This is a genomic window from Mesorhizobium waitakense (assembly GCF_056431085.1).
In genome coordinates this window covers 168593-225080 of the sequence record NZ_JBWKME010000013.1, presented here as the reverse complement: position 1 = coordinate 225080, position 56488 = coordinate 168593, and the positions used below count along the sequence as shown (strand labels likewise).

Annotated in this window: 50 protein-coding genes (1 of these 50 only partly in view); 20 read left to right on the top strand and 30 right to left on the bottom strand. The window is 62.7% G+C overall.

What is annotated here, in order from left to right; genetic code table 11:
• Positions 1 to 84 precede the first annotated feature (84 nt).
• The 3 genes from AC07FD_RS02340 to AC07FD_RS02330 form a co-directional block, all read right to left on the bottom strand.
• On the bottom strand, positions 85 to 1656 hold the full coding sequence (locus tag AC07FD_RS02340; RefSeq protein ID WP_478348476.1) for a GMC family oxidoreductase: 1572 nt from the start codon (positions 1654 to 1656) through the stop codon (positions 85 to 87).
• A 47-nt stretch (positions 1657 to 1703) separates the two neighbouring features.
• Positions 1704 to 2234 carry a gluconate 2-dehydrogenase subunit 3 family protein gene (locus AC07FD_RS02335; RefSeq protein WP_478348475.1) on the bottom strand — a complete coding sequence of 177 codons (531 nt, stop codon included), beginning with the start codon at positions 2232 to 2234 and terminating at the stop codon, positions 1704 to 1706.
• Between the two features lie 169 nt (positions 2235 to 2403).
• Positions 2404 to 2799: a VOC family protein gene (locus tag AC07FD_RS02330; protein WP_478348474.1), complete on the bottom strand. Its 396-nt coding sequence runs from the start codon at positions 2797 to 2799 to the stop codon at positions 2404 to 2406.
• 230 nt (positions 2800 to 3029) lie between these two features.
• Between AC07FD_RS02330 and AC07FD_RS02325 the strand changes: the two genes are divergently transcribed.
• Positions 3030 to 3335, top strand: a complete 306-nt coding sequence (locus tag AC07FD_RS02325; RefSeq protein ID WP_095085078.1) for a ribbon-helix-helix domain-containing protein — start codon at positions 3030 to 3032, stop codon at positions 3333 to 3335.
• On the opposite strand, the gene AC07FD_RS02320 is transcribed toward AC07FD_RS02325, so the two are convergent.
• Positions 3332 to 4042: a purine-nucleoside phosphorylase gene (locus AC07FD_RS02320; protein WP_478348473.1), complete on the bottom strand. Its 711-nt coding sequence runs from the start codon at positions 4040 to 4042 to the stop codon at positions 3332 to 3334. The two genes, AC07FD_RS02325 and AC07FD_RS02320, sit on opposite strands and share 4 nt — an antisense overlap.
• Before the next feature lie 88 nt (positions 4043 to 4130).
• On the bottom strand, positions 4131 to 6704 hold the full coding sequence (gene cckA, locus AC07FD_RS02315) for a cell cycle histidine kinase CckA (protein WP_478348472.1): 2574 nt from the start codon (positions 6702 to 6704) through the stop codon (positions 4131 to 4133).
• A 223-nt stretch (positions 6705 to 6927) separates the two neighbouring features.
• Here cckA and AC07FD_RS02310 point away from each other — a divergent pair, with 223 nt between their 5' ends.
• Positions 6928 to 7674, top strand: a complete 747-nt coding sequence (locus tag AC07FD_RS02310; RefSeq protein WP_478348471.1) for a hypothetical protein — start codon at positions 6928 to 6930, stop codon at positions 7672 to 7674.
• Positions 7675 to 7805: 131 nt separating this feature from the next.
• Here AC07FD_RS02310 and dksA read toward each other — a convergent pair whose 3' ends face one another.
• Positions 7806 to 8222 (bottom strand): RNA polymerase-binding protein DksA, encoded by a 417-nt coding sequence (dksA, locus tag AC07FD_RS02305; RefSeq protein WP_478348470.1) that lies wholly within the window; start codon positions 8220 to 8222, stop codon positions 7806 to 7808.
• 341 nt (positions 8223 to 8563) lie between these two features.
• On the opposite strand from dksA, the gene AC07FD_RS02300 reads away from it, so the two are divergent.
• The 4 genes from AC07FD_RS02300 (at position 8564) to AC07FD_RS02285 (ending at position 12393) form a co-directional block, all read left to right on the top strand.
• Positions 8564 to 9067, top strand: a complete 504-nt coding sequence (locus AC07FD_RS02300; protein WP_478348469.1) for a SixA phosphatase family protein — start codon at positions 8564 to 8566, stop codon at positions 9065 to 9067.
• 63 nt (positions 9068 to 9130) lie between these two features.
• A complete protein-coding gene (locus AC07FD_RS02295) occupies positions 9131 to 10609 on the top strand; it encodes a YcjX family GTP-binding protein (protein WP_478348468.1) in 1479 nt (492 codons plus the stop codon).
• Positions 10606 to 11703: a YcjF family protein gene (locus AC07FD_RS02290; protein WP_477415805.1), complete on the top strand. Its 1098-nt coding sequence runs from the start codon at positions 10606 to 10608 to the stop codon at positions 11701 to 11703. Before AC07FD_RS02295 ends, AC07FD_RS02290 begins: the two co-directional genes overlap by 4 nt.
• Positions 11704 to 11838: 135 nt before the next feature.
• On the top strand, positions 11839 to 12393 hold the full coding sequence (locus AC07FD_RS02285; RefSeq protein ID WP_478348467.1) for a hypothetical protein: 555 nt from the start codon (positions 11839 to 11841) through the stop codon (positions 12391 to 12393).
• Between the two features lie 77 nt (positions 12394 to 12470).
• Here AC07FD_RS02285 and AC07FD_RS02280 read toward each other — a convergent pair whose 3' ends face one another.
• The gene (locus AC07FD_RS02280) at positions 12471 to 12737 is read right to left on the bottom strand and encodes a hypothetical protein (protein ID WP_095085087.1); all 267 of its coding nucleotides are present in this window, start codon (positions 12735 to 12737) and stop codon (positions 12471 to 12473) included.
• A gap of 247 nt (positions 12738 to 12984) precedes the next feature.
• Between AC07FD_RS02280 and AC07FD_RS02275 the strand changes: the two genes are divergently transcribed.
• On the top strand, positions 12985 to 14820 hold the full coding sequence (locus AC07FD_RS02275) for a monovalent cation:proton antiporter-2 (CPA2) family protein (protein ID WP_477415809.1): 1836 nt from the start codon (positions 12985 to 12987) through the stop codon (positions 14818 to 14820).
• 14 nt (positions 14821 to 14834) lie between these two features.
• A complete protein-coding gene (locus tag AC07FD_RS02270) occupies positions 14835 to 15380 on the top strand; it encodes a DUF924 family protein (RefSeq protein WP_478348466.1) in 546 nt (181 codons plus the stop codon).
• Between the two features lie 28 nt (positions 15381 to 15408).
• Here the strand turns inward: AC07FD_RS02270 and folK are convergent, their stop codons facing one another.
• From folK to folP, 3 genes are read right to left on the bottom strand one after another with little or no spacing between them, the layout of a single operon-like run.
• Complete coding sequence (gene folK / locus AC07FD_RS02265) at positions 15409 to 15921, bottom strand: 2-amino-4-hydroxy-6-hydroxymethyldihydropteridine diphosphokinase (protein WP_478348465.1); 513 nt, start codon at positions 15919 to 15921, stop codon at positions 15409 to 15411.
• Positions 15905 to 16264, bottom strand: a complete 360-nt coding sequence (folB, locus tag AC07FD_RS02260) for a dihydroneopterin aldolase (protein ID WP_095085091.1) — start codon at positions 16262 to 16264, stop codon at positions 15905 to 15907. Before folB ends, folK begins: the two co-directional genes overlap by 17 nt.
• 3 nt (positions 16265 to 16267) lie before the next feature.
• Positions 16268 to 17119 carry a dihydropteroate synthase gene (gene folP, locus AC07FD_RS02255; RefSeq protein WP_478348496.1) on the bottom strand — a complete coding sequence of 284 codons (852 nt, stop codon included), beginning with the start codon at positions 17117 to 17119 and terminating at the stop codon, positions 16268 to 16270.
• Between the two features lie 119 nt (positions 17120 to 17238).
• On the opposite strand from folP, the gene AC07FD_RS02250 reads away from it, so the two are divergent.
• Positions 17239 to 17877: a DUF922 domain-containing Zn-dependent protease gene (locus tag AC07FD_RS02250; RefSeq protein ID WP_478348464.1), complete on the top strand. Its 639-nt coding sequence runs from the start codon at positions 17239 to 17241 to the stop codon at positions 17875 to 17877.
• A gap of 217 nt (positions 17878 to 18094) precedes the next feature.
• On the top strand, positions 18095 to 19573 hold the full coding sequence (locus AC07FD_RS02245; protein ID WP_478348463.1) for an MDR family MFS transporter: 1479 nt from the start codon (positions 18095 to 18097) through the stop codon (positions 19571 to 19573).
• Positions 19574 to 19577: 4 nt separating this feature from the next.
• Here the strand turns inward: AC07FD_RS02245 and AC07FD_RS02240 are convergent, their stop codons facing one another.
• The 3 genes from AC07FD_RS02240 to AC07FD_RS02230 form a co-directional block, all read right to left on the bottom strand.
• Positions 19578 to 20606, bottom strand: a complete 1029-nt coding sequence (locus AC07FD_RS02240) for an NAD(P)/FAD-dependent oxidoreductase (protein WP_478348462.1) — start codon at positions 20604 to 20606, stop codon at positions 19578 to 19580.
• Positions 20607 to 20689: 83 nt separating this feature from the next.
• Complete coding sequence (locus AC07FD_RS02235) at positions 20690 to 21010, bottom strand: 2Fe-2S iron-sulfur cluster-binding protein (protein WP_095085095.1); 321 nt, start codon at positions 21008 to 21010, stop codon at positions 20690 to 20692.
• A 99-nt stretch (positions 21011 to 21109) separates the two neighbouring features.
• Complete coding sequence (locus AC07FD_RS02230; RefSeq protein WP_457150771.1) at positions 21110 to 21478, bottom strand: Hpt domain-containing protein; 369 nt, start codon at positions 21476 to 21478, stop codon at positions 21110 to 21112.
• A 271-nt stretch (positions 21479 to 21749) separates the two neighbouring features.
• On the opposite strand from AC07FD_RS02230, the gene AC07FD_RS02225 reads away from it, so the two are divergent.
• Positions 21750 to 28232: a kinesin gene (locus AC07FD_RS02225; RefSeq protein ID WP_478348461.1), complete on the top strand. Its 6483-nt coding sequence runs from the start codon at positions 21750 to 21752 to the stop codon at positions 28230 to 28232.
• 205 nt (positions 28233 to 28437) lie between these two features.
• Positions 28438 to 28824, top strand: coding sequence for a macro domain-containing protein (locus tag AC07FD_RS02220; RefSeq protein ID WP_478348460.1), 387 nt, complete (start codon positions 28438 to 28440; stop codon positions 28822 to 28824).
• Positions 28825 to 28863: 39 nt separating this feature from the next.
• Here AC07FD_RS02220 and AC07FD_RS02215 read toward each other — a convergent pair whose 3' ends face one another.
• The 4 genes from AC07FD_RS02215 to AC07FD_RS02200 form a co-directional block, all read right to left on the bottom strand.
• The gene (locus AC07FD_RS02215) at positions 28864 to 29442 is read right to left on the bottom strand and encodes an ABC-type transport auxiliary lipoprotein family protein (protein WP_478348459.1); all 579 of its coding nucleotides are present in this window, start codon (positions 29440 to 29442) and stop codon (positions 28864 to 28866) included.
• 109 nt (positions 29443 to 29551) lie between these two features.
• Complete coding sequence (locus AC07FD_RS02210) at positions 29552 to 30925, bottom strand: MlaD family protein (protein WP_478348458.1); 1374 nt, start codon at positions 30923 to 30925, stop codon at positions 29552 to 29554.
• 14 nt (positions 30926 to 30939) lie between these two features.
• The gene (locus AC07FD_RS02205; RefSeq protein WP_478348457.1) at positions 30940 to 31761 is read right to left on the bottom strand and encodes an ABC transporter ATP-binding protein; all 822 of its coding nucleotides are present in this window, start codon (positions 31759 to 31761) and stop codon (positions 30940 to 30942) included.
• 1 nt (position 31762) lies between these two features.
• Complete coding sequence (locus AC07FD_RS02200; protein ID WP_478348456.1) at positions 31763 to 32950, bottom strand: MlaE family ABC transporter permease; 1188 nt, start codon at positions 32948 to 32950, stop codon at positions 31763 to 31765.
• A 78-nt stretch (positions 32951 to 33028) separates the two neighbouring features.
• Between AC07FD_RS02200 and dgcA the strand changes: the two genes are divergently transcribed.
• Entirely contained in the window at positions 33029 to 34012 is a 984-nt protein-coding gene (gene dgcA / locus AC07FD_RS02195; protein ID WP_478348455.1) for an N-acetyl-D-Glu racemase DgcA, read from the top strand.
• On the opposite strand, the gene AC07FD_RS02190 is transcribed toward dgcA, so the two are convergent.
• Both AC07FD_RS02190 and AC07FD_RS02185 read right to left on the bottom strand, forming a co-directional pair.
• Positions 33983 to 35197: an MFS transporter gene (locus AC07FD_RS02190; protein ID WP_478348454.1), complete on the bottom strand. Its 1215-nt coding sequence runs from the start codon at positions 35195 to 35197 to the stop codon at positions 33983 to 33985. The two genes, dgcA and AC07FD_RS02190, sit on opposite strands and share 30 nt — an antisense overlap.
• A 52-nt stretch (positions 35198 to 35249) precedes the next feature.
• A complete protein-coding gene (locus AC07FD_RS02185; protein WP_478348495.1) occupies positions 35250 to 36086 on the bottom strand; it encodes a UDP-2,3-diacylglucosamine diphosphatase in 837 nt (278 codons plus the stop codon).
• 153 nt (positions 36087 to 36239) lie between these two features.
• Between AC07FD_RS02185 and AC07FD_RS02180 the strand changes: the two genes are divergently transcribed.
• Together AC07FD_RS02180 and AC07FD_RS02175 are read left to right on the top strand one after the other, a co-directional pair.
• On the top strand, positions 36240 to 37019 hold the full coding sequence (locus AC07FD_RS02180) for an SDR family oxidoreductase (protein ID WP_478348453.1): 780 nt from the start codon (positions 36240 to 36242) through the stop codon (positions 37017 to 37019).
• A gap of 176 nt (positions 37020 to 37195) precedes the next feature.
• Positions 37196 to 39520 carry an NADP-dependent malic enzyme gene (locus tag AC07FD_RS02175; RefSeq protein ID WP_095085105.1) on the top strand — a complete coding sequence of 775 codons (2325 nt, stop codon included), beginning with the start codon at positions 37196 to 37198 and terminating at the stop codon, positions 39518 to 39520.
• Here AC07FD_RS02175 and AC07FD_RS02170 read toward each other — a convergent pair whose 3' ends face one another.
• Complete coding sequence (locus AC07FD_RS02170) at positions 39521 to 40075, bottom strand: DUF1287 domain-containing protein (protein WP_478348452.1); 555 nt, start codon at positions 40073 to 40075, stop codon at positions 39521 to 39523.
• 276 nt (positions 40076 to 40351) lie between these two features.
• Between AC07FD_RS02170 and AC07FD_RS02165 the strand changes: the two genes are divergently transcribed.
• Positions 40352 to 41560: a DUF2865 domain-containing protein gene (locus AC07FD_RS02165; protein WP_478348451.1), complete on the top strand. Its 1209-nt coding sequence runs from the start codon at positions 40352 to 40354 to the stop codon at positions 41558 to 41560.
• Here AC07FD_RS02165 and gltX read toward each other — a convergent pair.
• The 3 genes from gltX to AC07FD_RS02150 form a co-directional block, all read right to left on the bottom strand.
• Positions 41478 to 42851, bottom strand: a complete 1374-nt coding sequence (gltX, locus tag AC07FD_RS02160; protein WP_478348450.1) for a glutamate--tRNA ligase — start codon at positions 42849 to 42851, stop codon at positions 41478 to 41480. The two genes, AC07FD_RS02165 and gltX, sit on opposite strands and share 83 nt — an antisense overlap.
• 251 nt (positions 42852 to 43102) lie before the next feature.
• Positions 43103 to 44284, bottom strand: coding sequence for a hypothetical protein (locus AC07FD_RS02155; RefSeq protein WP_478348449.1), 1182 nt, complete (start codon positions 44282 to 44284; stop codon positions 43103 to 43105).
• 263 nt (positions 44285 to 44547) lie between these two features.
• Entirely contained in the window at positions 44548 to 46353 is a 1806-nt protein-coding gene (locus AC07FD_RS02150) for an ABC transporter ATP-binding protein (RefSeq protein ID WP_478348448.1), read from the bottom strand.
• On the opposite strand from AC07FD_RS02150, the gene AC07FD_RS02145 reads away from it, so the two are divergent.
• Positions 46285 to 46878 carry a hypothetical protein gene (locus AC07FD_RS02145; RefSeq protein WP_478348499.1) on the top strand — a complete coding sequence of 198 codons (594 nt, stop codon included), beginning with the start codon at positions 46285 to 46287 and terminating at the stop codon, positions 46876 to 46878. The genes AC07FD_RS02150 and AC07FD_RS02145 overlap by 69 nt on opposite strands.
• Here the strand turns inward: AC07FD_RS02145 and AC07FD_RS02140 are convergent.
• Positions 46842 to 48518 (bottom strand): NAD+ synthase, encoded by a 1677-nt coding sequence (locus tag AC07FD_RS02140; protein WP_478348447.1) that lies wholly within the window; start codon positions 48516 to 48518, stop codon positions 46842 to 46844. The genes AC07FD_RS02145 and AC07FD_RS02140 overlap by 37 nt on opposite strands.
• 122 nt (positions 48519 to 48640) lie before the next feature.
• Positions 48641 to 49357: a DNA-3-methyladenine glycosylase I gene (locus AC07FD_RS02135; protein ID WP_478348446.1), complete on the bottom strand. Its 717-nt coding sequence runs from the start codon at positions 49355 to 49357 to the stop codon at positions 48641 to 48643.
• Between the two features lie 192 nt (positions 49358 to 49549).
• On the opposite strand from AC07FD_RS02135, the gene AC07FD_RS02130 reads away from it, so the two are divergent.
• Together AC07FD_RS02130 and AC07FD_RS02125 are read left to right on the top strand one after the other, a co-directional pair.
• Complete coding sequence (locus AC07FD_RS02130; protein WP_478348445.1) at positions 49550 to 50113, top strand: DUF1003 domain-containing protein; 564 nt, start codon at positions 49550 to 49552, stop codon at positions 50111 to 50113.
• A complete protein-coding gene (locus AC07FD_RS02125) occupies positions 50110 to 50697 on the top strand; it encodes a DedA family protein (RefSeq protein WP_478348444.1) in 588 nt (195 codons plus the stop codon). Before AC07FD_RS02130 ends, AC07FD_RS02125 begins: the two co-directional genes overlap by 4 nt.
• Positions 50698 to 50758: 61 nt before the next feature.
• Here the strand turns inward: AC07FD_RS02125 and AC07FD_RS02120 are convergent, their stop codons facing one another.
• From AC07FD_RS02120 to AC07FD_RS02110, 3 genes are all read right to left on the bottom strand, one after another.
• Entirely contained in the window at positions 50759 to 51346 is a 588-nt protein-coding gene (locus tag AC07FD_RS02120) for a hemerythrin domain-containing protein (RefSeq protein WP_478348443.1), read from the bottom strand.
• A 102-nt stretch (positions 51347 to 51448) separates the two neighbouring features.
• The gene (locus AC07FD_RS02115) at positions 51449 to 51808 is read right to left on the bottom strand and encodes a diacylglycerol kinase (protein WP_478348442.1); all 360 of its coding nucleotides are present in this window, start codon (positions 51806 to 51808) and stop codon (positions 51449 to 51451) included.
• Between the two features lie 81 nt (positions 51809 to 51889).
• The gene (locus AC07FD_RS02110) at positions 51890 to 52306 is read right to left on the bottom strand and encodes a GFA family protein (RefSeq protein ID WP_478348441.1); all 417 of its coding nucleotides are present in this window, start codon (positions 52304 to 52306) and stop codon (positions 51890 to 51892) included.
• A 410-nt stretch (positions 52307 to 52716) separates the two neighbouring features.
• Between AC07FD_RS02110 and AC07FD_RS02105 the strand changes: the two genes are divergently transcribed.
• A complete protein-coding gene (locus AC07FD_RS02105) occupies positions 52717 to 53787 on the top strand; it encodes a GGDEF domain-containing protein (protein ID WP_478348440.1) in 1071 nt (356 codons plus the stop codon).
• A 112-nt stretch (positions 53788 to 53899) separates the two neighbouring features.
• On the opposite strand, the gene AC07FD_RS02100 is transcribed toward AC07FD_RS02105, so the two are convergent.
• Both AC07FD_RS02100 and mfd read right to left on the bottom strand, forming a co-directional pair.
• Positions 53900 to 55273: a class II 3-deoxy-7-phosphoheptulonate synthase gene (locus tag AC07FD_RS02100; RefSeq protein ID WP_184873933.1), complete on the bottom strand. Its 1374-nt coding sequence runs from the start codon at positions 55271 to 55273 to the stop codon at positions 53900 to 53902.
• 215 nt (positions 55274 to 55488) lie between these two features.
• Positions 55489 to 56488, bottom strand: partial view of a transcription-repair coupling factor gene (mfd, locus tag AC07FD_RS02095; protein ID WP_478348439.1) — the 3' portion only. 2492 nt of this gene lie beyond the right edge of the window; only the last 1000 of its 3492 coding nucleotides appear in the window; its start codon lies beyond the right edge, outside the window; it ends in the stop codon at positions 55489 to 55491.

Sequence of the window (56488 nt, the reverse complement as noted above, 5' to 3'; positions counted from 1 at the left end):
AACGCGCGTTACGCGTTCCGCATTGCGGCCCGGGAGGACACTGAAATTGGCACCGCCCCGGTTACGGGGCGATGTCTTGCCGGCTCAGATCGTTTTGGCCGACATCTGCGCGGCGATGTAATCGGCCTGGCGGATCGCCAGCGACACGATCGTCAAGGTCGGGTTTTCGGCGGCACCCGTCGTGAACTGGCTGCCGTCCGACACGAACAGGTTCTTGATGTCGTGCGTCTGGCCATGCTTGTTGACGACGCCGTCGGCCGCCTTCTCGCTCATCCGGTTGGTGCCGAGATTGTGGGTCGACGGATAAGGCGGCGTCGGGAAGGTGCGCGTGGCGCCGACCGCAGCGTAAAGCGCGGCGGCCTGCTTGTAGGCATGGTTGCGCATCGCGGTGTCGTTCGGGTGATCGTCGAAATGCACGTCGGCGATCGGCATGCCGTGCTCGTCCTTCATGTCGGCATGCAGCGTGATGCGGTTCTCCGCGCGCGGCATGTCCTCGCCGACGATCCACAGCCCGGCCATGTGGTCGTAGTGGTCGAGCGCCGTGGTGAACGAGCGGCCCCAAGCCCCTGGATCGAGGAAGGCCGCCATGAACGGCAGGCCGAGCGACAGCGTCTCGAACTCGTAGCCGCCGACGAAGCCGCGTGACGGATCATGGCGCGCCTCGTCGCGGATGATGCCGGCCATGGTGGTGCCGCGATACATGTGCACCGGTTTGTCGAAGATGGCGTAGACCGAGCCCGTGGTGTGGCGCATGTAGTTCTTACCCACCTGCCCCGATGAGTTGGCGAGGCCGTCGGGGAATTTGCCCGATGACGAATTGAGCAGCAGCCGCGGGCTTTCGATCGAGTTGCCGGCGACTGCGACGATACGGGCTTTCTGCTCCTGCAGCTTGCCGTCCTTGTCGGCGTAGACCACGCCGGTCACTTTGCCCGAGGCGTCATGGTTGATCTTGATCGCCATGGCGTTCGGCCTGACCTCGAGATGGCCTGTTGCCTCGCCCTTGGGGATCTCGGTGTAGAGCGTCGACCATTTGGCGCCCCATTTGCAGCCCTGGAAGCAGAAGCCGGTTTGCTGGCAGGACAAGCGGTCGTCGCGCTCGACCGAGTTGATGGCCATGTTGCCGGTGTGGCATTCCTTATAGCCAAGCTTGTCGGCGCCAGCCTTCAACACCTTGAAATTGTTGTTGCCCGGCAATCTCGGCCAGTCATTGGTGCCGGTGACCCCCATCTTGGCTTCGGCCTTGGCATAGTAAGGCTCCATCTCTGCCAGCGTGATCGGCCAGTCGAGCAGATTGGCGCCCTCCAGTTTGCCGTAGGTCGACAGCGTCTTGAACTCGTGCTCCTGGAAACGCAGCGACGCTCCGGCCCAGTGGGTCGTCGAACCGCCGACCGACTTGACGATCCAGGCCGGCAGGTTCGGAAAATCCTTGGCCACACGCCAGTCGCCGGAGGTGGTGCGCTTGTCCTTCCAGGCGAGTTGGGTGAACGAATCCCACTCGTCGTTGACAAACTCCTCATATTCGTGGCGCGCGCCGGCCTCCAGGATGACGACGTCGACACCCTTCTGGGCAAGTTCGTTGCCGAGCGTACCGCCGCCGGCGCCCGAGCCGATGATGACGACCACGCCGTCGTTGTTCAGGTCAAATGCTGTTGCCATGGTTTCCTCCCATGATTTTCTGTTAGCGGGTTCAAGAACGAACGGGCTCAGAGCCACTCGATGTCGTTGAAACCGCGCGCGATGTAGCCGCCCTTGGAAAAGGACTCGCCCTCGTAGCCGAAGATCGGCCAGACCTCTTTCTGGTTGTAGAGGCTGACGACGAGGCCGCCACGGATGGCCTGGAAGAACGGCATCGCCTCGATCTGCTTCAGCACCGCGACGCGCTGCTCCTCCCAGCCAAGGCCCCGGTAGCCTCCGTCCCCAGACTTCTTGTCGAGGTCGGCGATACCGTCTTCGATCATCGTCTTGTAGGCGGCGTCCTTGCCGGCCTGCTCGTCATGGCCTTTCACAGCGATGGCGTAATATTTGTCGGGAACCTGATCATGCGGATAGATGTCGCGCGCCATCTGGATCAGCGTCGCCATGGTTTCGGGCTTGAGCGCCGATGTCTCGAGCCCCCAGGCATGTTCGGGGCTGATGACTGCGCTACCGGAAATGACGAGCAACGCACCGATGCCACCGCGTTTGAGAAGCTCACGACGTGAAAGTCCAGGCTTCCCGTCATAGATCGTGACCATAATATTCCTCCCTGCTTGCTATTTGCGCCCCTTGAAGCGCGTCACAATTGACGTGCTTCAAGACCTTGTTTGTGCATCTCGTTGTCCCAAAACCGCTGCGCACTTTTGGGTGAAATGCTTGAGAGCGCCGTTGCTGGCGCCGCACGCGCCGGTGCGGCCGCATTGTCTCCTATTTGAAGCGACCTCCGCGTTGCAGAACCTCGATCTTGTAGCCGTCCGGATCCTCGATGAAGAAGAAGCGGGCGATCGGTGAACCGTCATGGTTGAACTCGACGATCTTCTTCGGGTTGAGGCCGAGCGCGCCGAGGCGGTCATGTTCGCTGTCGAGGTCGGCGATCGAAACCGCGAGGTGGCCGTAACCATCGCCGAGCACGTAGGGCTCGACCCTGCCCTTGTTCACGGTCAGTTCGAGCTCGAACCCGATTTCGGCGTTGCTGAGGTAAATGAGTGTGAACGTCTCGAAGTCCAGCCTGTCGGCAACATCGAGCCCGAAGGCATTCCTGTAGAAATCGACGGATCGGGCCTCGTCGAGAACCCGGATCATGGAATGAATCGCTTTGGCCAAATCAGTCTCCGCCCTTGTGTGGAGGCAATTATGGGCAGAGCGGGGAAAAGGTGGTGGCAGCCGGTTACCACGCCCAAAACCGTGAACCGGCGACGCGCTTTAGGGGACAGGGACGAAAGTCCGATTGCCGTTCCGGCAATTTTGCCCGAGAATGCGCATGGGGACAGGTCGAGCAGTATCAGACCGTACGCCTGCCCGCCCAAGACCAACAAGCATGGGAGGTTTGTCGGATGTGCAGGGTATTTGCGGGCCAGGACCCCGAAGGCTATCGCCAGATCAATCGGTCGATTCGCATTGACGGCCACTCCACCAGCATCCAGCTTGAGGCGACCTTCTGGGCGTTGCTCGATGAAATCGCCGAAAACCAAGGCCTGACGACGCCGAAATTCATCTCCAAGCTTTACGACGAAGCCATCGAGATCAACGGCGCTATTCCAAACTTTGCCTCCATGCTGCGCACCACCTGCGCGCTGTATCTGCGCGGCCATCGGCCGGGCATGGATGAACAGGTGATGCCGAAGCGGCAAGCCGCCTAGCTGTCGACCGCGACAGCAAGCGCCAGCCGGCTCATATCGCTGAACAGGTCCTGGCGCTCGGAGTAGTCTGTCAGTTCATCGGTCTCGATGTTGTCAACCACCGTGCACATCGACAGTGCCCGAGCCCCGAAATGCGCCGCGATGCGGTAAAGCGCGCTGGTTTCCATATCCACGGCCAGAGCACCGGCTGCCTGCGCATCGGCAAAGCGGCCGCGTCCTTCAGGATGATAGAAGATGTCGCTGCAAACCGTCAGGCCGGCACAATGGTCGATGCCAAGTTCGGCTGCCTTGGTCAGCGCGCAGCTGAGAAGTGCTGGATCCGGACCGGCGACAGCCTTGTAGAGGCCGAAAACCTGACCGCTTTGAGCGCTTTCCGCCTGTGCCGATTGCGAGATGACCAGGCTGCGCAGCTTGGCCTTGGCCGTCAGGCTGCCGCAGGTGCCCGTGCGGATCAACGTCCGGGCGCCATAATAGTCAAGTAATTCATGCACATAGATCAGAAACGACGAGACGCCGATGCCGGTCGCTTGAATGCTGATGGGTCTGCCGCGAAACAGTCCGGTAAAGCCAAGGGCGCCGCGTCGGCGATTGATGCAGCGCGGCGCTTCCAGAAAGGTTTGCGCCATCCATTCGGCGCGCTGCGGGTCACCCGGCAACAACACCGTGTCGGCGTAGGCACCCTTGTCTGCTTCGTTGTGTGGCGTCAACCGCTGCTCCCCCAAGCCCGCCTGCCGTTTCAGCCCTCAATCATGGCGTTGTCACGGCGTCTTGCAAGGAAAAGAACATCAGGAGATTCTAATTCTCCAGCACATCCTTGACGATCGTCGCCAGTTGCTTGAGCGAAAACGGCTTTGGCAGGAAGCCGAAATGCGCATCTGCCGGCAGGTTTCTGGCGAATGCGTCCTCGGCATAGCCGGACACGAAGACGAATTTGATGTCCGGCTGGCGCTTGCGCAATTCACCAAGCAGCGTCGGCCCATCCATTTCAGGCATCACCACGTCCGAGACGACGATGTCGACCTTGCCGCCCAGCGCCTCGAACACTTCCAGCGCCTCGACGCCCGAGGAGGCCTCGTGCACCGTATAGCCTCGCGATACCAGCGCCCGCATGCCGCCCATGCGCACGGCGTCCTCGTCCTCGACGAGCAGCACCGTGGCCGAGCCCGACAGATCCTTGGCCGCATCGGCAACCTTCGCCGGTGCCGCCGGCAGATCGCCGAGGTCGCCTGCCTTTTTCGCTTCCGCGATATGACGCGGCAGGAAAATGCGGAAAGTCGAGCCCTTGCCCACCTCGGAATCGCAGAAGATGAAGCCGCCGGTCTGTTTGATGATGCCGTAGACCATCGACAGGCCGAGCCCGGTGCCCTTGCCGACCTCCTTGGTGGTGAAGAAGGGTTCGAAAATCTTCTTCAGCACGTCGGGCGCGATGCCGCTGCCGGTATCCTCGACCTCGACCACGACATAGTCGGCCGGGGTGAGCTCGCGGTAGGAAAAGGCCTTGCATTCCTCGGCGGTCACATTGCGCGTGCGCACGGTGAGATCGCCGCCTGCCGGCATGGCGTCGCGCGCGTTGACCGCAAGGTTGACCACCACCTGTTCGAACTGCCCGATATCGACCTTGACCGGCCACAGGTCGCGGCCATGATCGACCTTCAGCTTGATGTCGTTGCCGACTAGGCGGGCCAGCAGCATCCTGAGATCGGCCAGCACGTCGGTCAGGTTGAGCACTTCCGGCCGCAGCGTCTGCTTGCGCGAGAAGGCCAGCAATTGCCGCACCAGCGAGGCCGCCCGGTTGGCATTCTGCTTGATGTTCATGATGTCGGGGAAGGACGGGTCCGACGGCCGGTGGTTGGTCAACAAAAGGTCGGACGCCATAATGATGGCGGTCAGCACATTGTTGAAGTCGTGCGCGATGCCGCCGGCAAGCTGGCCGACCGCCTGCATCTTCTGGCTTTGCGCCATCTGCCCTTCGAGTGCCTTCTGCTCCGTCGTCTCGACGGCGTAGACGATCGCCGACTCCTCGGCACCCTCGCCGCCGGTGCCGTCGGCGACCGCGTTGACGTAGAAGCGGATGTGCCGGTCATCGTTGCCGGGCAGCAAGGTATCGATCGGCTCGATGTCGGCCTGCCGCTGCTGCGCCTTTTCGAAAGCCGCGGCGAAGGCCGGCCGGTCGCGCTCGTGGATCACCGTGTCGAGCCGCACGCGGCGATCGACGGCGTCCCGGTCGACGACGGACGAAAACAGCGACAGGAACGGCGCATTGGTGCGCAAGATGCGACCGCTGTGGTCGACGCCGGCAATCGCCATCGGTGTCGAGTTGAAGAAGCGGGTGAAGCGCACTTCCGAAGCACGAAGGTCGGCCGAAGCGTCCTCGCCCTGCGTGCGGTTGAGCACGATCGTGCGCGTCGGCCCGTTGAGGCCTTCGCGGCTGGCCGAAACGCGGTGCATAAAACGCACCGGCAGCGCCTCGCCCGTCATCGTCGTCAGGTCGAGATCGATGACCGCGTTGCGTGTCGTTCCGGGGTCGGCCTTGACCGAGCGGACCAGCGCCATGCCGTCGCCGGCCACGATCTCCGGCAGGGTGACGGAACCGGGCGTGAAGCTGGTAAGGTCAATGCCCAGCCATTCGGCAAGCGTGGCGTTGATGTAGGTGACGCGGCCGTCCTGGTCGGCTGAAAAGAACCCGGCTGGCGCATGGTCGAGGTGATCGATCGCCTTCTGCAGGTCGAGGAAGAAACGCTCCTGCTCGGCACGTTCCTGTGAGATGTCGGCAAGCTGCCAGGCCAGCATCGGCAGCCGCTGGCCCGGAACGCTGAAGGCGCGGGCACGCGCCCGGTACCAGCGGGCGCCGGGCTCGGCGCCCGGACGAATGGACTGCGCAAGACGAAACTCGCCGTCGCCCGACTGTCCGTCGCGCAGGCCGGACGCGAGCCGATAGATCGTCACCGAGGCTTCTGGGACATCGGAAAGCAGCCCTTCGACTGTCTTCAGGTCTGCCGCCGACGTCGCGCCGGTCATGTCGGCATAGGCCCGATTGGCGTAGACGACGCGGCCCTTGGAGTCGGTGACGAGAAGGCCCTGCGACATCGAATCAACGAATGCCTTCGAGAGTTCGTCACCGGTCGAGCGTGGCGTGATCTGCACGAAGCCGATCGCCGTGGCGAACAGGAAGCCGACGCCGATCATCGCCAGCACACCGAGCATGCCGAGCAGGAAAGGGTCGCCCAGGCGCTCGCGGAAAAGGCCGAAGACAATAGCGGCCCCGGTCAGAACGACGATGAAAATGATGAGCCGGGTAACCGCGCCCGGTCGCGTATTCTGGTCGACGATCGGTACCGGATAGAAATCGCCGCGCGCTTCCTTGGCCATGTGCCCCCTGCTCGTGAATTCCGGTGTTCCGACACCCGCCCTTGACCGGTTGAATCATATTCTCCTGGTCCGGAAAAGGCCTGGGCGGCAAATGTCGGATAAAAATGATATCTTCCGGCCCTCGGAGTTTTCAAGCTGTTCATCAAGCGCGGAAACGCATTGCGGTAGCCCGCCGCAACGGTCTAGTGTCGCATCACCTCCTCAGGGCAATCAGGGAAAACCAATGCAATGGCTGGATAGCGTGGCGGGCCCCGGTTATGCCGCAGCACTGTTGTGGACGTTTGCAGCGCTTGTCCTGCTGGTCATCGTTCTCGTTATCATCAAGCTTGTGCGCAACCTGACGTTCGGAACCTTCGTTGCCGGCGGCAGGAACCGCAAGACGCGGCTGGCCGTCATGGACGCCACCGCCGTCGACAGCCATCGCCGGCTGGTGCTGATACGCCGCGATGATATCGAACATCTGCTGCTGATCGGCGGTCCGACCGACGTTGTCGTCGAACGTGACATCCGGCTTTCGGCGCCACGCCGTCCGGCGCTGACCGGAGATGGCGGCTTGCAGCCGGTCCCGGCCGCCGCGGCCCCAGCGGCGAAACCGCGTGCACCTCAACCCGCTCCTCCGCCGCCGGCTAGGCAGGCACCTGCTCCGCAGCCGGTGAACGCGTCGCCGCCCGCACGCCCGCGCCAGGCAGCGCCAACACCGGTGCCGGCACCGGCACCGCTACCGAAGCCGCAGCCGACCAATGTCACTCCGCTGCCCGCCTATGGATCCGCGAGCGCCAATGCCGTCAGGCAGGCGCCACCGCCGCCAACGCAGGACAGCATCGACGATAAGCTGATGAAGGAACTCGAAGTGTCGCTCGACCAGCCGCGTTCGAGCGGCCCGGTAAGCAAGCCGGCGGCGAAGGCACCGCAGTCGCTCGACGACGAAATGACGAAGCTTCTGGGCGAACTCTCCAGCCAGAAGAGATGATCGGATCCTGACCTGCCCAGCCGGCCGGGGAATTCGGCCGGTGGGGCGTCAACCAAAAAAATGGCCGGAAAACCGGCCATTTTTGATATCAACGTCGCAAACCCTCTTGGGCACAGCCCAAGGGCGGCGCGTCAGTCGTCGCGATAGACCTTTTCGCGACGCTCATGCCGCTCCTGCGCTTCGATCGACAACGTCGCGATCGGACGTGCATCGAGGCGCTTCAACGCGATCGGCTCGCCGGTCTCCTCGCAATAGCCGTAAGTGCCTTCGTCGATGCGCTGCAGGGCGGAATCGATCTTTGCGATGAGCTTGCGCTGACGGTCGCGGGCCCTGAGCTCGATAGCGCGGTCGGTTTCCGAAGACGCGCGGTCGGCGAGATCGGGGTGGTTGGCGTTTTCCTGTTGCAGGATTTCGAGAGTTTCGCGCGCTTCGCGCAATATGTCATTCTTCCAGGTGACGAGCTTTTGGCGGAAGTAGGATTTCTGCCGCTCGCTCATGAACGGCTCGTCTTCGGAGGGTATGTAATCGGCGGTAACGATGTCGTTCATTCGACTCACCCAAACTGCCCCAATTTTGGCGCTTATATATTCGCGGTCCGACGCCTGCACAAGCGCAATCGGCCGCTGTCTCTCGCAATTGTTAATGTTCGGTGGCGGGCGCCTTTGCAGCAGCGAATGGTCGTTTTGATACCAAACTACGCTTCGACACTTTGGATCCCGTGCAACATGCTTTTCGAAGACCGGCATGTTCTTCACGCCGAAGCACAAGCGCCTTTTGCGGCACCGCACATCGATGATTCGCTGTGTTTGAAGAACACGGGCCATTGTGCGCAGCGGCTTTCTCGTGGCTAATCCAGGAAGTTTCGGCATTCGGCGTCAGCGGAGGTTGGGTGGGCACGCTTTATCTGTTGCGACATGCCAAGGCCGGCTGGGCACTGCCCGGCATGCGCGATTTCGACCGCCCGCTCGACGCATCCGGCCGCGCCGATGCCGAAATGATGGGCGCCGCCATGCGGTCCCACCGCTATGTTCCGGACCTGACCATCTGCTCCAACGCCAAACGCGCCAAGGAGACGCTGGAAGGCCTGGCCGGTCAGACCGACACCGGCCGGGTCCTGTTCTTCGACACGCTCTACAGCGAAGACGCCGCCGGTTACCTCCGCCTCATCCGCGACAATGGCGGATCGGGTTCGTTGCTAGTCATCGGCCACAACCCGATGACGGAGGATCTCGCCATGGCGGTTTCAGGCGACGGCGACGAGACGGCGCGGGCCACCCTCAACCACGGGTTCCCGACCACGGGTCTGGCGGTCGTCCGCTTCGACGGCGATTTGGCAAAAGCCGCCCAGGCTGCCGGCTATCTCGAAGCGTTCCTGACGCCGGCCGATCTCTGACGCCATTTCAAAGCCAGGTTCCACAGCCTATATCGGGCAGACCGAAGCCCGAGAGATCATATTTTGGCATCATCGCTGACCACCTTCACCGACGAGGCGAGGATTGCCCTCGACACGCTGTCGGGCCGCGCCACCGGGCTTTTCTCTCCATCGCTGCGATTGGGTGTCACGGGCCTTTCCCGCGCCGGCAAGACGGTGTTCATATCGGCCTTTGTCCACAATCTGATCCATGGCGGGCGCCTGCCGCTGTTCGAGGCCCAGAAATCCGGGCGCATCGCCCGTGCCTTCCTCGAACAGCAGCCTGACGACGCCGTGCCGCGCTTCCAGTACGAGGATCACATCGCCGCACTGGTCAACGATCGCGCCTGGCCCGATTCGACGCGCGCCATTTCCGAATTGCGGCTGACCATCGAATATGAATCGGCCTCCGGCTGGAGCCGCATGTTTTCCTCCGGCAAGCTGTCGGTCGATATCGTCGACTATCCCGGCGAATGGCTGCTCGACCTGCCGCTGCTTGGCAAATCCTTCGCCGATTTTTCCGGCGAAGCCTTCGAAATGGCCGTTTTGCCGGTGCGCGAGGACCTGTCGCAGGCTTGGCGGGCGCTGTCGGCGGAGATCGACCCGAACGCCGATGCAGACGAGATGACGGCGCGCCGCCTGGCCGAAAGCTTCGCCGCCTATCTGAAGGCGTGCAAGCTCGACGAGCGGGCGCTTTCGACCTTGCCGCCCGGCCGCTTCCTGATGCCTGGCGATCTCGAAGGCTCGCCCGCACTCACCTTCGCGCCCCTGCCTGGGCTGGGCGACAGGCGCCCACGCCTAGGGTCGCTGCACGCCATGATGGACAGGCGTTACGAGGCCTACAAGACGCATGTCGTCAAACCGTTCTTCCGCGAACACATCACGCGCCTCGATCGCCAGATCGTGCTGATCGATGCCATGCAGGCGCTGAACGCTGGGCCCGGCGCCATGGCCGACCTAGAGCGCGCGGTGACCGAGATCCTCAGTTGTTTCCGTCCCGGCCGCGGCAGCTTCCTCACCGACCTGTTTTCACGGCGCATCGACCGCATCCTGGTTGCCGCGACCAAGGCCGACCATCTGCACCACGAAAGCCATGACCGCTTGCAGGCGATTGTGCGGCGGCTTGCCGACCGTGCCGTGGCCCGCGCGAATTTCACCGGTGCCGATGTCGATGTGGTGGCCATGGCGGCGGTGCGCGCGACGCGCGAAGGCACTGTCAAGCAGGGCCGGGAGACACTTCCCGTCATCATCGGCACGCCGATCGCCGGGGAGAAGATCAACGGCGAAACTTTTGACGGCAAAACGGAAACTGCCATATTTCCCGGTGATTTACCGGAGAACATTGATGCGGTGTTCGATGCTTCGGGGCCCGATCACAAGCAGGATACCGGGGATCCGGCAATCCGCTTCGTCCGTTTCCGTCCCCCAAAGCTCGAGCGCACCGCCGAAGGTGTCACGCTGTCGCTGCCGCATATCCGGCTCGACCGTGCCTTGCAGTTCCTGATTGGAGATCATCTGGCATGACCGCGCCCCGCAAGCCGGCCGCATTCCGTATCGAGCCGGAAGCCGAATCGAAACAAGAGGCGCCTGAGGCACGCCGTGCCCAGGTCCAGGTTGACTCCCAGCGGAAGCCCCGTGCGATGAAGACCGATGTCGCGATGGTCATCCCGGCGGAAGTCGATGTCTTCGACGAGCCTGACATCGTTGCCGCCGAACCGCCGCCGGCGATCGCCCCCAGAAAGCGGTCGCTGCTCGGCAGCATCTTCTTCGGCGCCTTTGGTGTGCTGGTTTCGCTGGCTGTCGGCCTGTGGACCGATCAGCTCATACGTGACCTCTTTGCGCGTGCCGAATGGCTGGGCTGGCTGGCCGCCGGCATGGCGGCCATTGCCGTGCTGGCGCTTCTGGTCATCCTGATCCGCGAGTTCCTGGCCATCGCCCGCCTCGCCGAGGTCGAAAAGCTGCAGAAGCGAGCGCTCGATGCGATTGCACGCGACGATCCCAAGGCGGCACGATCGGTGGTCGACGAGCTGTCGGCCTTCGTCGCGGCCAAGCCCGAGACCGCGGCCGGTCGCCGCGCGCTGGCCGAACTGCGCGGCGAAATCATCGATGGCGGCAATCTGGTGCGGTTGGCCGAAGCCGAAATTCTCGGCCCCCTCGATGCCAGGGCCAAGGTGATGATTCTCGAGGCGGCCAAACGCGTCTCGCTGGTGACGGCGGTCAGCCCGCGCGCGCTGGTCGATGTCGCCTATGTCGTGTTCGAGGCCGGACGCCTCATTCGCCGCCTGTCGGAGCTTTATGGTGGGCGGCCGGGAACGCTCGGCTTCTTCCGCCTCGCGCGCAGCGTGCTGGCGCATCTGGCGGTCACCGGTTCGATCGCCGTCGGCGACAGTTTCGTCCAGCAGATCGTCGGCCACGGCCTGGCGGCGCGCCTTTCGGCCAAGCTCGGCGAGGGCGTCGTCAATGGCATGATGACGGCGCGCATCGGCATCGCGGCGATGGAGACAACGCGTCCCCTGCCCTTCAGCGCCGCGAAGCGTCCGGGACTGGGCGATTTCCTCTCAGCGCTGACATCGTTTGCAACCAGGAAAGATGCCGAAACAACCCCATCCGGCAAGTGAACCTGGCTGCAGCTTTTGGATCTTCGGAATTGTTACCGGACTGCTTTGCGGCGGTCCCGTAGTGACGAAGCATTAACCAATCTTGTTCATGGTCAGACGGGTTCCAAACAGCCTCTTTGTTGCCGGGTGTCGTCGATGAAAAGTGTAATTCTGTCCAGCGTCTTGCCCCTGGCAATCGTGATAACAGCACTCGTCGGCGTTGCCGGAGCGGCTTCCGCCGCGGAGCCGGACAAGCAGTTCTTCCAGTCGGCCGAAGGCAAATGGATTGGACCCGGCGAAATCGTCGCCGGCAAGTACAAAGGCACCAAATTCAACTGCAGCTTCACCGGCTCGACGCCGGACGGCAAGGTAGGCATGACGCTCGACGGCGGTTGCCGGGTCGGCATGTTCACCCAGCAGATGTCGGCCAAGATCGAGCGCAAGGGCCGCGAGGGCTACAAGGGCAGCTTCATGGGCGGCGCGACCGGTTCCGGCCTAGACATCATCGGCGGCAATGTCGTCGATGCCCGCAAGGTGGTCTTCACCATCAACCGCAACCAGCTGCGCGGCGTCATGCAGGCCCGCATCCCTGACGACAATTCGATGACGGTGACCATTGCGGTGCGTGTCGACGACCAGTTGGTGCCGGTGATCGGCATGAGCCTGAAGCGCGTCGATGCCATCGAAGTCGGCTCCATCGCGCCAAACTGAACAATCATAGATCTCTAAAAGCAAGAAGGCGGCGACCCAACGGTCGCCGCCTCATTCAAACCGCTTCGATCCTGCGATTAGCCCTTGATCGCGGCCGTCACCTCGTCATACGCCTTGCAGGCGTCGGCCAATGTCGTGGTGCCCTGATATTTGGTTGTCACGGCCTGCACCTTGGCCGTCAGGTCAGCCGCCTTGGACGGGTCCTTGGTGATCGCTTCCTGCAGCGCGGCAGCCATGTCCTGCGCTTTCTTGGTTGCAATCTCGGCCGTGCACTCGGGCGCCTTCGAGCACGCCGAACCGGCTAGCACCGCCAGGCCGACGGCAACAAACAAAAACTTCTTCATGTCAGTCATCTCCTCAAAAGGGCTCGACTTGATCGTCGCTCACCCTCCAATGGCCGAAGCCGAGCGTCCTTAGCCTTCGATTGTGGCAAGATGCAACGCGTTCCCAACGTCAACTTGTGTAACGCGCCCGCAACATCGCCGGTGATCCGGATTCGGGCTGTTCGATCCCCACCGAAGCCCCTATCTTCGCCCCTTGTCAAAGAGACTTCGAAATCGGAATCGATCCTCAAACGAGCGGAATGGCGGCATGGCGGTAGAGGCATCGAGCAACGATCTGGTTCAGGTGGTGGCGCTGCTTGCAGCCGGCGTTGTCGCCGTTCCCATCTTCAAGCGCATGGGCCTCGGTTCGATTCTCGGCTATCTGGCCGCTGGTGTGGTGATCGGCCCGTTTGGCCTGCGCGTCTTTTCCGAATCGGAAGCCATCCTTCATGTCGCTGAGCTCGGCGTGGTGATGTTCCTGTTCATCATCGGACTGGAAATGCAGCCGTCGCGGCTATGGGGCTTGCGCCGCGAGATATTTGGCCTCGGTGCACTGCAGGTCGGCGTCTGCGCGGTCTTGCTGACCGCTGTTGGCGTGGCGGGAGGGTTTCCGATCTCGCAATCCTTCGTCGCCGGCGCCGGCTTCGTGCTGACCTCGACGGCGATCGTCATGCAGCTTCTGGAGGAACGCGGCGAAATCGCCGAGCCGAAAGGCCAGCGCATCGTCTCGGTGCTGCTGCTCGAGGACCTCGCCATCGTGCCGCTGCTGGCCCTGATCGCATTCCTGGCGCCCGGCGGCGCCGACACCAGCCTGGCGGAGCGCTTCACCGAGATAGGCATCGGCCTTGCCGCGATTGTCGGACTGGTGCTGGCTGGACGCTATCTGCTCAATCCGTTCTTCCGCATCCTGGCGGATGCCCGTGCCCGCGAGGTGATGACGGCTGCCGCCCTTCTGGTCGTCCTCGGATCGGCGCTCGCCATGCAGCTCAGCGGCCTGTCGATGGCGATGGGTGCATTCCTGGCCGGCGTGCTGCTGTCGGAATCGACCTTCCGGCATCAGCTCGAAGCCGACATCGAACCCTTTCGCGGCATCCTGCTCGGCCTGTTCTTCCTTGCCGTCGGCATGTCGCTCGACCTGCATGTGGTGGTCGCGAACTGGCGGCTGGTTGCCATCTATGTCGTCGCCTACATGGTGATGAAGGCGCTCGGCATCTACATCGTCGCGCGGGTCCTGAAAACCCGCCATCGCGAAGCGTTGGAGCGTGCGGTCTTCATGGCGCAAGGCGGCGAATTCGCCTTCGTCCTTTATTCGGCCGCCGCCGCGGTCGGCATCATCGACAACCGGGCCAACGCGACGCTGACGGCGATCGTCATCATCTCGATGGTGCTGACGCCGCTGGCGATCATCGCCTTGCGGTATCTCACACCGCGCGACGAGCAGTCGCTCGACGGGGTCGAGATTGCCGATGGCCTGACCGGCAGCGTGCTGATCATCGGCTTCGGCCGCTTCGGCCAGATCGCCAGTCAGCCGCTGCTCCTGCGCGGCATCGATGTCTCGATCATCGACAACGATGTCGAAATGATCCAGGCGGCGGCCGATTTCGGCTTCAAGGTCTATTATGGCGATGGCACGCGGCTGGACATCCTGCATGCGGCCGGGGCTGGCCGCGCGCGCGCCGTGCTGATCTGCGTCGACAAGCCGGATGTGGCCGTTCGCATCGCCCAGCTGATCAAGGCCGAATTTCCACTGCTCACTGTGCTCGCCCGGGCTTTCGACCGCGGCACGGCGCTGCAGCTCATTCGTGCCGGCGTCGACTTCCAGCTGCGCGAAACCTTCGAATCGGCGTTGGTTTTCGGCGGCTCGGCGCTGGAATCGCTCGGCGTCGATCCCGAAGACGTGGCAGAGGTGATCGAAGATGTGCGGCGCCGCGATACCGCCCGTTTCGAAACCCAGCTCGCCGAAGGTGTTCGCGCCGGACAACGCTTCCTGAGGGGCAATATCGGCACGCCCATTCCCACGCCCCTCACTCAGCCGCGCCGTACCGGGCAGGCACTCAATGAAGAGACGGCCGGTGTTTTGCACAAATCCGAACCCGCGGATTGAACAAGGAATTTTGAATGGAATTGGATAGCAGAGCCCTGTCGGTCACCAAATTCTGGCGCGACGCCGGCGAAGATGCATGGTTCGAGAAGAACGAGGCTTTCGATGCCGACTTCCGCAACCGCTTTCTCGATCTCCACTATGCCGCGGCGCGGCGTGAATGCGACGACTGGTCGGCACACGCCGAAGGCTCGCTGGCGCTGATGATCCTGCTCGACCAGTTTCCGCGGAACTGCTTTCGCGGCACCGGCCATATGTGCGCGACCGATCCGCTGGCGAAGCATTTTGCTCAAAAGGCCGTCGCGGCCGGCCATGATCTGGCACTGGAGCCTGAAGTCCGCGTGTTCCTGTATTTACCGTTCGAGCATTCGGAAAACCTTGTCGACCAGGAGGTATCGGTCGAGCTGCACAAGGCCAAAGCCGAGTTCAACCTGAAATATGCGCTCGAGCACCGCGACATCATCCGGAATTTTGGCCGTTTTCCGCACCGAAACAGTATGCTTGGCCGCGAGACCACACCCCAGGAGCAGGCGTTCCTGGATGGCGGCGGCTTCTCCGGTTAGAAGGTCCTGCTGTCGCCCCGCCCGGGCATCAGACCAGCCACCAATCCCGGCCGGACGGCAATCGCTCGATACCGGAAGTGTCGACCGCGACCAGCCGGTCCGCGACGCTGCGGCCACCGACAACCAGGCCCGGCGCGATCTCCGCCAGCGGCGCCAGCACGAAGGCGCGCTCCAGCATGCGCGGATGCGGCACTTCCAGTCCGGTCTCGTGAATGACGCGGTCGCCGAACACCAGAATGTCGATGTCGATCAGCCGCGGTCCCCAGCGCTCCTCGCGCACCCGCTTCAGTCTGCGCTCGGCATCCAGACAGAGGTGGAGCAAGGCGCGCGGCACCAGTCCGGTGGAAATTTCGGCAGCCGCATTGAGAAAATCCGGCTGATCGAGCTTGCCCCAGGGCGGTGTGCGATAGAGCGAAGAGACGCCGGTGACGCGCGTATCTGTGTCGGCATCCAGCATGCGCAGCGCCGCGCCCATCGATTTCGCCGGGTCGCCAAGATTGCCGCCAAGGCTGAGATAGACCGTGCTATTCGGGCCAGACAACGGTCACCTCGACGTAATCGATCACACCGGGGACCGGAGCGTTTGGCTTGCGCACCGTGATCTCGGCTTTTTTGATCTGCGGAAAACGCGCTGTCAGTGCACGGGCGACCTCGAGTGCCAGGGATTCGATCAGAAAGCGGCGCTGTCCTGTGATGATCTTTTCGATCTCCGTGAAAGCGATACCGTAGTTGACCGTGTCCTCGATGGAATCATCGACAAGCGCCCGGCCGGGATCGACGGTGAGAGCGGCATCGACATAGAAGCGCTGGCCGAGCCTTTCCTCCTCGTCCAGCACGCCGTGCCGGGCAAAGAACGCGCAATTCTTCATGCGGATGACATACATCGCTCAGTTTCTCGCCTGGTCGCTTTGACGCGCCAACATAGCATCTGCGAGCGCCAGCGCGTCCACGTTGAATGCGACATCATGGACGCGAAACAGATCGGCGCCCTTGAGCCGCAGGATGACGCTGGTCGCCGCCGTTCCGACACCCCTGCCAGCCGCGTCGCGGCCGGTTACGGTGCCGATGAAGCGCTTGCGCGAGGTACCGGCCATCAGCGGCAAGCCAAGTGCACTGAGCTCGGAAAAGCGCGCCATCAGATCGAGATTTTCCTCCGCCGTCTCCTTGGCGAAGCCGAATCCGGGATCGAGCACGATATGGTCGTCGGCGATGCCATGCTGGCGGGCGATTTCCAGCGATTTTCGCAGGAACGCCAACTGATCGGCAATCACGTCCGGCAGCTTCTCGCGGCCCCGCCCGGTATGCATGATGACAAGCCCGGCGCCGGTGTCGGCGGCGACGCGGGCAATGTCGGGCTCGCGCTGCAACCCCCAGACATCGTTGACGATGTGTGCGCCGGCGGCGACCGCGAGCCGGGCGGTGTCGGCGCGGTAGGTATCGACCGAAATCAGCACCCCGCCGGCGCTCGCCAGCGCTTCGATCACCGGCAGGATGCGGGCCTGTTCGTCGCTCGCCGATATCGCGGCGGCGCCCGGGCGGGTCGATTCCCCGCCGACATCGACGACCAGTGCCCCTTCCCCCATCATGCGCCGTGCCTGGGCCAACGCCTGTTCGGGGGCGTCGAACAGTCCGCCGTCGGAAAAGCTGTCGGGGGTGACATTGAGGATGCCGACGACCACGGCTTTGCCGCCAAGGTCGAGATGGCATCCATGCGCCAACTGCCATCGCCTAGCCGTCATTTGCTCAGCAACCATGGGCTCATCAACCAAGAGGCTCATCAACGATGTGTGATCCGCTGCGGATCAATTCCGTTGCGCTGGCAACGGCCGTAAAGCAAGGTGGTCGAAGAGGCAACATGATGAACCGATCCATGCTTGGCGTGAAACCATCCCTGCTCTGCGCGCTGCTGCTTGCCGCCACTGCCGGTCCGGCCGGTGCGGCCAATCTCGTCAAGACGTACAGCTATTTCGCCATTGGCGGCAGCACCCTCGACGACATCGAGGCACAACTCTCCAAACGCGGGCCGGAGGTGAAAAGCACGGGCACGCGGCACCCGGGCGCCACCCAGATGGCCTTCACCACCCGCATCAGCTATGCCAAGACTTCGAACTCCTGCCGGATCGCCGACGCGGTTGTGACCGTCAAGGTGAAGGTGATCCTTCCCGAATGGCGCCGCCCGCGCAAGGCCGATGCCGATGTCAGGCTGTTCTGGGACACGCTGGCCGCCGACATCAGACGCCATGAAGAGCGCCATGTCGAGATTGCCAAGAACCATGGCCGGGAACTCGAAGAGGACCTGAAAGCCACCTACCCGCAAAGGAATTGCGACGCTGCCAAGGCCGAGGCCGCCGAAATCACCGCGGCAGTTCTGGCCAGGCATGACCGTGCGCAGCTGCAGTTCGACCGTGTCGAAAGCGTCAATTTCGAAAGCCGAATCCTGAGGCTGCTGCGCTATCGCATCGAACGCATCGAGAGGGGTCAGCTGCCACCGGCCTGACTCGAAAACCCGCGGCGCCGGCGAAAGCCAAATCCACCGAAGCGTAGTGCCAGCCTCGAAAAACTTTCGGGCGCCTGTCGAAATCGGCCTATTACGGAACGACATATAGCAGGGCTCGCCAGGCGCGGGCTTCAAAACGCCAATGCGATCAAAACGGTCAAAGAGACCGGAACGGCCGGACAGTGTCGGTCAATCGCAAGCTTACGGATGAACGATCATGGATCAGGCTGTCGACAAGCCAACGATGGTGGAAGCCGGCGTGCCACTGAGCGAAACCGAAAAGAACGCCATCATCGCCGGCGTGCTCCTGTCAATGCTGCTGGCGGCCCTCGATCAGACCATCGTGGCGCCTGCCATGCCGACCATCGGGCATGCGCTCGGCCATGCGCAATACCTGCCATGGATCGTCACCGGTTATCTCCTGACCGCGACCGCCATGGCGCCGCTCTATGGCAAGATTTCCGACGTCTATGGCCGCCGGCCGACCGTTTATGCGGCGATCCTGATCTTTCTCCTGGGATCGCTGGTCAGCGCCATGGCCCCCAACATGTTTGTGCTGGTTGTCGGACGGGCGATCCAGGGCGCTGGCGGCGGCGGCCTGTTCACCTTGACGCAGACCGTCATCGGCGATCTCGTTCCGCCACGCGAGCGGGCGCGCTACGCCGCCTGGATCTCCGGCACCTGGGCGGTCGCCAGCATCGCCGGGCCGCTGCTCGGCGGCACTTTCGCTGAACATCTGCACTGGTCGCTGATTTTCTGGATCAACATCCCGCTCGGCCTGCTGGCCATGGCGATCATCAACAAACCGCTCAAGAAGCTGCCGATCGCCGCAAAGCGGCATCGCATCGACGGGCTGGGGGCGCTGCTGCTTGTCGTGGCCACGGCATTGCTGCTGCTGGCGTTGAACTGGGGCGGCAGCGAATATCCATGGCTGTCGGGCGAAATTGTCGGGCTGCTGGCTGCGTCGGGGGTGTTCTGGGTTGCTTTCGCACTGCGTCTGCTGCGCGCGGCTGAACCGCTCATCTCACTTGAAGTGCTGAGCAATCCGATCGTGCTCGCCGGCACCTCGTCGATGTTCCTCCTGCAGGCCGCCAACATAGGCCTGGCGGTCTATCTGCCTGTCTATCTGCAGTCGATCGTCGGCCTCTCGGTCAGCGAGTCGGGCCTGGCAATGCTGGGCCTGCTGCTTGGTACCGTGGCCGGCGCCACGTTCAGTGGACGGGCAATACCACGCTTCGTCCACTACAAGCGGATCGCGATGGTGGGTGTGCTCTTTTCCATCCTATGCCTCGGCCTGCTCGCCCTGGTCGCCGGACACGCTTCGCTGCTGGTTGTCGAGATCCTGACGATCTGCATCGGCCTGGGCAGCGGAACCACCTTCCCGGTCACCACCGTATCGGTCCAGAATGCCGTCGACCGTCCGCACCTCGGCGTCGTGACCGGCGTGCTCACCTTCCTGCGTTCGCTGGGCAGCGCGCTCGGCGTCGCGATGCTCGGCGCTGTCGCCCTCGGCTACGGCCTGCCGCTTGCCGGTGAAGGCACGCTGGCCGTCGGACAGGTTATATCAGCCGCGCCCTTCGTGATGATCTTCCTTGTCGCCGCGGCGACGCTGCTGATGGCGCTGATCACCCTCGGCCTGATGCCGGAGAAACCGCTTCGCGGCCAGGCAGAGCATACGCCGGTCATGGCGGAATAGCGGCTCAGTCGACGACGCCGAGCTTCTTCTGCAGGCTGGTCGACGAGGTCGTGTACTGGAACACGATGCGCTCGCCGGGGCTGATGGTGCGCTTGGCTGCCTGCGCCATCAGCGCCACCTCGTGGAAGCCCGACAGGATCAGCTTCAGCTTGCCGGGATACCAGTTGATGTCACCGACCGCGAAGATGCCGGGCACCGATGTCTGGAACTTCTCGGTATCGACCGGAATGAGATTCTCGTGGAGATTGAGCCCCCACTCCGCGATCGGCCCGAGCTTCATGGTCAGGCCGAAGAACGGCAGCATGCGCGTGCAAGGCACTTCGACATCGCCGTCAGGTCCCTTGATAACAGCCGATGAGAGCTGGCCGTCGGCGCCGGTCAGTCCGGTCACTTGCCCGACCTGGAAATCCAGCTGCTTCATCTCCTGCATGGCATACATTTTGTTGACGCTGTCGGGTGCGGCGCGGAATTCGGGCCGCCGGTGCACCAGCGTCACGCTCTTGGCCACCGGCTGCAGGTTGAGCGTCCAGTCGAGCGCCGAATCGCCGCCGCCGACAATGACAAGGTCGTGGCCGCGAAAATCTTCCATCCTGCGTACCGAATAGAAGACGCTCTTGCCTTCATAGGGTTCGATGCCCGGGATCGGCGGCCGCTTGGGCTGGAAGGAACCGCCGCCGGCGGCAATCACCACGACCTTGGCCTCGAACACCTCATTCTCGTCGGTGGTGACACGAAAGCTGCCGTCCTCCAGCTTTTCCAGGCTCGAAACCATGCGGTTGTACGTGAAGTCAGGCTTGAACGGCGCGATCTGCTCGAGCAGTTTGTCGACCAGTCCCTGCGCCGAGATCGAAGGCCATCCTGGAATGTCGTAGATCGGCTTTTCCGGATAGAGTTCCGCGCATTGGCCGCCCGGCCGGTCGAGGATGTCGATCAGGTGGCACTTCATGTCGAACAGACCGAGTTCGAACACGGCAAACAGGCCGACCGGCCCTGCCCCGACAATGAGGACGTCTGTCTTGGTGATGTCGGTCATGCGGTGTGCCTCGCTGCGGAACCCGAGCGACACTGCATGAGCAATCCGCCGCTGCCAAGCAGCTGCCGGCAAAAATCGGTGTCTCAGCCCTGGCGGGCCGGCACCCGCACGACCAGACCGTCAAGCGCGTCGCGCACCTTGATCTGGCACGACAGCCGCGAGTTCGGCTGAACGTCGTAGGCGAAGTCCAGCATATCCTCTTCCATCGCTTCCGGCTCGCCGACTTGCGCCGTCCATGCCTCGTCGACATAGACATGGCAGGTCGCGCAGGCGCAGGCGCCGCCGCATTCCGCCTCGATCCCCGGCACCGCGTTGCGGATCGCGTTCTCCATGACCGTCGAGCCGTTTTCGGCGTCCATGTCGAATTGTGTGCCGTCATGGGCGATGAAAGTCAGCTTTGTCATTTGTCACCTGAAGGGAGTCTCAGCCGAGATAATCACTCCGGCTGACAAGTCAACTGCGCGCGAAAGCGCCGCTCGGTGACGTTTTTCCGCAAACCGGGTTCAGCGACTGATGGCGGCGATGAAATCGCGCACTTCGTCGATCAGCGCGCCAAGCCGACCGAGCGTCTGGTTGTCTTCCGGCCGGTGCTCGATCTCGGTGGCGCAATCGGCGATGGCAAAGGCACCGACACCGCGTGCCGAACCCTTGAGCCCATGCGCCAGCAGAAGCCGGTCCTTGATGTCGGCATCGACTATTTTCTCGCGCACCGACAGGGCCTGTTGTACAAACAGCGCCAGCACCTCTTGCTCGAGGCTGCGGTCGCCCATGGTCTGGCGGGCAAGGTGTGCCAAATCGACCGGCCGTGACCGCCTAGGTCCGGATACGTCGCCCCCGGGCATTGAGAAGGCAATGCCGCTTTCGCCACGCATGAACTCGAACTCCGTTTCTTCGATCGCCCGAAAAACTAGGCGATTCCAGTGGACAACGGGTTAATGAGTGGCCTGGAATAATGTTGCGAAAGCGGCGCCGAAATCACGTCTCCGTTAACCTTATATTTAAAGTTTTACGTATCTGGCGGAATGCATGTTTTCTTTACCCCCCTGTGTCATTACGATACGAGGGGTCCATTTTCAGCCTCCTGCGCGGGGTACGATAAAAACATAATCATAAGCCCGCGGCAGCTAGTACAGGGTAGAAGGCATGGCAAAGAAAACAACGACGACGAGAACTCTCGACAACGATGTAGCCAGGGAACTGGAAAAGGCGCTTGATCTAGACCTCAGCAGCGATGCCAGCGACGGCGACCTCGACATCGCGGCTTCGATGGAAGATCTGGAAGCGCAGATATCGCAGGCTGCCGACGAACTGGCGCGCGAGGGACGCAACGACAGGCCGGCGCCAGCAGTCAATCAGAGCCAGACCGCGCGCAGTGAGGCCGCGAAACCCGCGCCCCAGCCCAAGCCCGCCGAGTTGCGCCCCGTCGAAACACGCAATGGTGCCCAGCCCGCCGGTTTCGCGCCGGCCAACGACGATCGCCAGAAGGACTACAAGACGCTTCTGCACAGCCTCAACAGGCGTGCCTCGAACACCATTTACTGGGTCGTCGCCTTCGTCTCGCTCGCCTGGTTCGCCGGTGCAGGCGGTCTGGCCAACCTCCTATTCGGACCGAGCATCTGGAGAATCCGCACGCTCGACCAGTTTCTTGCCCGTCCCGAACTGATCGGTCTGGCGGTTGCGGCGATTGTGCCCGTCATCCTGTTCTGGGCCTTCGCGGCGATGATCCGCCGCGCCCAGGAAATGCGCATTGCCGCCCAGTCGATGACCGAAGTGGCCTTCCGCCTGACCGAGCCGGAAAACCTTGCCCAGGATCGCGTCATGATGATCGGCCAGGCCGTTCGTCGCGAGGTGGCCGCCATGGGCGAAGGCATCGAGCGCACGCTTGCCCGCGCCGTCGAACTGGAAACGCTGGTCCACAGCGAAGTCAACCAGATCGAGCGCTCCTATTCGGAGAATGAGTCCCGCATCCGTTCGCTGGTCGACGGGCTCGGCAGCGAGCGTGAAGCCGTCGTCAGCCATGCCGAGCGCGTCCGCGCCTCGATCACCGGCGCGCATGAGACGCTGAAGGACGAGATCGGCGCCGCCTCCGACATCATCCGCGACAGCATCCTCAATGCGTCTACCAAACTCTCGATGACGATCACCAATTCCGGCGACACGCTCATCGACCGCATCAATGAAAGCTCGTTGTCGATCTTCGATTCGGTGGAAGGCCGGCTCGATACGATCACCGACAAGCTGTCGACCTCGGGCGAGGCCTTCGCCAGCCTTCTCGACACCCGCATAGCCAAACTGACCGACACCACCGACGGCCTGACACGGTCGTTGACTGATCTCCTCGACGATCGCACCACCGGCATGGTGTCTCTGCTCGGCGGTGCCGCGCGCACCCTCAATTCCGAATTCGAGGCCAGCCTCAACGGCATCGAGCGGACGCTCGCAGAACGCGGCCAGGCGCTGATCAGCGAGTTCCAGACCCGCGCCGAGGCGCTGGACACCGGAACGCAGAAGCTCAACGCGGCGCTTGAGGCCCGCGCCCGCCAGATCAACGAGACGCTGGTCGAGCGTGCCCGCGAAATCGCGCACACCTTTGCCGAGAGCAAGGACACGCTGTCGGCGATGATCGATCAGGGCAAGACCCAGATCGGCGCCGATATGGCCGACATCGTCACCTCGACCTCCTCCATGCTCGAAGCCCGCGCCAGCGACTTCGCCGGCCGTATGGAAGCCGCGCGTCATGTCGTATCGCGTTCGTTCGATAGCGACATTCAGCGGCTTGCCGACGCCCGCGCAGGAATCGAGGAAGCCGTCGAAAACCACAGCCGCAAGCTTTCGGAAAGCCGCGATCGCATGGCCGAGGCCATGCAGGCCGACCTGGCGAAGTTCGACGAAGGCCGGGCCAGCATCGATGCCGCGGTGACCAACCAGGTGCAGAAGCTGGCCGAAGGCCGCAGCCTGATCGCGCGCGCCCTCGAGGAGGATCTGCGCAAGGTCAACGAATCGCGGGCGGCCATCGATGCGTCGCTCGGCGGCCATCTTGAAAGGCTGGAAGAAGGCCGCAACAGACTCTCTGCTGCCTTGAACGAAGACTCCGGGAAACTGGTACAAGCTCGTACAATCATTGATGAAATGGTTGCTGGACACGTCGGCAAGCTGGCCGAGGGCCGCAGCATCCTGTCGCGCGCGTTGGAAGCCGATCTCGGCAAATTGTCCGACAGCCGCGCCAGCATCGACGGTCTCGTCGCCGGCCAGGTCGAGAAGATCGCCGAGGGTCGCGCCGTGCTCGCCAAGGCACTGGAAAACGACATCAGCGGCATCAAGAGCCTGATCGAAGCCCATTCCGCCAAGCTGGCGGACGACCGCACGCAGCTTTCCCAGTCGCTCGACAACGATCTGTCCAGCATACGCGGCCTGATCGACAGCCATGCGGGACGGCTGGTCGAGGATCGCAGCCTGCTGTCGCAGACGCTCGAGGCCGACCTTGCCAAGTTGGCCGAAAGCAGATCGAGCATCGATGGCCTGGTTGCCGGCCAGGTCGAGAAGCTCGCCGAAGGCCGCGACATTCTCAAGCGGGCGCTGGAATCCGATCTGAACACGATCAAGGGCGTCATTGCCAGCCAGTCGGAAAGGCTCGCCGAGGATCGCGGGCAGCTTTCGCGGGTGCTGGAAGCCGACCTGCAGAATGTGAACAGCGTCATCGCCGACCACATGAACAAGCTCGTTCAGGATCGTTCGACCTTGTCGAAGGCGCTTGAAGATGACCTCGCCAAGCTGGCGGAGAGCCGCTCCAGCATAGACGGGCTGGTCGCCGGTCAGGTCGAGAAGTTGTCGGAAGGCCGCAACATCCTGCGGCGTGCGCTGGAGGCCGATCTCAATGCGATCCAGAGCACCGTTGCCGACCAGTCGCAGAAACTGGTCGATGACCGGGCACAGTTCGCCCGGGCACTCGAGGCTGATCTCGAAAGCGTCAACGGCCTGGTCAACAGCCATTCCGATAGGCTCGTCCAGGATCGTTCGACGTTGTCGAAGGCACTCGAGGCTGACCTCGAAAACGTCAACGGCCTGGTCAACAGCCATGCGGACAGGCTTGTCGGGGAGCGCTCGACCCTGTCGAAGGCGCTCGAAGACGATCTCGCCAAGCTGGCCGAAAGCCGTTCCAGCATCGACGGGCTGGTTGCCGGTCAAGTCGAGAAGTTGTCGCAAGGCCGCGATATCCTGCGCCGCGCGCTGGAAGCCGACCTCAATACGATCAAGGGCACCGTTGCCGACCATTCGCAGAAACTGGTCGATGACCGGGCACAATTCGCCCGGGCACTCGAGGCTGATCTCGAAAACGTCAGCGGCCTGGTCAACAGCCACGCGGACAGACTTGTCGGGGAGCGCTCGACCCTGTCGAAGGCGCTCGAAGACGATCTCGCCAAGCTGGCGGAAAGTCGCTCCAGCATCGACGGTCTGGTCGCCGGCCAGGTCGAGAAGCTCGCCGAAGGCCGCGATATCCTCAAGCGTGCGCTGGAAGCCGACCTGCAGAAGCTTTCCGCAAGCCGCGGCGATATCGACGACATCATCACCGGACATGTCGGCAAGCTGTCGGAAGGCCGCAACATGCTGGCCCGCGCGCTGGAAGACGATCTCGGCAAACTCGCCGAATCCCGCCAGGACGTCGACCGCTCGCTGTCGGGCCATATCGACCAGATCGCCGCCAGGAGCACCGATATCTCCGCGGCGATCGCTGCCGATGTCGAAAAGATCGAGCAGGCGTTCAGCCGCCAGACCGGCGTCATCGAAGAGCGCGCCGGCACCATGGAGCGTGCGCTCTCGACAGGCGTCGACAATGTCCGAGCCGTGCTCGAGAAGAGTGCGGTCTTCGTTGCCGGCGCGTTGCGCGAAAAGGTCCTCGAAGTCACCAGCTCGCTGCATGAGCAGGCCGGTGCTGCGTTCAGTGATGCCGACCGCAAGATCGCCGAGCGCGCCGAGCAGACCTCGGCCGCCCTGCTGGCGAGGGCCGAAGACATCGCCCGCACCTTCGAGGAAGCAGATCGTCGCCTCAACGCCCGTGCGGAAGACACGTCGAACGCCTTGCTTGCCCGCGCGGATGACACGTCCAGCTCGCTGCTGGCCCGCGCCCATGAAACCGCTGACCAGCTGGCCGCTCGTGCAAGCGAGATCGCCGGGACCTTCGACATGGCGGACCAGAAGATCGCCGCCCGCGCCCAGGAGACCGCCGATCAGCTTACCGCCCGGGCCCAGGACACCGCCAACCATCTGGTCGCCCGTGCAAGCGAGATTGCCGGCGCGTTCGATGCGGCAGACCAGAAATTGGTCGCTCGCGCCGTCGAAACCGCACAGTCGCTGGCTGCCCGCGCCGGCGACATCCTGCGCAACTTCGAAGGCGCCGATCAGCGGCTCGGTGTGCGTATCGGCGAATCGGCCGAGGCGCTTGCCGCACGCGCATCGGATCTCGGCCGTATCTTCGATGCCGCCGACCAGCAATTGGTCTCGCGCATCGCCGAAGGTTCGGAAGCGCTGTCGAGCCGTGCCTCCGAAATCGGCCGCATCTTCGACGACGCCGATCAGCGTCTGGTGTCACGAATCGCCAACAGCTCGTCGACGATCGGCGAGCATGCCGCGACCATCGTCGGCGCCTTTGCCGACACCGAGCAGAAGGTCGCCGAACGTGCAAGGCAGACCGGTCAGGAAATGGCCGTGCATGCCCGCGAAATCGAACAGGCGCTCGCCGGCGCCGACGAGCGGCTCGCATCGAGCGCGGCGGCCGCGGCCGCCCGAGTCGAAGAGCAGGTCTCGGGCGTCGAGAACCGCCTCGCCTACACGGCCGAGACGATGGGCCAGAAGCTCAACGAGCAGGTGGCGAATGCCGAGGCGCAACTGGTCTCGCGCGCCAATGTGATCGCCGAGACCTTCACCGCGGTTGGCCAGCATATCGGCCAGAGCACCAATGATGCCGCCAAAACGATCGGCGCCAACACACGCGAGCTCAACACCATGCTCGCGGCACGTTCGGCCGAAATGTCGAAAATCCTCGACGAAACCGCGCGGCCGCTCGTCGAGCGCTTCGCCCAGGGCGGCTCGGAACTGCAAAAGAGCATGGAAGAGGTCACCGAACGCGCCACCGAGAAGCTGCGCAGTGAGAATGCAGCACTGGTCAACGCGCTCGCCAGCCGCACCGCCGAAACGCTGTCGGCGGTCGAAGGCGCCCGCTCGTCGCTGTCCGACAGTGTCGCCGACCTCATTGGCCGCATGACCAACTCCAGCTCGCAGCTCGGTCAGTTGATCGAGCAGGCCGCGGTCAATCTCGGCCAGGTCGACGAACGCCTGAGCGGCAGCACGCAAAGCTTCGCCGCCACCACGGAGAAAGCCGCGCAGACCTTCGCCAGCTCGGCGCGGCTGGTCGATTCGAACACGACAAGGCTGACAGAACTTTCGTCGGCGACCTTGCGCGAGGTCGCTTCGATCGCCACCAAGTTCGACGAACACAGCCGCTTGCTGGCCAGCGCCTCGGACCTGCTGAGCTCGGCCCAGAGCAACCTCGAGCACACGCTCGAAAGGCAGTCGTCGCTCGAGGATCTCGCCGTCGGCCTGGTCAAGAAGTCGGAAGATCTCGAAAGGGTCATGCGCTCGTTCGAGAATCTCGTCGGCCAGACGCTGCAGAACGCCGAGGGCAAGACGATGGAGTCGGCCGACAAGATCCGCAACGCCATCACCGATGTCGTCGATTCGGCAACCAAGCGCTTCGCCGATGCGACCGAGGAGATACGGCGCACCGCGGGCTCGATCAAGAGCGAACTCGACCTGACCCGCGCCGAGCTCAAGAAGGGCGTCATCGAGATGCCGGAAGAGGCAAAGGAATCGACCTCGGCCATCCGCCGCGCCGTTTCCGAGCAGATCAACGCCTTGAAAGAGCTTTCGGAGATCGTTGCGAAGTCCGGTCGCGGCGGCGGCGATGCCGCCGAGCAACGCAATCTTCGCCCGGCACCGCAAGCGCCGGCCGCACGCCCCGCCGAGCCACCACGGCGTGCACCACCGGCACAGCAGCCGGAGCTGCGCACACCCCAGGCGCCGTTGGGCGGCGCTCCACTGCGCGGCACGCTCGACCTGGAGCGTCCGGCCGAGGCGGCACCGCGCCCGCGTGTTGAAGCCGGCGCCCGTACACCACAGGGCGGCTGGGTGCGCGATCTCCTGACCGGGGCATCGCGCGAAGAGGACGCCAGGCCGGCAACGCCCGCGGAAGCACCGCGTGCGGCTCCTGCCCAGCGCTCACCGCTGCATGTCGTGGAATCGCTGAACTCGCTCTCCGTCGACATCGCGCGGGCCATCGACCACGATGCTTCGATTGAACTGTGGAACCGCTACCGGCGTGGCGAGCGTGACGTGTTCACGCGGCGGCTCTACACGCTGAAGGGCCAGCAGACGTTCGACGAGATCCGTCGCAAGTATCAGGCGGAGGCCGAGTTCCGCACCGCCGTTGACCGCTACTGCGACGATTTCGAGAAGCTGCTCAAGGATGTCTCGCGCAGCGACCGCGACAACATCATGGCGCAGACGTACCTGACATCGGACACCGGCAAGGTCTACACCATGCTGGCCCACGCCAGCGGTCGCCTGCATTAGGGGCGGGACAGCAAAACAGAAAGGGCGACCTGCCCTTTCTGTTTGAAGCCAATCCTGAAAAGATCGTTTGGAATGTCGCCAATCTCGCGATTTGGTTGGATGCCAGCGCTGTGGATTGAGGTCGGGATTTCGTGGCAATGCAGACAATTCGTGGTGATCTGCTTCAGCTTGCACTCGACGGAAGGTTCGAAGCCATCGTGCACGGATGCAACTGCCAGTGCAAAATGGGCAAGGGAATTGCTCATTCGATAAAGCAGCGTTTCCCGAGGCTGAGGCCGCGGACTGCGCAATACAGAAGGGCGACCCAGCCAAGCTGGGAAGCCTATCCGTTGCTGAGATCAGGCGAGAGGGCGGCACGTTCCATGTCATTAATGGCTACACGCAGTTCCATTGGCAGGGAACAGGCCTGAAGGCAGACTACGAAGCAATCCGGAAAGTCATGCAGTTCGTCAAAGCCAAATTCAAAGGCAAGAGGATCGGTTACCCGAAAATTGGCGCAGGGCTGGCTGGAGGTGATTGGGAAACGATAGCCTCAATCATCGAGGACGAACTCGCCGATGAAGATCACACCCTTGTCGAATACGTCGGCTGAACCGTTTCGGCTGACCGGATCATCGCCATTTGACCCACTTCAGATCACAGAATCCGTCCAACGCACGATCTGCTTGGCGGTATCTCCAAACGCGCTGTCGAGCGCCCTGACATAGGCAGGATTGCCGCTGCCTGAAACGGGCGCCGATGCGGTGAAGCTCTTGGAGGCACGCACCTCGCCATTGCGGTCGTTCAATATCCGCACGAACAGGTCGACCTCGGCGTGCTCGCCGCCGTCGACGCGGACTTCGAAAGACCGGACCTCGACAATTACCTGGTAGTCGATCGCCAGGCCCTCGCCCGGCTTGCCGACGCCGGCAAAGCTGCCGGAACGCTGGAAGGTCTCGGCCAGCCGCGCCTGCACGATCAGCGGCAGCCGGTCGGCCCATTGCGCACCCTTGAGATACTGGATCGAGCGATCCGAGGGCTTGATGACGATGTTCTGGCTGTCCAGCGCCTTGAGAGCCGACGGCTGCGCGATCAGGATTTGTCGGCGGCTGTGGCCATGTGCGTCGACCGAAGGCGCCGACAGCTCGAACGTATCGAGCGGCGCGGGCTTGCCGCCCAACACAGCGCAGCCTGCCAGCGTCAAGGCAAGCAGTGCCGCAGCCGATGTCAATCCGCCCGTTCTCACCCACACAGACTTCACGCGCGATCACCGTTGTCCCCGGATCGTAAGATCAACCCGCTTTCTTGGCTCATGTTCTTGGGGCGTGCCGAAGCCGAAGTCAACGCCGCGCCCTGCCATCGAATTGCCGGACCTCGCCATCGCCACCCGAAAGGATGCGCTGCGGATTGCGGCTGAGATCCGTTACGGCTTCCTCGATGCGACTGATCGAACGGCGGCTGTCCTGCACCAGCGCCTCGACATTCGAAAGCCCCTGGCCCGAAAAGCGCGCCAGATTGTCGGTAATGACGCCCAGGCGGGAATTCAAAGTGTCGGCAACCTGCTTGAACGACTTCAGAGTATCCCTGGCGTCGGCCATCACGCCGTCGGCCTGCCCCGATCCGAGCAAGGTGTCGACCTTGGCGAGGATGCCGTCGACACGCACCGAGGCATCGTTGAGCCGCTGCGCGAGTTGTTTGGCATCCTTGATCGTCTGGTCGATGTCGTCGGCCCGGTTGGCGAACTTGTCGGTCACCTTAGCGATGTCGGCGGCGGCCTTGTCGGCGTTTTCGCTGGCTTTCTGGATGTTGGCCAGTGCGGAGCGCACCTGCGCCGGATCGATGCCATCGAGCACGCCGTCGACCTTGGCCAGCGTGCCTTGCGTCTTCTTGGCGAAATCGTTGACGGACCCGACCGCGGTGTCGACATTCTTGATCACGCCGTCGAGCTGCGTCGACGTTTCCTTGAGATTCGCGGTTGCCGTATCGACGTTGGCGACGATGCTCTTGATCTTGTCTTTGTCGACGGCATTCAGCAGGCCTTCGGCTGCTTTCAGCGTGCCGTCGAGCTTGCCGGAAACGCCTTTCAGCTCGTCGGAGAGCGCACTGACGCTGGACAGGAACTTGTCGATGCCGTCCGAATTCTTGGCCAGCGCATCGGAGAAGGTCTGCGCGTTCTTGACGGTTTGCGTCAGCGGCCCGCGCACATCCTTGGTGAAGCCTTCAAGCTCAGAAAGCACCTTGTCGGCGCGGGAGAAGATGTTCTGTGCCGTCTGCAGCAGGTTGGTCACCGCCGATGGGTTGGCGACGATCTCGGCGACCTTGCCTTCCTTCTCGGCCTGGTCGAGGAGCTTTACTTCCTTGGGGTCAGCGCCCTTGAGTTCGATATTGGCCTGTCCGGTGAGGCCGGCGAGGCCGATATCGGCCTGCGTCGACTTGGTGATCGGTGTCAGGCGATCGATCTCGGTGTCGGCGATGGCGACGGTCGGATTGTCGACATCGATATAGACGCGCCTGACATCACCGACCTTGACGCCGTTGAACAGCACGAAGCTGCCTCGGCCAAGCCCGGAAGCCGAGCCCGGAATACGCACGCGCAGCAACGTGGTCTCGCCCTTGTCGCCGATCGCCGCCGTCCAGTAGACGAAGGCAAACGCCGCCAGGATCGCGGCCAGCGTGAAAATGCCGACAATAACGTAGTTGGCTCTGGTTTCCATTGTCCCACTTATGGCTATGCGCGCGCCTCAAGATCAAGTTGCCGGGCGCGTTTTCCGCGGAAATAGGATTTTACCCACGGCTCCTCGCTCTTCAGCATGTCGTCAATGGTGCCTTCGACCAGCACTCTCTTCTTGCCGAGCACGGCCACGCGATCGCAAGCGGTGAAAAGCGTGTCGAGATCGTGCGTCACCATATAAACGGTCAGATCCATCGTATCGCGCAGCTTGACGACCAGTTCGTCGAACTCCGCCGCGCTGATCGGATCGAGGCCGGATGTCGGCTCGTCAAGGAAGACGATGTCGGGGTCGAGGGCCAGCGCACGTGCCAGCGCCGCCCGCTTGATCATGCCTCCGGAAAGTTCGGACGGAAATTTCTGCGCCGCGTCCGGCGGCAGCCCGACCAGCTCGACCTTGAGCATCGCCAGTTCGTCCATCAGCTTTCGCGGCAGGTCGAGATATTCGCGCATCGGCACCTGGACGTTTTCCAGCACTGTCAGTGCCGAAAAAAGGGCGCCGTGCTGAAACAGCACGCCAAGCCGCATGTCGACGCGCAAACGCTCCACGTCGCTCGCTTTCTCGACATCGACGCCGAACAGCTTGATCGTGCCCGACTGTTTGCGCGTCAGCCCAAGAATGGTGCGCAGCAGAACGGATTTGCCGGCGCCCGAGGCACCGACAAAGCCAAGGATCTCGCCGCGCCGGATATCGAGCGACAGCTTGTCGAGTATGAGCTTGTCGGCGAACGAGACTGTGATGTTGTGCGCAGAGAGCACAATGTCGCCCTCGCCCGTTTCGTCCGCGATCGCGACCGCTTTTTTTCTGCTCAGCAGCGCCATCTCAGAACTCGATCGCTGCGTAGAAGATGGCGAAAAGCCCGTCGAGGATGATGACGACGAAGATCGACTTAACCACCGAGGCGGTCACGTGCTGGCCGAGCGATTCGGCGCTGCCGCCGACCTTCATGCCTTCGACCGAGGCAATCGTGCCGATGATCATGGCCATGAACGGCGCCTTGATCAAGCCGGCGAAAATGGTGCTGAGATCGATGGCGACGCGCAGCCGGTCGATGAAGGCAGCAGGCGCGATATCGGAGTACAGCCATGCCGCGACGATGCCGCCACCGAGTGCCGCGAAATTGGCAATGATGGTGAGGCACGGCAAGGCGATGACCAGCGCCACGAGGCGGGGAAAGACCAGCACGCCGATCGGGTTGAGGCCGATGACCTTCAGCGCGTCGACTTCCTCGCGCATCTTCATCGAGCCGATCTCGGCAGTGATCGCGCTGCCGGAGCGGCCGGCGATCATGATCGCCGTCATCAGCACGCCGAGCTCGCGAAGGATCAGCACGCCGACCAGGTCGACGACGAAGATATCGGCGCCGAAATAGCTGAGCTGATAGGCACCCTGCTGGGCAACGATGGCGCCGACGATCGCCGACATCAGCACCACCACCGGAATGGCGCCGACGCCCATGCGGTCGATCTGGTTGAAGATCGCCGCCGGGTTGACGGCATGGCCACGGCCGAGCTTCATCTGCGCGCCGCGGATGGTGGCGCCGAGGATGTTCATCGAGGCGAGGAAGTCGTCGCGCATCTCGTAGACGCGCCGGCCGACCGCCTCCAGCGCGCGAATGATGATGTTGGGTGGCCGCGCCGGACCGGATTCGGGTTCGCGCCGGACGGCCTCGCCCACCGCATCGAGCAGGATGTTGGCAATCTCGCTCTGGCCTTGCATGCTGATCTTGACGCCCTTCTTCTCGAAGGTACTGACCAGCCGGTCGATCAGCCAGGCGCCGGCGGTATCCATCTTCTCGATGTTGGAAAGATCGAGCGCCAAGGTCTTGAAACCACTTCGCTTCTCGATCTTGCGCATGTCGGCGTCGATCAGCGCGACGGTCCGTGTCGTCCAGATTCCCGAGAAGACGCAGCCGAGAACGCCGTCCTCCTCGCCGATCGCCACGCGCGGTTCGTGGTCAGCCTCCCCCGCGGTCGTGCCGCTTGCGTCGCGCTTGCCGATGGTCAACATGGCGTCCTGTTTAGCCTGACGGAACAAAGCTGTCGATTTGCCGACTCGCCCGTTGTTGCATAGCCGGAGCAGAAAAATATGGCGCGTGTCATTTCGGTTGAGGCAGAACGTTTCCCGATCGCCGGAACCTTCACCATTTCACGCGGTTCCAAGACCGAAGCCGAGGTCATCACTTGCACGATCAGCGAAGACGGCCACGCTGGCCGTGGCGAATGCGTTCCCTACAGGCGCTATGGCGAGACCATGGATGGTGTCCATGAGGCGATCGAATCCATGCGAGAGCGGATCGCCGCCGGCATCAGCCGGAGCGCCCTGCTCGACGCCATGCCGGCCGGAGCTGCCCGCAACGCTATCGACTGCGCTTTGTGGGATCTGGAAGCAAAGATCGGCGGAATGCCAGTGGCTGCTGCCATTGGCGCTGTATCGTTAAGGTCACTTGAAACGGCCTACACGCTGTCGTTGGGTGAACCGGAGGCGATGGCGGCGCAGGCGCGTGCCAATGCGGCGCGGCCGCTGCTCAAAGTGAAGATCGGCGGCGACAACGACGTCGCCCGCATCCGCGCCGTCAGGCAAGCCGCACCCGACAGCCGCATCATCCTCGACGCCAACGAGGGCTGGACCGACGACAACATCGCCGCGAACCTTGCCTTCGCCGCCGGGCAGGGCATCGCGCTGATTGAACAGCCGCTGCCGGCCGGCAAAGACGAGATCCTGCGCCATATCGCGCACCCCGTGCCGATCTGCGCCGATGAAAGCGTGCATGAAGCTGAGAACCTCGAAGCGCTGGTCGGCCTCTACGATGCCGTCAACATCAAGCTCGATAAATCGGGCGGGCTGACAGCGGCGTTGGTGCTGCGCGATCGCGCCCGCGAACTCGGTTTCGGCGTGATGGTCGGCTGCATGGTCGGCACGTCGCTGGCGATGGCGCCGGCGGTATTGCTCGCCCAGGATGCCGATTTCGTCGACCTCGACGGTCCGCTCCTGCTTGCCCGCGACCGTGTGCCCGGCCTTGTCTACCAGGGATCGCTGGTGTCACCGCCTGATACGGCGCTGTGGGGCTGAGCGCGCCGCAAGTCCGATCAGCACCAGTCCGATCAAGGCGATCGGGATCATGGCAAAAAAGCCGTCGACGCCGAAGCGGTGGTAAAGCGGGCCGGACGCCAGCGTCACCACCGCCATGAAGAAGCCGTTGGAGAAATAGGCGATGCCTTGCGCAGCACCTGTCCGCTCTTCGGAAACCGTTTCGCCGATCATCTTCTGCAGGCCGATCAGCACCAGCGCCACTGAGACCGAATGCAGCGTCTGGACGCCGAAAAATCCGGCAACGCCGAGGCCGAGCGGCCACACAAGCGGAAAGGCGATCCAGCGCACGATCGCCCCGATACCCGCCATCACCATGATCGAGACAACGGAGAACGAGCTGAAATAGCGGGTGAACATCATGAACATGCAAACTTCCGCGACCACGCCCCATGCCCACAAAAGGCCGACAACCGAATCGCTGAGGCCGATCGATTTCCAGTAGATGGAGACGAAGCCGTAAAGGAATGCGTGGCTGGCGGTGATGACGCCGACACCGATCGAAAAATACAGGAAATATGGGTTGAGAAGCTTTGGCGCCACGTGCTGGATGTCGGTCGCCGACAGCGGCGAGGCGCGTCGCGGACGGCCGAGACGCGGCGCCAGCAAGCCGGCAGCAAGGGCCGCGGCAAGTGAAACGAAGATGATCACCGGAACGGCCCCGGAGCCGGTTGCCGACAGGATGAAGCCACCGGCGACATTGGCGAACAGGTAGGAGATCGAGCCCCATTTTCGCATGCTCGTATAGTTCGAGCCAAACCGCCGCACACCCGAAAGTGCCAGCGAGTCTGCGATCGGCGAATGCGGCGTCCAGACGATGGTCAGCGCCAGCGACACCGCCAGCACCATGGCGTAGCTCGGGGTCAGGAAATAACCGGCCGACAGCAGCAGTGACGCCGCCACCAGCGCGACATAGATATCGGCGCGGTCCCTGGCCCTGTCGGCAAGTGCGGTCAGCAACGGCGTCGTCACCACGCGCAGGAACATCGGCGCCGCCAGAATGACGGCGATCTGCTCGGGATGGAAACCCTTGGCCTCCAGCCACAGCGGGAAATAGGGCACATGCGTTCCGAGCGGCACGAACAGCGTCGCGAAGATCAGGCTCATGCGCAGTTCGAAATGGCGCGGCTTGACGAGTTGTTCGGGCGAAAGCGGCGGCAGCGACATGAATCGATCCAATAACGCTGCACTCGACTGGATGGCAACGTGTATCGATCCCTTAACATGGGCGAAAACCGGGCGAAACCGGTTGGCCTAATCGATTGATCCGCGTCAGGGCCGCCTGCCCGACCCGGTCTTCGAGGAGCAACGGGATAAACGGTTCGTCCGGTGCCTCGGGCAGCACCTGCGCCCAGGTCAGGATTTCCATCCGGCCGTCGAAATGCTCGACCACCGCCGTGCAGCTTTCCACCCAGTCGCCGGTGTTGATGTATTGGACGTCGCCAAAATTCTCGATGGCAGCGTGATGGATATGGCCGCAGATGATGCCGTCGACATGCGAGCGGCGCGCCTCTTCCGCAAGCATGGTCTGGAACGAGCCGATGAAATTCACCGCCTTCTTGACGTTGACCTTGGCCCAGGACGAGAACGACCAGTACGGCAGGCCGAGCAGTTGACGCAGCCGCGTCACCACGCGGTTGACCAGCATGGCCGCGTCATAGGCGTGGTCGCCGAGATAGGCGAGCCAGCGCGCATTGTGGACGACGGTGTCGAACTGGTCGCCGTGGATGACGAGCAGCCGCTTGCCGTCGGCGGTCTCGTGGATGGCGCGTTCGGCGACGACGATGCCGCCGAAATGCACGCCCTGGAACTGGCGCGCGAACTCGTCGTGATTGCCGGCGATGTAGGTGATGTTGGCGCCCTTGCGCGCCTTGCGCAGCAATTTCTGCACGACGTCATTGTGGCTTTGCGGCCAGTGCCAGCTCCGTCGCAGCCGCCAGCCATCGACGATATCGCCGACCAGATAGATGATGTCGGCGTCGTGATATCTAAGGAAATCGATCAGGAATTCGGCCTTGGCCGCCTTCGAGCCGAGATGAACGTCGGAAATGAACATGCTGCGGAAAGTGCGGGGCTCTTGGCCTGACATCGCGATTTCACCCTTGCTTTCGCGCAGGCTATGCCCCGATTCATGCAACAACCGTATGACGGTTGCGATTGGTCCAGCCGAAGGACTAGCTTGCCGCCGGCTCACAAGGAGAAAATCATCATGGATCTCGGCATTCGCGGAAAGAAAGCCATTGTCTGCGCTTCCAGCAAGGGGCTTGGGCGTGGCTGCGCCATGGCGCTGGCAGAAGCCGGCTGCGACATCGTCGTCAACGGCCGCAATGCGGAGCTGGTGGCCAAGACCGCAGCCGAGCTGCGCGAGCGCTATGGCGTGACGGTGACCGAAGTCGTCGGCGACGTCTCGAAGCGGGAGGTGCAGAAGGCATTGCTCGCCGCGTGCCCCGAACCCGATATCCTCGTCAACAACAATGGCGGCCCGCCGCTTCGCGATTTTCGCGCGCTTGATCGCGCGAAGATCCTTGAAGGCGTCACCCAGAACATGGTGACGCCGGTCGAGCTAGTGCAGGCCGTCATCGACGGCATGGCAGCGCGCGGCTTTGGCCGCATCGTTAACATCACCTCGCTGTCGGTCTACGTCCCCATCCCCGGCCTCGACCTGTCGTCGGGCGCGCGCGCCGGCCTGACCTCGTTCCTTGCCGGCGTGGCGCGAACGGTGATCGACCGCAACGTGACCATCAACAACATGCTGCCGGGCAAACTCGACACCGACCGGCTGCGTGGCCCGCATGACGCCGGCACACCAGAGGATCCAGCGGCGGCCGCCGCGCGCAAGACCCGCATCAGCGCCGATGTTCCGGCCAAGCGGCTCGGCACGCCGGAGGAATTCGGCCAGATCTGCGCCTTCCTGTGCTCGGTCCATGCCGGTTATCTGACCGGTCAGAACATACCGGTCGACGGCGGCCTCTATGTCAGCGCCTTTTGATCGACGCGCCCTGCACGCAGCAAGACTCATATGCGATGAAATCGGCATAAACATCTGATATAATGGTGTTTTAGACGCGCCGCCGGGTAAAGCTGCCGGCGCGTCATTTAGCGTCGCGACAAACCTTGGCCGCATGCTAAAAGGACTCTCCAGGCAGATTTCGAGGGAGCGGCCGCATGGAAGGCGAGACCAAGAAGACGGCACGTTCGGACCTCGACGAAGCCGCCCTCTACTTCCACAAGCACCCAAGGCCGGGAAAGCTCGAAATCCAGGCGACCAAGCCGCTCGGCAACCAGCGCGACCTTGCGCTCGCCTATTCGCCAGGCGTCGCCGCCCCTTGCCTGGAAATCCGCGACGATCCGGCGACCGCCGCCGACTATACGGCGCGGGCCAATCTGGTCGGCGTCGTCTCCAACGGATCGGCCGTGCTCGGCCTCGGCAATATCGGCCCGCTCGCCTCCAAGCCGGTGATGGAAGGCAAGGCTGTCCTGTTCAAGAAGTTCGCCGGCATCGACGTCTTCGACATCGAGATCGACGCGCCGGGCATTGAGCGCATGGTCGAGACAATCTCGGCGCTGGAACCGACCTTCGGCGGCATCAACCTCGAGGACATCAAGGCGCCGGAATGCTTCGAAGTGGAAGAGCAGCTGAAGGCCCGCATGGGCATTCCGGTCTTCCATGACGACCAGCACGGCACAGCCATCATCGTCGCCGCCGCCGTGCTCAACGGGCTGGAATTCGCCGGCAAGACCATTTCGGATATCAAGATCGTCACGTCGGGTGCCGGCGCGGCCGCCCTTGCCTGCCTCAATCTGCTGGTCTCGCTTGGCGCGCGGGTGGAAAACATCTGGGTCACTGACCGTTTCGGCGTCGCCTACAAGGGCCGCGTCGACGAGATGGACCGCTGGAAAGACCCCTATGTGAAGGACACCGACGCGCGCACGCTGGCTGACGTGATCCCCGGCGCCGACGTCTTCCTCGGTCTGTCGGCGGCAGGTGTGCTGAAGCCGGAACTGCTGCAGCACATGGCGCCGAAACCGCTGATCCTGGCGCTGGCCAACCCCAATCCGGAGATCATGCCGGAAGCGGCGCGCGCCGCCCGTCCCGATGCGATGATCTGCACCGGCAGGTCGGATTTTCCCAATCAGGTCAACAACGTCCTGTGTTTTCCTTACATTTTTCGCGGTGCGCTCGACTGCGGCGCCAGCGCCATCAACGAGGAGATGAAGATGGCGGCGGTGCGGGCGATTGCGGCGCTAGCCCGCGAGGAACCGTCCGATGTCGCGGCCCGCGCCTATTCCGGTGAGACGCCAATCTTCGGGCCAGACTTCCTGATCCCCTCGCCCTTCGATCCGCGCCTGATCCTGCGCATAGCCCCGGCCGTCGCCAAGGCAGCCTGCGACACTGGCGTCGCGACAAGGCCGATCACCGATTTCGCAGCCTATATCGACAAACTCAACCGCTTCGTCTTCCGCTCTGGACTGGTGATGAAGCCGGTGTTCTCGTCCGCCAAGGCATCGACCGCCAAGCGCGTCATCTATGCCGATGGCGAGGACGAGCGCGTGCTGCGCGCCGCCCAGGTGGTGCTCGAGGAAGGCATCGCCGAACCGATCCTGATCGGCCGCCCGCACGTCATCGAAGTGCGCCTGAAACGCTATGGCCTGCGTATCAAGCCCGGTGTCGACTTCGGCCTGATCAATCCGGAGGACGATCCGCGCTATCGCAACTACGTCGACCTCTTGATCGAACTCGCCGGCCGGCGCGGTGTGACGACGGAAGCCGCCCGCACCATGGTGCGTACCGACAACACGGTGATCGCCGCACTGGCGCTGAAGCGTGGCGATGCCGATGCCATGGTCTGCGGCCTCGAAGGACGCTTCGAGCGGCACCTGCGCAACGTCACCCTGATCATTGGCCCCCGCCTCGGCATCAAGGACCACGACCTTTCGACGCTTTCGATGCTGATCTCGCAGCGCGGCATCATCTTCCTGACCGACACGCATGTCTCGGTCGACCCAACCGCCGAGGAAATCGCCGAGATGACGGTGCTGGCGGCGGAAGAGATCCAGCGCTTCGGCATCGAGCCGAAGGCAGCGCTGCTGTCACATTCGGATTTCGGCTCGCGCGATTCGCCGAGCGCGCTCAAGATGCGGCAAGCGGCGGCGATCCTGGCGCGCATCGCGCCCGAACTGGAGTGCGACGGCGAGATGCATGCGGACACGGCTTTGTCCGAGCATCTGCGCCAGCGCGTTTATCCTCATTCCAGGCTGAAGGGCGAAGCCAATCTGCTAGTGTTCCCCAACCTCGATTCGGCCAACATCACGCTGTCCGCGCTCAGGACCATGATGGACGCGCTGCATGTCGGGCCGATCCTGCTCGGCACCGACATGCCGGCGCATATATTGACGCCGTCGGTTACCTCGCGCGGCGTCGTCAACATGACAGCGCTTGCCGTGGTCGAAGCCGCTCACAAGGCACAGGCGGTCGTCAATCTGGGCTGATCAGGCAGGCGCGAAGCGGAAATGCCCGGTCTGCTTAAAGGCGAACAACGTGTCGTCCTCGTGGGCGCCCTGGCCGATATTGTGGATGACCAGCGCCCTTTCCGGCACTTCCGTTGAACCATTTGATGAGACGATGGCGATATGCGGCAGGTTGCCGGGCAGCATTTGAGTAACGAGGTCGCCCGGTTGAAAGTCGACGGGATCCTGGCTGACCGGCATGGAAACACCACGCCGTCCAAAAAAGACGGCAAGGTTCTGCACCCGTCGATGGTCAATGTTGCGGTCGGGCGCTTTCAGGCCCCAAATCTTCGGATAGACCGCGAAATCAGCCAACATATCCTCATGCACCAGCCTTTGCAGGTCGAGCCCGAAGGCGCGGCGATAGGCGCGGACCACGACATCGGTACACACACCCCGCTCCGGCGCGACATCGCCACCCGGATAGGTCAAGCACATATAGGTTGGGTCGTAGAGGGTGGTAACACCGATCTGCTCACGCGCGGCGTCGACCAATCGACCGCGCCAGTCCGGCGCATCGGGCTTCTCCTGCGCCATGGCAGCGGGCGGCGCCAGGCACAAGAGAGCGAGTTGTAGCGCGGTTCGACGGGTAATCGCGGTCATGCCAAGCCTCCGGGTCGCGCTGGATTCGGGCATTTTTTCTGGGCGAATACGCCTTTTTCATGCAGCGTCGGAATCTCACGGCAGAGACTGAACCCGAACATCCGCGACGGCGCGTCTCTGGGCTAAGACCATCTTTGGTTGTAGATTGAGGAAACGATTAACCGCGAATCCGGTAGCATCGCGCAGGCAAGCAGGCGGGGTTTTCGGACTATGACGGGCGAAAGGTGGAAGCTGACGCATGTTGCTGCGCTGCTTGGCGCGCTCGTGCTTTCAGCCATCGCGGTCACCGAGCCGCAGGCCGCCTCGCGCGTCTGCCGCCAGTTGGAAGCCGATCTTGCCGCAGCGTCACGCGGCGGCGGTGGTGGCCCGGCGTTGATCCGCAAATACGACGCGGCAATCGAAAGGCAGCGCGATCAGATCTCCAGGGCCCGCAGCCAATCCAGCAGTGCCGGTTGCGGCTTTTCGCTGTTCAGCCGCAATGTCAGAGAATGCGCCGGGCTCAACGCCACCATCGATCGCATGAATGCCAATCTCGATAGCCTGCAGGCCAAGCGCGCCAAGCTCGCTAGCGGCGGCTCGCGCCGCGACCGTGGCCGCATCCTGGCGGCGCTCGAGGCCAAGGGCTGCCGCGACGACACCTTTGCACCGCGGCACGCTCCGCTGCAGGAGGCGAACCGCGAAGACGGCAACGCAAACCTGTTCGAACAGCTTTTCGGCGGCAACAGCCAGCAGCTCGATGCGCTCGATGAGCCTGACGATCCGGGCGAGGAGCGCGATGTCAGCAGCAGGGTGCTCAACCGGCCCGGCGTACCGGATTTTTCGAGCGTCGGCGGCGGCGAGTTCCACACCACATGCGTGCGCACCTGCGACGGCTATTTCTTCCCGATGTCGAATTCGGCTTCGACGAGCGATTTCGAGCGCGACCAGAAGAATTGCGAATCAAGCTGCCCTGGCACCGAGATGCAGGTTTTCTATTCGCGCGGCATCGATGACGATTCGGCTGAGATGACGTCATCGGTCACCGGCCGGCCCTACAGCGAATTGCCGACCGCCTATCTCTACAAGCAGTCCAACATGCCGCGGCCGCCGGCTTGCGGCTGCAACGCCGCGCAGAATTTCCAGGTCATCGCCGGCAACCCGCCGAATCCTGAGCAGTCCCAGCCCGAAACGGACGCGACACCGTCCATTCCGGTTCCGGCTACCAAGCCCGATCCGGGTACCGATCCGGAGACCCTGGCCAATGTGGAGGGCGGACTCGACCGCGAGGCGATCAAGCGGCTTTCCGCCAAGCCGGTGACGTCGCCGGTGTCCGCCTTGCCACCGGACCAGCGCAAGGTCAGGGTCGTCGGGCCAACGTTCCTTCCCGACCCATCAGCGGCAATAGATCTGCAAGCTCCGGCCCCGAAGGCAGTCCGGTAAGCGCGAGCCTGAGCGGCATGAACAGCGCCTTGCCCTTGCGGCCGGTTGCTTCCCTGATCTTGCCCGTCCACTCTTTCCAGACTGTCCCGTTCCAGGGTTCCTCCGGCAGCAGGTCGAACGCTTGACCCAGGAAATCGCGGTCGTCATCGGAAAATTCCGGCCTCTCCTGCGGGCCCTCGCGCAAGGTGCGCCACCAGCTTGTCGCATCGGCCAGCCTGTCGAGATTGCCGCGCACCGCAAGCCAGAACGGCTCGGCCTGGTCACCCGAGACGCCGAGCACGATCAGCCGGTCTTGTGCCTCGGAGAACGGCATATGGTGCAACAGCGCCCGGTTGAGCACGAAGAGCTCGTCAGGATCGAACTTGGCCGCGGATTTCGATGTCGCCGCCGGATCGAAGCGTTCGGCGAGTTCGGCCATCGTTGGCACAGCCGCGACATTCTCCGAGGTGCCGACCAGCACCGCGAGCGAAGCGACGGCCATCGGCTCGATGCCGTCCTCGCGCAGGCTTTCGATGGAGAGCGCGCCGGTGCGTTTCGACAACCCCTCGCCCGATGCCGTGGTCAAAAGGTTGTGGTGGCCAAACACCGGCGGCTCGGCAGCCAGCGCCTGGAACAGGGCGATCTGCACGCCGGTGTTGGTGACGTGGTCGTCGCCGCGGATGACATGGCTGACGCCCATCTCGATGTCGTCGACCACCGAAGGCAGCGTATAGAGATAGGTGCCGTCCTCGCGCACCAGAACCGGGTCGGAAAGTGAGGCAAGGTCGACGGTTTCCTCGCCGCGCACCAGATCGTTCCAGTGAATTTCGGTACGTTCGGGTTGCAGTGGATCGCCTGAGAAATTGGGCAAAAGGAAGCGCCAGTGCGGGCGGCGCCCATCGGCCTGGTATTCGGCGATCTGCTCCGGCGAAAGCGCCAGCGCCTCGCGGCCATAGACTGGCGGCAGGCCGCGCGTGCGGCGCACCTTGCGCCTGAGGTCGAGCTCCTCCGGCGTCTCGTAGCAGGCGTAGAGAACGCCGGCCGCCTTCAGCCTTTCGACCGCCGCGTCATAGACCTCGAAACGCCGCGATTGGTATTCGGTGGCATCCGGGAAAATGCCGAGCCAATGCAAATCGTAGAGGATGGCGTCGGAGAATTCCTGCTTCGAGCGGGCAATGTCGGTGTCGTCGAAACGCTGGATAAAGCGGCCCCTGTTGTTCATGGCAAACAGCCAGTTGAACAGGGCGGTGCGCGCATTGCCGATATGAATGCGGCCGGTTGGCGACGGGGCGAAACGAACAGTAACTGTCATGAGCGGGGCGTACCGGATGCTTTTGTGATTGACAAGACGCGCCCCCGCGCGGTGCGGCAGACATAGAACAGGACACGCGCAATGAAAAGACCGGGGCGGCGTGCGCCTCAGGCGGGGTGCGCCATGACCGAGCGCCCGCAGATGGAGTCGACGCGGGTCGAGATCAATGATGCCGCTCGGTCCTGCCGCCCGGGTCAACTCATAGCGGGCCGAGACTTGGGTGCTGGCGCCGACGAACAGGTCGAACGTGATCAGCGGCCGAAGTCATCGGAACTGAGGCGGGTCCAGCGGTCGCCCATCAACCCACCGATAAAGATGTCGCCGGAGCGGACCGCTTCCGTGACACCAGCGATTCGCGAGCGAACCATTGTCCCGCCGGCATAGCGGAAGAAGACATTCTTGTAGCCGAAGAGTTGGGGCATGAATCTGCTCTGTGTCTGCCCGGTGATGCCCGCGCAGCCCATATCCCACGCGGCCGCGATAAGGCCATCCAGCGTCGCGCCCCAGTGGAATCCCGAAGCCTGGATTTGCAACAGGTTCGCGATGCCGCCGGCTTGACCGTAGAAGGCGTAGCAACCGAGCATCTTGCCCGTTTCGTCGTAAGTCCCGCCGAAATGAAGTGGCCCGTCGGCCCGCTTCTCGGCCGCCAGCGCGAGCAGCCGTGTCAGCTCGCCATCCCTCCAACTCGGCCGAAGCGAGTAATCGGACAGGAGGGTCGGCGGCCGCTCGGCAAATTGCGCGGCATCGATCGGCTCACGGTGGACACGATGCGACGACGAAAGCGGGACGGGGTGCTCGAACCTTCCTTTAGCGAGAACATCGAATGCTCTCGCGCAGGGATCGGTCGCCAAGCGAGGCAGGCCAGGCCATTTACGGTGCAGTGCGGCGGCGGCCATAGCGGCCGGCCGGAAAACACAGGTCCATCCCAGACAATGCACCGGCAGCAGCTGATACTTCATCGGGCGCGCGAAGGGCAAAGATGTCCGGTTGGCCGAATCGGTCAGCTGCAGATCGAATTCGCCTTGATTCAAGGCACGCAGCAATTGCGGTCCGGCCGAGCCGTGATCGGTGCCGGGGTCGGCCATGAGCGGGCCGATGATCGCCGCATTCAATGCCGTTCCGTTGAGCTCGTAGCGGGCTTTCAGGACGCCGAGGAACCCACCCAGACGTCCTTGCGGGTTGATCTGGACCAGAGCGTTGCTCTCACCGGGCTGGCCGGCAGGCCCAAGATAAATCGTTCTCATATATTCGGCCGTCTCCGCGATCGCGCGATCGAGGAGGTGGCGTCGCCGCTGGCGAAACTTCGCCAGGAAGAGTGCGGCGACGCTCTCGAGATCTTCGGCAGCGAGCGGCCGAACCGAGCCGTGCTGAGTTTCCAGCACCGACGGTGCAGCCACTTTTTCCGAACCCGTATTTGCGGAAACAAGATGCATCGTGAAGCCTATCTGCCGCAGAGCGAAATCTTGGGCAGGTTAGTCGGATTCCAGGATATGCATAGACCGTCCCTGGGTTGCCTAGAGCAGGCTTATACCAACCAGTAGTAGAAACAACGTAAACAAGACGTCTCAAAACTCAGGATCTGGAACGCCCTGGATATGCTTCGCGTCACTCCAACCGACTGACGAAAGCCCGCTCTATTGGAACCGCGATGGAGCCCGACAGGTGGCCTCCGGCCAAAGCCGGAGGCCACTTCAGATCAGATGACCAGTCCCTTGGTCAGTTCGAGCGCCTGACGCTCGAACAGCCGGCGGTAGATGCCGCCCTTCAGCCGGATCAACCCGTCATGCGAGCCTTCCTCGACGATCTTGCCGCGATCGAAGACCAGCAGCCTGTCCAGCGCCCGCACCGTCGAAAGCCGGTGCGCGATGACCAGCGTCGTGCGCCCGACCATCAGCCGTTCCATCGCCTGCTGGATCAGGACCTCCGATTCCGAATCGAGGCTCGATGTCGCCTCGTCCAGGATCAGGATGCGCGCATCGGCAAGGAAAGCGCGCGCAATCGCCACGCGCTGACGCTCGCCGCCCGACAGTTTCACACCGCGTTCGCCGACCAGCGTGCCGTAGCCCTTCGGCAGGTTGGCGATGAAGTCGTGCGCGCTCGCCAGCCGCGCCGCGTGCTCGATCTCATCCTGCGTCGCTGTCGGCCGGGCATAGGCAATGTTCTCGGCCAGCGACCGGTGGAACAGGATCGGTTCCTGCTGGACGATGGCGATCTGCCCGCGCAGCGACGCTTGCGCCACCTGCGCGATGTCCTGGCCGTCGACTAGGATTTTTCCCGCATTGACGTCATATAGCCGCTGGATCAGCTTGACGAAAGTCGTCTTGCCCGAACCCGAATGGCCGACGAGCCCGACACGTTCGCCTGGCGCGATATCGACCGAAAAGTCGCGATAAAGCGGCGATCGGTGGTTGCCGTAGTGAAAGGTGACGTTGTCGAAGCGGATAGCCCCCTGCTTGATCCGGATCGGCTTGGCGCCGGGCCAGTCCTCGATGCCGAGCGGTTCGGACTGGAACTCGACCAGCTCCTCCATGTCGTTGATCGAACGCTGCAGGTTGCGGATATGGGTGCCGATATCTCTGAGATATCCCTGCAGCACGAAGAACGACGTCAGCACGAAGGCCACGTCACCGGCGCTAGCCTGCCCCCACGACCACAGCATCAACACCAGGCCGATCACCGCGGCTCTCATGACCAGCAACAGCGCCCCTTGCGTGGTGCCGTTGATGGTGCCGCGCACCCAGGTCCGCCGCGTGCGCGCACGCCATTTGGCGACGACCCTGGCGAGGCGTCGCTCTTCGCGCTCCTCGGCGCCAAATCCCTTGACCACGGCGTTGCAGCTCACCGCGTCGGCCAGCGAGCCGCCGAGGCGCGTGTCCCAGGTGTTGGCGAGCCGTGCCGCCGGTGCGACATAGCCGAGCGACAGCATCGCCGTCACCGCGATGAACAGCACCGAGCCGGCGGCAACGACCACGCCCATCAGCGGCCAAAACCAGCCGAGCAGCAGCGTCGAGCCGACCAGCATGGCGACGGACGGCAGCAGCGCGATGAGGATCGTGTCGTTGAGCAGGTCGAGCGCCCACATGCCGCGCGTCACCTTGCGCACGGTCGAGCCGGCAAAGCTGTTGGCATGCCAGTCGGTGGAAAAGCGCTGGACGCGATGGAAGGCGTCAGCGGCGATATCGGCCATCATCTTCAGCGTCAGCTCGACGATCGCCATGAAGGCAAGGTTGCGCAGCACGACGCCGGTCAACGCCAGCGCCATCAGCATCGAGAACGCGGTCATCGCGGCATTCCAGGCAATGGCATCGGCGCCGGCGCTGCTGGCGACGGCGTCGACCAGCCGGCCTGAATAGAGCGGCGTCAAAACGTCGGCCAGCGTCGACAGCAAAAAGCCGCCCATGATGAGCGAAAGCCGCCACGGCTGACGCCGCCAATGGGTGAGCGTGAAACCAAGAACGCTGCGAAAGGCGCTCGCGCGCAAATCGATTCCAAAACGAGCCATGATGTCATTCGGGCGCAATCGAGCCCGATCCCAGTAAGGTCGAAAATTGAAGAAGCCGCGCAAGGGCTAATGATTGCCCAGAATGCGGAGTGGCATATTTGGCGTCTCGCCCGTAATCGGGCGGCGACCGGCATCGGCATAAGCCTGTGCTCAATCCGGCATCAGCGCGAGGGCAAAACCCTCGCTGAGCGCCGGATGAGACCTAGGCTTCGCGGCCTCGCATTACCATTTGAAATACTGCCATTCGGACCTCCCGCAAATGAATCGCGGAACGGCCCTTATAACGACGCCACGATGCATCGCCAAGATCGGCTCATGTCGAAAGTCTATCTGGTCCAAGCACTGAGGTTATTTTGCAACAACATCGGGCAAGCCATCGCCGCGTGTGTCATTCAGGAATGCGATCGAAACGCATGTAGCGGCCTGGATGGCCAGGTCTTGGAAATTCGCCGCGGTTTCGGTGAAGATGAACGGGTTGTCGAGCGACGTCAGCCGCGGTCTCTGAAACGGTTGGTGATGGGATAGCGGCGGTCGCGGCCAAAATTCTTCCTGGTGATCTTCACGCCTGGTGCAGCCTGCCGGCGCTTGTATTCGGCGATGTAGAGCAAGTGCTCGATGCGTGTCACTGTCGCCCGGTCGTGACCGCGTACGACAATGTCGTCGACGCCCATCTCGTTCTCGACCAGGCATTCGAGGATATCGTCCAGCACCGGATAGGGCGGCAGCGAATCCTGGTCGGTCTGGTTCTCGCGCAATTCCGCCGACGGCGCCTTGTCGATGATGTTCTTCGGGATGACCTCGCCCGAAGGCCCGAGTGCGCCCGGCGGTACGTGGCAGTTGCGCCAGCGCGACAGCGCATAGACCTGCATCTTATAGAGGTCCTTGATCGGATTGAAGCCGCCGTTCATATCGCCGTAGAGCGTGGCGTAGCCGACCGACATCTCGCTCTTGTTGCCGGTGGTGACGACCATCGATCCGAACTTGTTGGAGATCGCCATCAGGATGGTGCCGCGCGCGCGGCTCTGCAAATTCTCCTCGGTGATGCCTTCCTTGGTGCCTTCGAACATCTGCGTCAGCGTGTGCAGAAAGCCCTCGACCGGCTCGAAGATCGGCACGATGTCATAACGGCAGCCGAGTGCGCGGGCACAATCCTCGGCGTCTTTCAGCGAGTCCTTCGAGGTGTAGCGGTAGGGCATCATCACCGCGCGCAGGCGTTCCTCGCCGAGCGCATCGACGGCTAGGGCCGCGCAGATCGCCGAATCGATACCGCCGGACAGGCCGAGCACGACGTTCTTGAAACCGTTCTTGTTGACGTAGTCGCGCAAGCCAAGCATGCAGGCGCGGTAGTCGGCCTCCTCCCTGTCCGGGATCTTCGACATCGGCCCTTCCGAGCAGATCCAGCCGCCATCCGTGCGTTTCCAGGTGGTGACGTCGACCGCTTCCTCGAACTGGCTCATCTGGAAGGCCAGCGTCTTGTCGGAACCGATGGCAAACGACGCTCCGTCGAAGATCAGCTCGTCCTGGCCGCCAAGCTGGTTGGCATAGATCATCGGCAGCCCGCATTCGATGACCTGGCGGATGACGACCTGGTGGCGGACATCGATCTTGGCGCGATAATAGGGCGAGCCGTTCGGCACCAGCAGGATCTCGGCCCCGCTTTCGGCCAGCGTCTCGCAGATGCCGACATCGCCCCAGATGTCCTCGCAGATCGGAATCCCGATCCGCACGCCGCGGAAATTGACCGGCCCCTGGATCTCGGGTCCGGCCTGGAAGACACGCTTTTCGTCGAATTCGCCGTAGTTCGGCAAATCGAGCTTGTAGCGCTCGGCGATGATCTTGCCGCCATCGGCGAAGACGATCGAATTGTGCGTGCCGCTCTTGCGCTTCAGCGGCGTGCCGATGATGACGCCCGGGCCGCCATCGGCGGTATCGGCGGCAAAGTCCTGCGCCGCTTTTTCGCAGGCCTTCAGGAAGGCCGGCTTCAGCACCAGATCCTCCGGCGGATAGCCGGCGAGGAAAAGCTCTGTATAAAGCACGACATCGGCGCCCTGGCGGGCGGCATCCGCCCTTGCCTCGCGCGCCTTGGCGAGATTGCCGGATATGTCGCCAACAGTCGGATTGAGCTGGGCGACGGCGATGCGCAGGATGTCGAGCTTCTTGGTCATGTTGCTGACTTAGCGCGACAAATTTGCCCGAGCAATGGCGTTCGTTTGGACCAATCCAGACCGAATGACATATGTCATTCGTGTCCAGACCAAATGTCAGATCGTGGCTGGGCGACCGGGGATCAGTCGTCGCCCATATATTCGCGCAGCGCTTCCGGCGAATGGTTGTCGCCGATCGACATCGCCAGGATGCGCGAAATATGCCGGCGCGGCAGGCCCGTCTCCGTCGCCCACTGATTGATCTGCTTCTGGATCTTGTCGATATCCTTCTTCGAGGTCGGGCTTTCGGCGATGTCGAGGCCGGCATCGCGCAGTGCCGCACCCATATCACCCGAAATGACGAAGGCATCCCAGCCCAGCCAGCGCAGGAAATACTGGCCGGTGTTGCCGCCGAGGCGGCTGCCATGCTTGCCGAGATAGGCCATCAGCCCGACCTGATCGTCCGCAGGCCAGTCGGCAAGGAATTTGCCGAAACCGCCATATTCCTTCGACACCCGCTCGACGAAGGCAGCATTGTCGCGCACCGATTTGATCTTCTGCGGATTGCGCACGATGCGTTGGTCGGTCGTCAGATCGTGCCAGAAATCATCGGGCTGGAACAACAGCCGCTTCGGCTCGAAGTGGAGGAAGGCCTCTTCGAAGCCCGGCCATTTCTGTTCGATGACGCGCCAGACGAAACCGGCGGCAAAGACGCGCTCGGCCATAACAGACAGAATGCGATCGTCAGCGATGTCAGCCACGGCGGCATTGTCGGGCGCCGACCCCAAAAGTGACGAAAGCTCCGCCTCGCCACCCTTGCGCTTTGCCGCACGCAGGCGAATTTTCTGAAAATCGACCATCGATCCCTCGCTGTTCGCGACAATGTAACACTTCCCGTGAGGGCCGGCAGCCTCTACCTCTTAGTGCATGTCGCTCAAAAGTGGCCCCGGTTTTGAGACAACGACATGCATGAGAACAAAGAGCTACAGCGCGTCGGTTGAATCCGTTTCAACGCGACGCGCTTTAGGCAAGCCAAGACCTTGGAGACGGCCATGAACAAGACGATCGACGACCTGGCGAACCGCTGGCTCAAGCGACGGCCGGACGGCCTCAGCCAGCTCGAAAGCCGCGTGCTGCAATCGACGCTCGAACGCACCACCATCTCGCGGGACACCAACAAGGCCGTCGCCTTCCATCAGACCTTTGGCGACCGCCTTGCCGACACGATCGCCCGCATCGGCGGCTCGTGGTCCTTCATCCTGACCTTCATCGCGTTCCTGGTCGTGTGGACCGCCGGCAATGTCTGGCTCCTATCGCGCGACGCCTTCGATCCCTACCCGTTTATCTTCCTCAACCTCGTGCTGTCGATGATCGCCGCCTTGCAGGCGCCGGTGATCATGATGGCGCAGAACCGCCAGACCGAGCGCGACCGCATCGACGCCGCCCACGACTACGAGGTCAATTTGAAAGCCGAGATCGAGATCATGGCGCTGCATGAAAAGCTGGACGAACTCCGCCACGGCCAGATTCTCGGCATGCGCGACGAGATCGTGCGGCTGGCCGACCTCGTCAAGCGGATCGACGAAAGGCTCTCGCAGCAGCTGCCGTCTTCATGACCGAAACGATCCATCACCTCATCGAACAATACGGACTGCTTGCCGTCTTCCTCGGCTGTGTCGCGGAGGGTGAAAGTGCGGCCATCCTCGGTGGCTTCTTCGCGCACCAGCAAGTCTTCGTGCTGTGGCATACCGTCCTGGCGGCCGCCCTTGGCGCTTTCGTCGGCGACACCTTCTTCTTCATTCTTGGACGAAGCTTTGCCGACCATCCCTATGTCGTCAGATTGCGCAGGCGGCCTGGTTTCCGGCGGGCCTTTCGCCTGCTCAACACCCATCCCGACATCTTCGTGCTGTCGAACCGCTACGTCTACGGCATGCGCCTTGTCGGCGGCGTCGCGGCCGGTCTCTCCAACATCGCGGCGCCGCGTTTCATTATCCTCAACGCCATCTCATCGGTGATCTGGGCGGTGGTCTTCAGCACGGTTGGCTATGTCTTTGGATTGGGGGCCGAACACTTCATCGGCCAGGCGTTGATGCATCACGAGCGGTTGCTGGTTGGGCTTGGCATCGGTTTGACGGTGGCCGTGTTTGCCTGGCTGATCGCCCGCCACGTCGCGAAAAAGGAACGGACCAGGGAAAGCTGAGATATCTGGCTTCCATGCATGTCCTTGCCCCAAAGCCGCCAAGCACTTTGAGCGACATGCATCAGTCAATACCAAGCGCCACATCACCCCGATCGAGGATCAGCGGGATGATCAGATCTTCCTCGTCGGCAAGGTGCCTGATCAGCATGGCGATCAGCCCGCTGTTTTCGTCGGCATAGGCGTCGGCGGCGAAGCGCTGTCTGTCTTCGCTCTGCTGAAGCGTCTTGATGAAGGCGTTGGCTGCCTCGGCATTGCGCTCCAGCCCTTCATGGATGGTGTGATGGTCGGCATCGAGGATCTCGAAACCACGCTTCAGCCGTGTCTCCGCCTTGGCGAAGACCGGGAAATAATGATGATCCTCGACATTGTGGTGGCCATCGAGATTGCCGAGAAAATGGTTGAGGCGTGGCGCGAACCAGCGCGCGAAGTCGGGCGCCATCAGCCTGCCCTCGCGGTAGTCGCCAATGCCGTTGGTCAGCATACCGCCGAGTTCGCGGAACATGTCGTGACGCTGCAGCCACATATTGGCGACGCCGTGGATGTTGGCGTGGCCCTGCCAGTTTTCGCGCGGGTATTTCTCGGCCAGCCAGCGCAAATCGTCCGGTAGCCCTTGGCGCTCCAGAAGCAGAAGGTTTGTGACTTCAGACATGGCGGTTTCCTCGGACCATGATCCCGAAAAGTGGATACCGGTTTTCGGAATGGATCATGGTCGGGATCAGGTGGTGGTTACCGTCATGTAGGAGCTGTAACATCAGATCGGTAGCCCGGTGATGCGTTCGATGATGGCGATACCCCAGACACCGGCAACGATGATCACCGAAATCAGAACCGCCAGCGAACCACAGTCCTTGGCCAGCTGGATATCGACATTGAATTCGCGGCTGAAGGCGTCGCAGGCCGCCTCGATGCCTGTGTTCAGCACTTCGACCATGATCAGAAGCAGCACCGCTCCGATCAGCAAGGCATAGCCACGCCACGAGATCGAAACGAACCAGCCGAGCGGCAAAGCGAGCGCGAGCAACATCAGCTCCTGCTGGAAAGCCTTCTCGCTGACGGCCAGCTTGCGAAACGCCCGCACTGAATTGAAAAAAGCGTCGATCAGCCGCAGCATGCCAAACCCCTTTGCGAATCACCGGCACGGGATAATGCAATGGCTGGCCAGATCAAAGGAATAAGGCGATTTGTCCAAGATTCATTCAGCGACCGGTATGGACGGCGTCGACTTTTCAAACTGCGGCAGCCCGTCGTCGATCGAATAATAGTCGCCCTTGTCGCCGACGAAGATATGGCATTCGCCCTCAAGGCCCGTCGGCACGTCGAACGATCCCGCCATGACCGAAACGTAGCCCTGGTCCCGTGGCTTCCAGAACAGCAGAGACCCGCATGCCTTGCAAAAACCGCGCCTGGCGAAGGAAGACGCTTCGTACCAGGTGATGCTTTCGCCACCTTCGATGACGATGTCAGCGTCTGCAACATTGGTCGCGGCGTAGAAGTGTCCGCTCTGCTTCCTGCATTGCGAGCAGTGGCAATAGACGACGCCGCGCAGCGCTCCGCCGGTTCTGAAGCGCACCGCTCCGCACAGACACGATCCGCGGTGACTGTCACTCATTTCGCCCTCCTTGAAGAACCTGTGCCTGGCATCAGCTTCGTCGTCAGGATTCCAGCTTTGTGGCAGCCATACGCAAGCAAATGCGACATTTGCTGGTGTGGCGAGCCGAAATCCAGTCTGACCTTTCTGCAGCGCGCAATGCATTCAAAGCCACCAAACCTGACGTTCATCCCGGTTTGCCGGTGCGCAAATTGCTGCCTCTACAGCGCAAGAGAGAGAAAAGCCGTGGAACCTCAGCGAATTAAGGAAACTTTAGCGCTCCCGCATTTATGGTCATGGCGAGCGAATGTCGCAGGTGGGGACGCGTCTGTTCGCAAGTTGTTCTGGACTATCGGGTAGCCTTCCCCGGTTGGCGACAAATGGAACCCCCAAGTTCTGCGGCGGGATCCAAGGGGAAGAGTGATCAGAACATGCAGCCGGCAGCTGTCCCAACCGAACGAAGCACCGATATCGCGGCCACCGTTGTCGCCACAATGCGCCAGTTGGGTGTGCTCGGCTTGCCGCGCAACTACGAGATTTTCTACGAGGCACTGAGCGGCACCAATCGCGAACTCAGCCTCGCCGTCGTTTCGCTGAGCAACCGGCCGACACAGTATGAGCTGGACCAGATCGGCCGCGCCTTCTTTGCCCACAACCATGGCCCAGGCATCGTCGAGCATGCCAGGGAAGTCATTGCTAAGGAGCTTGAGGAGGTCGCTTCGCTGTTGAGGAGCGAGCGCAGCCACATCGAGAAATACGGCAGGATCCTCGACGAGACATCGAGCGGACTGAGCAACCGCAGCCTTCTCTCCCAGGATCTTTTGCAGAAGATCGCCAACGCCATGACGATTGCCACCAATTCGACGATCGACCACGGCCGGCAGGTGGCCTCGACGCTCAGCGACAAGACGGCCGAACTCGAGAGCGTCAAGTCGAAGCTTGAGGAGTACAAGCGGCTGGCCGACACCGATCCGTTGACCCATATCTGGAATCGCCGCGCCTTCGACAAGGAAATCACCAGGATCTACAACAGCAACAAGGGTATCCTGTTCAACGCCCTGATCCTTGCCGACATCGATCGCTTCAAGGACATCAACGATCGCTACGGCCACCCGGTCGGCGACAAGATCATCCAGATCATCGCCGACATCTTCCAGACCAGCATTCGCGGTGACATGTTCGTCGCCCGAACCGGCGGCGAGGAGTTCGCGCTGATCATCGAGGGCGCCAGCGAGGACGCAACCTACGAGATCGCGGAGCGCATCCGCGCCCTGATCGAGCAGACGCCGTTCACCAGCAGCCAAACCGGCACGAACTACGGCACCGTCACCGTCTCGATGGGCATTTGCATGGCATCCGAAGCCGAGGGGCCGGAGGATCTCTACACCAAGGCCGACCGCGCGCTGTATCGCTCCAAGGTCAGCGGCCGCAACCGCGTCACCAGGCATTCGACGATGGCCGGCCGCGTCGGCAAGAGCTGGCTGCTCTACAAGAAGGACTGAGCGCCGCCTCGGCCCGGCCTCGCCGGCCTGCGCTGGGAACGCGGACGCTGAAAACGAAAAGCGCCGGATTTCTCCAGCGCTTTTTCCGTCAACGTTCGGGGCGAAATCAAGCTTAGCCGTTAACGGCCTGCTTGTGCTGCACCGGGTGGCTCTTCTTCAACAGGTCAGAGACCAGGAAGGCCAGTTCGATCGCCTGGTCGGCGTTGAGACGTGGATCGCAATGCGTGTGGTAGCGATCCTGCAATTCCTCGGCGGTGATGGCGCGCGCGCCACCAGTGCATTCGGTGACGTTCTTGCCCGTCATTTCGACATGGATGCCGCCCGGATGCGTGCCTTCGGCGCGATGCACCTCGAAGAAGGTTTGCACCTCCTTCAGGATGCGGTCGAACGGCCGCGTCTTGTAGCCGGCAGCCTCGATCGTGTTGCCATGCATGGGGTCCGACGACCACACCACGCTGCGGCCTTCCTTCTGCACCGCGCGCACCAGCTTCGGCAGATGGTCGGCGACTTTGTCCGAGCCGAATCGCGCGATCAGCGTCAGCCGGCCCGGCTCGTTTTCGGGGTTGAGCAGATCGATCAGTTCCAGCAGCCCATCCGGCGTCAGCGACGGACCGCATTTCAGGCCAAGCGGGTTCTTGATGCCGCGGCAATATTCGACATGCGCATGGTCGGGCTGGCGCGTGCGGTCGCCGATCCAGATCATGTGACCGGACGTGGCGTACCAGTCGCCGGATGTCGAATCGACGCGGGTCAGCGCCTCCTCATAGCCGAGCAGCAGCGCCTCGTGGCTGGTGTAGAAATCGGTCTCGCGCAATGCATAGTTGGTTTCCGAGGTGATGCCGACGGCCTTCATGAAGTCCATCGTCTCGGTGATGCGGTTGGCGAGCTCACCGTACTTCTCGCCCTGCGGGCTGTCGGACACGAAGCCGAGCATCCAGCTATGCACGTTCTCCAGGCTGGCATAGCCACCCTGCGCGAAGGCGCGCAGAAGGTTGAGCGTCGCCGCCGACTGGCGGTATGCCATCTCCTGGCGGGCAGGATCTGGAATGCGCGACTTGGCGTCGAACTCGATGCCGTTGATGATGTCGCCGCGATAGCTCGGCAGCGTCACATCGCCCTTGGTCTCGTTGTCGGACGAGCGCGGCTTGGCGAACTGGCCGGCAACCCGGCCGACCTTGACCACCGGCTGCGCGCCGGCGAAGGTCAGCACCACCGACATCTGCAGGAAGACGCGGAAGAAGTCACGGATATTGTCCGCGCCATGTTCGGCAAAACTCTCGGCGCAATCGCCGCCCTGGAGAAGGAATGCATCACCGGCAGCGACAGCCGCCAACTGCTTCTTCAGCTTGCGCGCCTCACCTGCAAAAACCAGCGGCGGAAAGGTGGCGAGCTGGGCTTCCGTGTTCTTCAGCGCGGCAAGGTCCGGATAGGCAGGAACCTGCTTGATCGGCATCGCTCTCCACGAATTCGGCGACCATTTCGTCATCGCTGCACCCAAAGCTCTTTCCGAGCAATTCCAGGAAAAGCGTGAAACGGTTTCCGTCCGGAATTGCGTCAAACAACAAAGCGAGCGCCGTCGCCCACCGATCCACCCCATTTGGGGATCGCGGCTCCATACACGAAGCCGATTTCCTATTCTAGACCGGATTTGACCGCCTGGCGAATGGCCGCGCCCGGCCAGCCGGTGTCCCTAGCCCAGCCCTAAGCCGCTACCAGCCGTGCCAACTGCGTCATGACGACGGCCGAACCCGCCAGCCGCTTCTCGGCCGTCGACCAGTCGCGCACGAACACGACGCTGTGGTCGGGCCGGATCTTGGCCAGCGAACCCTGCTCGCCAATGAACTGGACCAAGCCGACCGGGTTGGAGAATTCGCGTTTGCGGAAATGAATGACGACGCCCTTCGGCCCGGCGTCGAGCTTTTCGACATTGGCCTTGCGGCATAGCGCCTTGATGAAGACGATCTTCAAGAGGTGCTTCACCTCTTCCGGCAGCGGGCCGAACCGGTCGATCAGCTCGGCGCCGAAGGCATCGATCTCCTCGGTGTTTTCGAGGTCGCCGAGGCGGCGGTAGAGCGCCAGCCTGAGCTGCAGGTCCGGCACATAGCCTTCCGGGATCATCACCGCCGTACCGACGGCGATCTGCGGCGACCAGCCGCCATCCTGCACCTCGCCGGAATCCTTCACCTCGGCGACGGCCTCCTCCAGCATCTGCTGGTAAAGTTCGAAGCCGACCTCCTTGATGTGGCCGGATTGCTCTTCGCCGAGAAGATTGCCAGCGCCTCTGATATCGAGGTCGTGGCTGGCCAGCTGAAAGCCGGCGCCCAGCGTGTCGAGCGACTGCAGCACCTTCAACCGGCGCTCGGCCGTGTCGGTCAGCTTGCGGTTGGCCGGCAGCGTGAACAGCGCATAGGCGCGCACCTTCGAGCGGCCGACGCGGCCGCGCAGCTGATAGAGCTGCGACAGGCCGAACATGTCGGCGCGATGGATGATCAGCGTGTTGGCGGTCGGGATGTCGAGACCGGATTCGACGATGGTTGTCGACAACAGCACATCGTACTGGCCGTCGTAGAAGGCATTCATGATGTCGTCGAGTTCGCCCGGCGGCATCTGGCCGTGGGCCACCGCCACTTTCAGCTCCGGCACGGATTCTCTCAGAAAATCATGGATTTCCGCCAGGTCGCTAATGCGCGGAACGACATAG

What these genes read in the sequence shown, in the direction of transcription:
- AC07FD_RS02210 (WP_478348458.1), bottom strand. Translation starts at nt 30,925, where the DNA reads ATGGAAACCAGAGCCAACTACGTTATTGTCGGCATTTTCACGCTGGCC.
- AC07FD_RS02235 (WP_095085095.1), bottom strand. Translation starts at nt 21,010, where the DNA reads ATGACAAAGCTGACTTTCATCGCCCATGACGGCACACAATTCGACATG.
- cckA (WP_478348472.1), bottom strand. Translation starts at nt 6,704, where the DNA reads ATGGCCAAGGAAGCGCGCGGCGATTTCTATCCGGTACCGATCGTCGAC.
- AC07FD_RS02145 (WP_478348499.1), top strand. Translation starts at nt 46,285, where the DNA reads ATGGGTGAGCGTGAAACCAAGAACGCTGCGAAAGGCGCTCGCGCGCAA.
- AC07FD_RS02340 (WP_478348476.1), bottom strand. Translation starts at nt 1,656, where the DNA reads ATGGCAACAGCATTTGACCTGAACAACGACGGCGTGGTCGTCATCATC.
- AC07FD_RS02130 (WP_478348445.1), top strand. Translation starts at nt 49,550, where the DNA reads ATGAACAAGACGATCGACGACCTGGCGAACCGCTGGCTCAAGCGACGG.
- AC07FD_RS02285 (WP_478348467.1), top strand. Translation starts at nt 11,839, where the DNA reads ATGAAAAGTGTAATTCTGTCCAGCGTCTTGCCCCTGGCAATCGTGATA.
- AC07FD_RS02250 (WP_478348464.1), top strand. Translation starts at nt 17,239, where the DNA reads ATGAACCGATCCATGCTTGGCGTGAAACCATCCCTGCTCTGCGCGCTG.
- AC07FD_RS02180 (WP_478348453.1), top strand. Translation starts at nt 36,240, where the DNA reads ATGGATCTCGGCATTCGCGGAAAGAAAGCCATTGTCTGCGCTTCCAGC.
- AC07FD_RS02290 (WP_477415805.1), top strand. Translation starts at nt 10,606, where the DNA reads ATGACCGCGCCCCGCAAGCCGGCCGCATTCCGTATCGAGCCGGAAGCC.
- folB (WP_095085091.1), bottom strand. Translation starts at nt 16,264, where the DNA reads ATGTATGTCATCCGCATGAAGAATTGCGCGTTCTTTGCCCGGCACGGC.
- AC07FD_RS02200 (WP_478348456.1), bottom strand. Translation starts at nt 32,950, where the DNA reads ATGTTGACCATCGGCAAGCGCGACGCAAGCGGCACGACCGCGGGGGAG.
- dksA (WP_478348470.1), bottom strand. Translation starts at nt 8,222, where the DNA reads ATGAACGACATCGTTACCGCCGATTACATACCCTCCGAAGACGAGCCG.
- AC07FD_RS02135 (WP_478348446.1), bottom strand. Translation starts at nt 49,357, where the DNA reads ATGGTCGATTTTCAGAAAATTCGCCTGCGTGCGGCAAAGCGCAAGGGT.
- AC07FD_RS02110 (WP_478348441.1), bottom strand. Translation starts at nt 52,306, where the DNA reads ATGAGTGACAGTCACCGCGGATCGTGTCTGTGCGGAGCGGTGCGCTTC.
- AC07FD_RS02190 (WP_478348454.1), bottom strand. Translation starts at nt 35,197, where the DNA reads ATGTCGCTGCCGCCGCTTTCGCCCGAACAACTCGTCAAGCCGCGCCAT.
- AC07FD_RS02325 (WP_095085078.1), top strand. Translation starts at nt 3,030, where the DNA reads ATGTGCAGGGTATTTGCGGGCCAGGACCCCGAAGGCTATCGCCAGATC.
- AC07FD_RS02105 (WP_478348440.1), top strand. Translation starts at nt 52,717, where the DNA reads ATGCAGCCGGCAGCTGTCCCAACCGAACGAAGCACCGATATCGCGGCC.
- AC07FD_RS02175 (WP_095085105.1), top strand. Translation starts at nt 37,196, where the DNA reads ATGGAAGGCGAGACCAAGAAGACGGCACGTTCGGACCTCGACGAAGCC.
- AC07FD_RS02240 (WP_478348462.1), bottom strand. Translation starts at nt 20,606, where the DNA reads ATGACCGACATCACCAAGACAGACGTCCTCATTGTCGGGGCAGGGCCG.
- AC07FD_RS02205 (WP_478348457.1), bottom strand. Translation starts at nt 31,761, where the DNA reads ATGGCGCTGCTGAGCAGAAAAAAAGCGGTCGCGATCGCGGACGAAACG.
- AC07FD_RS02100 (WP_184873933.1), bottom strand. Translation starts at nt 55,273, where the DNA reads ATGACGAAATGGTCGCCGAATTCGTGGAGAGCGATGCCGATCAAGCAG.
- AC07FD_RS02150 (WP_478348448.1), bottom strand. Translation starts at nt 46,353, where the DNA reads ATGGCTCGTTTTGGAATCGATTTGCGCGCGAGCGCCTTTCGCAGCGTT.
- AC07FD_RS02125 (WP_478348444.1), top strand. Translation starts at nt 50,110, where the DNA reads ATGACCGAAACGATCCATCACCTCATCGAACAATACGGACTGCTTGCC.
- AC07FD_RS02280 (WP_095085087.1), bottom strand. Translation starts at nt 12,737, where the DNA reads ATGAAGAAGTTTTTGTTTGTTGCCGTCGGCCTGGCGGTGCTAGCCGGT.
- AC07FD_RS02230 (WP_457150771.1), bottom strand. Translation starts at nt 21,478, where the DNA reads ATGCGTGGCGAAAGCGGCATTGCCTTCTCAATGCCCGGGGGCGACGTA.
- AC07FD_RS02165 (WP_478348451.1), top strand. Translation starts at nt 40,352, where the DNA reads ATGACGGGCGAAAGGTGGAAGCTGACGCATGTTGCTGCGCTGCTTGGC.
- gltX (WP_478348450.1), bottom strand. Translation starts at nt 42,851, where the DNA reads ATGACAGTTACTGTTCGTTTCGCCCCGTCGCCAACCGGCCGCATTCAT.
- AC07FD_RS02170 (WP_478348452.1), bottom strand. Translation starts at nt 40,075, where the DNA reads ATGGCGCAGGAGAAGCCCGATGCGCCGGACTGGCGCGGTCGATTGGTC.
- folP (WP_478348496.1), bottom strand. Translation starts at nt 17,119, where the DNA reads ATGACGGCTAGGCGATGGCAGTTGGCGCATGGATGCCATCTCGACCTT.
- AC07FD_RS02275 (WP_477415809.1), top strand. Translation starts at nt 12,985, where the DNA reads ATGGCGGTAGAGGCATCGAGCAACGATCTGGTTCAGGTGGTGGCGCTG.
- AC07FD_RS02155 (WP_478348449.1), bottom strand. Translation starts at nt 44,284, where the DNA reads ATGCATCTTGTTTCCGCAAATACGGGTTCGGAAAAAGTGGCTGCACCG.
- AC07FD_RS02140 (WP_478348447.1), bottom strand. Translation starts at nt 48,518, where the DNA reads ATGACCAAGAAGCTCGACATCCTGCGCATCGCCGTCGCCCAGCTCAAT.
- AC07FD_RS02270 (WP_478348466.1), top strand. Translation starts at nt 14,835, where the DNA reads ATGGAATTGGATAGCAGAGCCCTGTCGGTCACCAAATTCTGGCGCGAC.
- AC07FD_RS02245 (WP_478348463.1), top strand. Translation starts at nt 18,095, where the DNA reads ATGGATCAGGCTGTCGACAAGCCAACGATGGTGGAAGCCGGCGTGCCA.
- AC07FD_RS02225 (WP_478348461.1), top strand. Translation starts at nt 21,750, where the DNA reads ATGGCAAAGAAAACAACGACGACGAGAACTCTCGACAACGATGTAGCC.
- dgcA (WP_478348455.1), top strand. Translation starts at nt 33,029, where the DNA reads ATGGCGCGTGTCATTTCGGTTGAGGCAGAACGTTTCCCGATCGCCGGA.
- AC07FD_RS02120 (WP_478348443.1), bottom strand. Translation starts at nt 51,346, where the DNA reads ATGTCTGAAGTCACAAACCTTCTGCTTCTGGAGCGCCAAGGGCTACCG.
- AC07FD_RS02115 (WP_478348442.1), bottom strand. Translation starts at nt 51,808, where the DNA reads ATGCTGCGGCTGATCGACGCTTTTTTCAATTCAGTGCGGGCGTTTCGC.
- AC07FD_RS02335 (WP_478348475.1), bottom strand. Translation starts at nt 2,234, where the DNA reads ATGGTCACGATCTATGACGGGAAGCCTGGACTTTCACGTCGTGAGCTT.
- AC07FD_RS02310 (WP_478348471.1), top strand. Translation starts at nt 6,928, where the DNA reads ATGCAATGGCTGGATAGCGTGGCGGGCCCCGGTTATGCCGCAGCACTG.
- AC07FD_RS02185 (WP_478348495.1), bottom strand. Translation starts at nt 36,086, where the DNA reads ATGTTCATTTCCGACGTTCATCTCGGCTCGAAGGCGGCCAAGGCCGAA.
- AC07FD_RS02220 (WP_478348460.1), top strand. Translation starts at nt 28,438, where the DNA reads ATGCAACTGCCAGTGCAAAATGGGCAAGGGAATTGCTCATTCGATAAA.